Annotated in this window: 51 protein-coding genes, 1 pseudogene and 1 riboswitch; of the genes and pseudogenes, 25 read left to right on the top strand and 27 right to left on the bottom strand. The window is 46.0% G+C overall.

Annotated features, from left to right (window positions below):
• Positions 1–262: 262 nt before the first annotated feature.
• Positions 263–1,240: a transposase gene (locus tag K5Q99_RS08890; protein ID WP_220776651.1), complete on the top strand. Its 978-nt coding sequence runs from the start codon at positions 263–265 to the stop codon at positions 1,238–1,240.
• A 192-nt stretch (positions 1,241–1,432) separates the two neighbouring features.
• Positions 1,433–1,978, top strand: a complete 546-nt coding sequence (locus K5Q99_RS08885; RefSeq protein WP_246604431.1) for a substrate-binding periplasmic protein — start codon at positions 1,433–1,435, stop codon at positions 1,976–1,978.
• A 57-nt stretch (positions 1,979–2,035) separates the two neighbouring features.
• Here K5Q99_RS08885 and K5Q99_RS08880 read toward each other — a convergent pair whose 3' ends face one another.
• Positions 2,036–2,281, bottom strand: a complete 246-nt coding sequence (locus tag K5Q99_RS08880) for a DUF3297 family protein (protein ID WP_006080205.1) — start codon at positions 2,279–2,281, stop codon at positions 2,036–2,038.
• Between the two features lie 164 nt (positions 2,282–2,445).
• Entirely contained in the window at positions 2,446–3,072 is a 627-nt protein-coding gene (locus K5Q99_RS08875; RefSeq protein WP_220776650.1) for a short chain dehydrogenase, read from the bottom strand.
• 99 nt (positions 3,073–3,171) lie between these two features.
• On the opposite strand from K5Q99_RS08875, the gene K5Q99_RS08870 reads away from it, so the two are divergent.
• The gene (locus K5Q99_RS08870) at positions 3,172–4,059 is read left to right on the top strand and encodes a LysR family transcriptional regulator (RefSeq protein WP_220776649.1); all 888 of its coding nucleotides are present in this window, start codon (positions 3,172–3,174) and stop codon (positions 4,057–4,059) included.
• Between the two features lie 160 nt (positions 4,060–4,219).
• Positions 4,220–4,636, top strand: a complete 417-nt coding sequence (locus K5Q99_RS08865; RefSeq protein ID WP_220776648.1) for a ribosome recycling factor family protein — start codon at positions 4,220–4,222, stop codon at positions 4,634–4,636.
• Between the two features lie 31 nt (positions 4,637–4,667).
• On the opposite strand, the gene K5Q99_RS08860 is transcribed toward K5Q99_RS08865, so the two are convergent.
• A complete protein-coding gene (locus K5Q99_RS08860) occupies positions 4,668–4,847 on the bottom strand; it encodes a DUF6435 family protein (RefSeq protein ID WP_220591118.1) in 180 nt (59 codons plus the stop codon).
• A gap of 222 nt (positions 4,848–5,069) precedes the next feature.
• Positions 5,070–6,734 carry a methyl-accepting chemotaxis protein gene (locus K5Q99_RS08855; protein ID WP_220776647.1) on the bottom strand — a complete coding sequence of 555 codons (1,665 nt, stop codon included), beginning with the start codon at positions 6,732–6,734 and terminating at the stop codon, positions 5,070–5,072.
• 320 nt (positions 6,735–7,054) lie between these two features.
• Here K5Q99_RS08855 and K5Q99_RS08850 point away from each other — a divergent pair, with 320 nt between their 5' ends.
• Together K5Q99_RS08850 and K5Q99_RS08845 are read left to right on the top strand one after the other, a co-directional pair.
• A complete protein-coding gene (locus K5Q99_RS08850; RefSeq protein ID WP_028759369.1) occupies positions 7,055–7,285 on the top strand; it encodes a hypothetical protein in 231 nt (76 codons plus the stop codon).
• Between the two features lie 258 nt (positions 7,286–7,543).
• Positions 7,544–9,733 (top strand): OsmC domain/YcaO domain-containing protein, encoded by a 2,190-nt coding sequence (locus K5Q99_RS08845; protein WP_220776646.1) that lies wholly within the window; start codon positions 7,544–7,546, stop codon positions 9,731–9,733.
• A gap of 160 nt (positions 9,734–9,893) precedes the next feature.
• On the opposite strand, the gene K5Q99_RS08840 is transcribed toward K5Q99_RS08845, so the two are convergent.
• A complete protein-coding gene (locus K5Q99_RS08840; RefSeq protein ID WP_220776645.1) occupies positions 9,894–10,802 on the bottom strand; it encodes a GGDEF domain-containing protein in 909 nt (302 codons plus the stop codon).
• A gap of 373 nt (positions 10,803–11,175) precedes the next feature.
• Here K5Q99_RS08840 and K5Q99_RS08835 point away from each other — a divergent pair, with 373 nt between their 5' ends.
• Both K5Q99_RS08835 and lgt read left to right on the top strand, forming a co-directional pair.
• A complete protein-coding gene (locus K5Q99_RS08835) occupies positions 11,176–11,646 on the top strand; it encodes a cupin domain-containing protein (RefSeq protein WP_106651611.1) in 471 nt (156 codons plus the stop codon).
• A 225-nt stretch (positions 11,647–11,871) separates the two neighbouring features.
• The gene (gene lgt / locus K5Q99_RS08830; RefSeq protein ID WP_220776653.1) at positions 11,872–12,651 is read left to right on the top strand and encodes a prolipoprotein diacylglyceryl transferase; all 780 of its coding nucleotides are present in this window, start codon (positions 11,872–11,874) and stop codon (positions 12,649–12,651) included.
• Positions 12,652–12,735: 84 nt separating this feature from the next.
• Here the strand turns inward: lgt and K5Q99_RS08825 are convergent, their stop codons facing one another.
• Positions 12,736–13,653 carry an alpha/beta hydrolase gene (locus tag K5Q99_RS08825; protein ID WP_220776644.1) on the bottom strand — a complete coding sequence of 306 codons (918 nt, stop codon included), beginning with the start codon at positions 13,651–13,653 and terminating at the stop codon, positions 12,736–12,738.
• A gap of 422 nt (positions 13,654–14,075) precedes the next feature.
• Here K5Q99_RS08825 and K5Q99_RS08820 point away from each other — a divergent pair, with 422 nt between their 5' ends.
• Positions 14,076–15,437: an MATE family efflux transporter gene (locus tag K5Q99_RS08820; protein WP_220776643.1), complete on the top strand. Its 1,362-nt coding sequence runs from the start codon at positions 14,076–14,078 to the stop codon at positions 15,435–15,437.
• 59 nt (positions 15,438–15,496) lie between these two features.
• Here K5Q99_RS08820 and K5Q99_RS08815 read toward each other — a convergent pair whose 3' ends face one another.
• Positions 15,497–15,922, bottom strand: coding sequence for a CBS domain-containing protein (locus tag K5Q99_RS08815; RefSeq protein ID WP_220776642.1), 426 nt, complete (start codon positions 15,920–15,922; stop codon positions 15,497–15,499).
• A gap of 255 nt (positions 15,923–16,177) precedes the next feature.
• Here K5Q99_RS08815 and K5Q99_RS08810 point away from each other — a divergent pair, with 255 nt between their 5' ends.
• The gene (locus K5Q99_RS08810) at positions 16,178–17,944 is read left to right on the top strand and encodes an alkaline phosphatase D family protein (RefSeq protein WP_220776641.1); all 1,767 of its coding nucleotides are present in this window, start codon (positions 16,178–16,180) and stop codon (positions 17,942–17,944) included.
• A gap of 284 nt (positions 17,945–18,228) precedes the next feature.
• Positions 18,229–18,795 carry a phosphoribosyltransferase gene (locus K5Q99_RS08805; RefSeq protein WP_028759331.1) on the top strand — a complete coding sequence of 189 codons (567 nt, stop codon included), beginning with the start codon at positions 18,229–18,231 and terminating at the stop codon, positions 18,793–18,795.
• Between the two features lie 86 nt (positions 18,796–18,881).
• Here K5Q99_RS08805 and K5Q99_RS08800 read toward each other — a convergent pair whose 3' ends face one another.
• Positions 18,882–20,159, bottom strand: coding sequence for a glycerophosphodiester phosphodiesterase family protein (locus K5Q99_RS08800; protein ID WP_220776640.1), 1,278 nt, complete (start codon positions 20,157–20,159; stop codon positions 18,882–18,884).
• 370 nt (positions 20,160–20,529) lie between these two features.
• On the opposite strand from K5Q99_RS08800, the gene K5Q99_RS08795 reads away from it, so the two are divergent.
• On the top strand, positions 20,530–20,832 hold the full coding sequence (locus tag K5Q99_RS08795; RefSeq protein ID WP_105250177.1) for a DUF3622 domain-containing protein: 303 nt from the start codon (positions 20,530–20,532) through the stop codon (positions 20,830–20,832).
• A gap of 380 nt (positions 20,833–21,212) precedes the next feature.
• On the top strand, positions 21,213–22,397 hold the full coding sequence (locus K5Q99_RS08790) for a DUF3103 domain-containing protein (protein WP_220776639.1): 1,185 nt from the start codon (positions 21,213–21,215) through the stop codon (positions 22,395–22,397).
• Positions 22,398–22,496: 99 nt separating this feature from the next.
• Here the strand turns inward: K5Q99_RS08790 and azu are convergent, their stop codons facing one another.
• The 3 genes from azu to rihA form a co-directional block, all read right to left on the bottom strand.
• On the bottom strand, positions 22,497–22,973 hold the full coding sequence (gene azu, locus K5Q99_RS08785) for an azurin (protein ID WP_106651603.1): 477 nt from the start codon (positions 22,971–22,973) through the stop codon (positions 22,497–22,499).
• Between the two features lie 327 nt (positions 22,974–23,300).
• Complete coding sequence (rbsK, locus tag K5Q99_RS08780; protein ID WP_220776638.1) at positions 23,301–24,212, bottom strand: ribokinase; 912 nt, start codon at positions 24,210–24,212, stop codon at positions 23,301–23,303.
• Positions 24,213–24,231: 19 nt separating this feature from the next.
• The gene (gene rihA / locus K5Q99_RS08775; protein WP_220591107.1) at positions 24,232–25,188 is read right to left on the bottom strand and encodes a pyrimidine-specific ribonucleoside hydrolase RihA; all 957 of its coding nucleotides are present in this window, start codon (positions 25,186–25,188) and stop codon (positions 24,232–24,234) included.
• A 234-nt stretch (positions 25,189–25,422) separates the two neighbouring features.
• Here rihA and K5Q99_RS08770 point away from each other — a divergent pair, with 234 nt between their 5' ends.
• The 5 genes from K5Q99_RS08770 to K5Q99_RS08750 all read left to right on the top strand — a co-directional run bounded on the left by K5Q99_RS08770 (position 25,423) and on the right by K5Q99_RS08750 (position 31,804).
• Positions 25,423–26,865: an RCC1 domain-containing protein gene (locus K5Q99_RS08770; RefSeq protein ID WP_220776637.1), complete on the top strand. Its 1,443-nt coding sequence runs from the start codon at positions 25,423–25,425 to the stop codon at positions 26,863–26,865.
• 204 nt (positions 26,866–27,069) lie between these two features.
• Positions 27,070–27,738, top strand: coding sequence for a hypothetical protein (locus tag K5Q99_RS08765; RefSeq protein WP_220776636.1), 669 nt, complete (start codon positions 27,070–27,072; stop codon positions 27,736–27,738).
• A 136-nt stretch (positions 27,739–27,874) separates the two neighbouring features.
• Positions 27,875–28,107: riboswitch (cobalamin riboswitch) on the top strand.
• A gap of 109 nt (positions 28,108–28,216) precedes the next feature.
• Positions 28,217–30,178: a TonB-dependent receptor gene (locus tag K5Q99_RS08760; RefSeq protein WP_220776635.1), complete on the top strand. Its 1,962-nt coding sequence runs from the start codon at positions 28,217–28,219 to the stop codon at positions 30,176–30,178.
• A gap of 167 nt (positions 30,179–30,345) precedes the next feature.
• The gene (gene tnpA, locus K5Q99_RS08755; RefSeq protein ID WP_220776634.1) at positions 30,346–30,783 is read left to right on the top strand and encodes an IS200/IS605 family transposase; all 438 of its coding nucleotides are present in this window, start codon (positions 30,346–30,348) and stop codon (positions 30,781–30,783) included.
• A 292-nt stretch (positions 30,784–31,075) separates the two neighbouring features.
• Complete coding sequence (locus tag K5Q99_RS08750) at positions 31,076–31,804, top strand: HDOD domain-containing protein (RefSeq protein ID WP_220776633.1); 729 nt, start codon at positions 31,076–31,078, stop codon at positions 31,802–31,804.
• A gap of 101 nt (positions 31,805–31,905) precedes the next feature.
• Here K5Q99_RS08750 and K5Q99_RS08745 read toward each other — a convergent pair whose 3' ends face one another.
• Positions 31,906–32,811, bottom strand: a complete 906-nt coding sequence (locus tag K5Q99_RS08745) for a LysR family transcriptional regulator (RefSeq protein WP_106651596.1) — start codon at positions 32,809–32,811, stop codon at positions 31,906–31,908.
• Between the two features lie 200 nt (positions 32,812–33,011).
• On the opposite strand from K5Q99_RS08745, the gene metE reads away from it, so the two are divergent.
• Positions 33,012–35,282, top strand: coding sequence for a 5-methyltetrahydropteroyltriglutamate--homocysteine S-methyltransferase (gene metE, locus K5Q99_RS08740; RefSeq protein ID WP_220776632.1), 2,271 nt, complete (start codon positions 33,012–33,014; stop codon positions 35,280–35,282).
• A gap of 237 nt (positions 35,283–35,519) precedes the next feature.
• Here metE and queG read toward each other — a convergent pair whose 3' ends face one another.
• Positions 35,520–36,722 carry a tRNA epoxyqueuosine(34) reductase QueG gene (queG, locus tag K5Q99_RS08735; protein ID WP_220776631.1) on the bottom strand — a complete coding sequence of 401 codons (1,203 nt, stop codon included), beginning with the start codon at positions 36,720–36,722 and terminating at the stop codon, positions 35,520–35,522.
• A 176-nt stretch (positions 36,723–36,898) separates the two neighbouring features.
• Between queG and K5Q99_RS08730 the strand changes: the two genes are divergently transcribed.
• The gene (locus K5Q99_RS08730; protein ID WP_220776630.1) at positions 36,899–37,696 is read left to right on the top strand and encodes a substrate-binding periplasmic protein; all 798 of its coding nucleotides are present in this window, start codon (positions 36,899–36,901) and stop codon (positions 37,694–37,696) included.
• Here K5Q99_RS08730 and K5Q99_RS08725 read toward each other — a convergent pair.
• Complete coding sequence (locus K5Q99_RS08725; RefSeq protein WP_220776629.1) at positions 37,693–39,615, bottom strand: GGDEF domain-containing protein; 1,923 nt, start codon at positions 39,613–39,615, stop codon at positions 37,693–37,695. The two genes, K5Q99_RS08730 and K5Q99_RS08725, sit on opposite strands and share 4 nt — an antisense overlap.
• 154 nt (positions 39,616–39,769) lie before the next feature.
• Here K5Q99_RS08725 and K5Q99_RS08720 point away from each other — a divergent pair, with 154 nt between their 5' ends.
• Together K5Q99_RS08720 and K5Q99_RS08715 are read left to right on the top strand one after the other, a co-directional pair.
• Positions 39,770–40,294 (top strand): phosphatase PAP2 family protein, encoded by a 525-nt coding sequence (locus K5Q99_RS08720; RefSeq protein WP_106651592.1) that lies wholly within the window; start codon positions 39,770–39,772, stop codon positions 40,292–40,294.
• A gap of 36 nt (positions 40,295–40,330) precedes the next feature.
• The gene (locus K5Q99_RS08715) at positions 40,331–40,765 is read left to right on the top strand and encodes a DUF3069 domain-containing protein (RefSeq protein WP_006084096.1); all 435 of its coding nucleotides are present in this window, start codon (positions 40,331–40,333) and stop codon (positions 40,763–40,765) included.
• 128 nt (positions 40,766–40,893) lie between these two features.
• On the opposite strand, the gene K5Q99_RS08710 is transcribed toward K5Q99_RS08715, so the two are convergent.
• From K5Q99_RS08710 to K5Q99_RS08695, 4 genes are all read right to left on the bottom strand, one after another.
• The gene (locus tag K5Q99_RS08710) at positions 40,894–42,582 is read right to left on the bottom strand and encodes an NAD-dependent malic enzyme (RefSeq protein ID WP_006084095.1); all 1,689 of its coding nucleotides are present in this window, start codon (positions 42,580–42,582) and stop codon (positions 40,894–40,896) included.
• Between the two features lie 273 nt (positions 42,583–42,855).
• Entirely contained in the window at positions 42,856–43,320 is a 465-nt protein-coding gene (locus K5Q99_RS08705) for a YehS family protein (protein ID WP_006080239.1), read from the bottom strand.
• A gap of 152 nt (positions 43,321–43,472) precedes the next feature.
• Positions 43,473–44,747, bottom strand: coding sequence for an Nramp family divalent metal transporter (locus K5Q99_RS08700; protein ID WP_220776628.1), 1,275 nt, complete (start codon positions 44,745–44,747; stop codon positions 43,473–43,475).
• Between the two features lie 168 nt (positions 44,748–44,915).
• A complete protein-coding gene (locus K5Q99_RS08695) occupies positions 44,916–45,455 on the bottom strand; it encodes a PH domain-containing protein (RefSeq protein ID WP_220591094.1) in 540 nt (179 codons plus the stop codon).
• Positions 45,456–45,698: 243 nt separating this feature from the next.
• Here K5Q99_RS08695 and K5Q99_RS08690 point away from each other — a divergent pair, with 243 nt between their 5' ends.
• Positions 45,699–48,257, top strand: coding sequence for a TonB-dependent receptor (locus K5Q99_RS08690; RefSeq protein ID WP_220776627.1), 2,559 nt, complete (start codon positions 45,699–45,701; stop codon positions 48,255–48,257).
• 159 nt (positions 48,258–48,416) lie between these two features.
• A complete protein-coding gene (locus K5Q99_RS08685) occupies positions 48,417–49,049 on the top strand; it encodes a glutathione S-transferase family protein (protein ID WP_220776626.1) in 633 nt (210 codons plus the stop codon).
• 110 nt (positions 49,050–49,159) lie between these two features.
• Here K5Q99_RS08685 and K5Q99_RS08680 read toward each other — a convergent pair whose 3' ends face one another.
• The 6 genes and pseudogenes from K5Q99_RS08680 to K5Q99_RS22870 form a co-directional block, all read right to left on the bottom strand.
• A complete protein-coding gene (locus tag K5Q99_RS08680) occupies positions 49,160–49,660 on the bottom strand; it encodes a DUF4447 family protein (protein WP_106651586.1) in 501 nt (166 codons plus the stop codon).
• Positions 49,661–49,690: 30 nt separating this feature from the next.
• Positions 49,691–50,098 carry an SMI1/KNR4 family protein gene (locus K5Q99_RS08675; protein WP_011845817.1) on the bottom strand — a complete coding sequence of 136 codons (408 nt, stop codon included), beginning with the start codon at positions 50,096–50,098 and terminating at the stop codon, positions 49,691–49,693.
• A 439-nt stretch (positions 50,099–50,537) separates the two neighbouring features.
• Positions 50,538–51,323, bottom strand: a complete 786-nt coding sequence (locus K5Q99_RS08670; RefSeq protein ID WP_220776625.1) for a RelA/SpoT domain-containing protein — start codon at positions 51,321–51,323, stop codon at positions 50,538–50,540.
• Between the two features lie 219 nt (positions 51,324–51,542).
• Positions 51,543–53,627, bottom strand: a complete 2,085-nt coding sequence (locus K5Q99_RS08665; protein WP_220776624.1) for a M13 family metallopeptidase — start codon at positions 53,625–53,627, stop codon at positions 51,543–51,545.
• 273 nt (positions 53,628–53,900) lie between these two features.
• Positions 53,901–54,050: pseudogene (locus K5Q99_RS22875) on the bottom strand (DapH/DapD/GlmU-related protein); the annotation flags it as partial.
• 229 nt (positions 54,051–54,279) lie between these two features.
• Positions 54,280–54,429, bottom strand: coding sequence for a maltose acetyltransferase domain-containing protein (locus K5Q99_RS22870; protein ID WP_246604432.1), 150 nt, complete (start codon positions 54,427–54,429; stop codon positions 54,280–54,282).
• A 96-nt stretch (positions 54,430–54,525) separates the two neighbouring features.
• Here K5Q99_RS22870 and rsuA point away from each other — a divergent pair, with 96 nt between their 5' ends.
• Positions 54,526–55,278 carry a 16S rRNA pseudouridine(516) synthase RsuA gene (rsuA, locus tag K5Q99_RS08655; protein WP_220776652.1) on the top strand — a complete coding sequence of 251 codons (753 nt, stop codon included), beginning with the start codon at positions 54,526–54,528 and terminating at the stop codon, positions 55,276–55,278.
• 74 nt (positions 55,279–55,352) lie between these two features.
• On the opposite strand, the gene K5Q99_RS08650 is transcribed toward rsuA, so the two are convergent.
• From K5Q99_RS08650 to K5Q99_RS08640, 3 genes are read right to left on the bottom strand one after another with little or no spacing between them, the layout of a single operon-like run.
• Positions 55,353–56,309, bottom strand: a complete 957-nt coding sequence (locus K5Q99_RS08650; RefSeq protein WP_220776623.1) for a DUF4097 family beta strand repeat-containing protein — start codon at positions 56,307–56,309, stop codon at positions 55,353–55,355.
• Positions 56,306–56,890, bottom strand: coding sequence for an anti-sigma factor (locus K5Q99_RS08645; protein WP_220776622.1), 585 nt, complete (start codon positions 56,888–56,890; stop codon positions 56,306–56,308). Before K5Q99_RS08645 ends, K5Q99_RS08650 begins: the two co-directional genes overlap by 4 nt.
• Positions 56,890–57,423, bottom strand: a complete 534-nt coding sequence (locus K5Q99_RS08640) for an RNA polymerase sigma factor (protein WP_220776621.1) — start codon at positions 57,421–57,423, stop codon at positions 56,890–56,892. Before K5Q99_RS08640 ends, K5Q99_RS08645 begins: the two co-directional genes overlap by 1 nt.
• Positions 57,424–57,521 lie beyond the last annotated feature (98 nt).

Raw genomic sequence — 57,521 nt, 5'->3', positions numbered from 1 at the left:
AAGACGGCTTCATCTTTAAATGCCTGCGGATAACTTTTATGTGATTTCTTCAGACTCATATAGACCTCTTAATTTATTGACCATACTGTCTCAAAATTAAGTGTCCGATGGGATTAGACCAGAACAATTTTCGATGAACTTAATCGGGCGCTGCTTGATATGGCTGCATCGGGCCGCGACCTAAATGGTGCCACCCATCTTAAATCGCGTGTTTTTGGGTCATCTACTAGACTCAATAAAGTGTTGATGTGGAGAGCATGTGATGCCGCGCCCTAGAAGAACTCAGATTAGTGTTGAAGATACTCCCTATTACCATTGCTGTAGTCGTGTTGTTCGGCGTGCATTTTTATGTGGAGATGATGCCTATTTAGGGAAAAACTATGACCATCGCCGTAGTTGGGTTGAGTCACTACTGTTTGAACTTGAAGCCGTTTTTGCCATTGATGTGGCGGCCTTTGCTGTGATGTCCAATCATCTGCATGTGGTGCTGCGGGTGGATATCGACAGTGCTAATCGTTGGACTGACCGTGAAGTGCTTGAGCAATGGCATAAGCTGTTTAAAGGTGATGGCTTAACACAAAAATTCGCTAAAGGTGAGTTAGTTGAAGCTCACGAGGTCAACAGATTAAGGCATTCAATCGCCATTTACCGCAGCCGATTATGCGATATTTCATGGTTTATGCGCTGCCTTAATGAACCTATAGCAAGACAAGCAAATCAAGAAGATAACTGTACTGGTCGTTTTTGGGAAGGACGCTTTAAATCCCAAGCCTTACTCGATGAAGCCGCTGTGTTAACCTGTATGGCCTACGTTGATTTGAATCCGATTAGAGCCCAAATAGCGGATACGCCAGAACAATCCGACCATACCAGTATTCAGCTGCGCATTCGGGCCGCATTAAAAGGTGAACAACCTAAAAATCTACTACCTTTTATCGGTAATGAGCGTGAGAACCAGCCCAATGGCATTGCGTTTTTATTATCGGATTACCTTGAATTGGTCGATGATACAGGTCGAATTATTCGAAGTGATAAGCGTGGGGCAATCAGTATAAATAGCGCTAAGTTACTGACAAAATTAAATATCCCCAAAGATAATTGGCTTAAGCTCACTACCGAGTTTGGCAAGTTATTTCATGGCCCAGTGGGAACGCTGCAAGAACTGACCGATTACTGTGAACATTTAGAAAAACGACGACGGCACTTTGCGGCAAGCTGTCAGCATTTTCACTGCAACTGATAGCGACTTAATATCACTCCTAAAATCATCATCTCCGAACACCTTTCCAGCACTACGGGATGGCTTGTCTCGTCCGAAATACGCCATTTTTGAACGAATTAGCTCAATTTATTATCTCAGATGCACTCCTTGCCACGTTTGATGGCTCTCGTTTAAGCAATTTTAGCCATTGCCGACGTAGGCAAGCCACAAGTGGGTTATTTTGTTGATTTATTATGGATGGCCATTTATTTTCCGCGCACGATACGAGACGAAGAGCGAGAGGCATTTGTACGGTTTCTTGGTCCTATCGGCACTCAGACTCGCGATATTTTGTTTCTCGTCAAAGCTGGCGAGGAAGGACGGATTAAGTCCTATGAGGATTTGTATCAGCTTACTGTAGGGGTTAAACGGGGCACAGTTTATTTTGAGCGTTTTAATACGGATCCCGCGCTACGTAAAATTGAGTCTACCGATGATGAAAACATGGCTCGCATGTTTATCATGGGGCGTTTTGACACTATGGTGGTGCTCGATCGTGCCGCCATTGAGAATGCCTTCAAGCAGCTCGGTTACGATCGTTTTAGCTATGCCGATTACCGTCAGTCAAATCGGATCGAACATTATTTTGGTATGTCCCGTAACTCTACCCATGCTGCTATTTTCGATGAACTTAATCGGGCGCTGCTTGATATGGCTGCATCGGGCCGTGTAAAACAGATTTACCAGGCCTATGGTTTAGCCGCAGAAGTAGAATAGGCAAACCAAAACGGCCAATATTAATTGGCCGTTTTTATGATCTAGCTCTTTGCAAGCTTAACGATAAAAGGCTTCAACTGTGCCTTTTACTGTGAGTAAAAGAGGTTGGCCGCGGCGGTCTAAGGATTTGCTTGGCACTTTTACCCAACCTTCACTGATGCAATATTCTTCGACATCAAAACGCTCTTTGCCGTTGAGCTTAATACCGATATCGTGCTCGAAAATTTCTGCCACATGGTGTGGGCTGCGTGGGTTAACGGAAAGGCGATCCGGTAAAGCAGGTAATGATGTTGTGTCGGTCATGGTCGTGATCTGTCATTGTCTATAGTGAAAAAGCGTGCGCTATTGTAGGCAATCCCAGCGCAACGCTCAAGACTTTAACTGTGACTGATTACGCGCCTTGCGTTACAAGGTTCGGTTGTCCTGTTAGGGCACAGCTGTTAGGGCATTGCAGTTAGGACATGCTGTTAGGGCAAGACTGCACCGCAACTGGAAAAGGCTTTCAGCACTCGGCCGTTTTCTCTGCCCATGACTGAGCGCAAATAAACCTTGGCTAATGTGTCGGCATTGATTGCACTAAAACCGGGGAAATAGTCCTGATAGCTCGCTAACGACTCGCTTAATACCGTTGGGCTGACAATGTTTATTCGCTGCTGCGCAGGTAATTCTCCCGCGACGGCGGTAACAAAATGCTCAAGTGCGCCGTTTATGGTGGCGGCGCTAACGCCATCTTTTACTGGGACATCGGCGATAATGCCACTGGTTAGTGTAAAACTGCCGCCCGCATTTAAAAACTGACTGCCAATTTGCACTAACTGGATTTGGCCTAACAATTTGCTCTGTATGCCTTTTTGCCAATCGGCTTGGTCGAGTTGGGCAAAGGGTTTAAAGGCGACGTCTCCCATCGCTGCGATAATTACATCGACTTTACCGACTTTTTTTAGCCCTTGATGGAGTGAATGTTCATCCCGAATGTCTATCAGGACATCCCCCGTTGTTCGCCCTACCTGAATAACTTCATGCTGAGTTGAATGAAATAAGCGGACTATCGCTTGTCCGACTGTGCCTGATGCACCCACTACGACTATTTTCATAACATGCTCCTAAATTGAATACGAATTGAGGATAGTCTGGTTAATTAAATAGAAAAAGCGCATATAATCACCACATTGTTTCGTTAATGGATTTAATTGATGAATCTCACCCATCTGCAGTCATTTATGTTGGTTGCCAAAATGCACAGTTTTAGCGCTGCGTCTGAACAACTCGGGGCTTCTAAAGGCTTAGTATCGCGCCATGTTAAATCCCTTGAAGATGAAATGGGTTGTCAATTACTCCACCGAACCACTCGGCGAGTATCAATGACCGAAGCAGGGCAAGCGTTATTTGGTAAAGCCTGCGAAATCGAGAGGCTGGCCAATGAAGCTGGGCGTTTAGTGCAGGACTTAACGCAGGACTCCTGTGGCACTTTAAAATTTACCGCCCCAACGGAACTGGGCAAAAAATTGCTGAGTCCTATGCTGCTCCAGTTTATTGCTGCGTATCCTCAAGTGAAACTCGAACTGTGTTTTGAGCAGAATATTCAAGATGTTGAGTTCGGCAAGTTTGATCTCGCCTTAAGAACAAGCATTGCGCACAGCGATAATCTTATCGCCAGATATCTTGGCAGAATTCGCCATGTCTTAGTGGTTGCGCCCACACATCCCGCCGCCGCAGAGGTGCGTCACCCTGATGATTTACGCCATTATCGTCTATTGTCTTCGGGTGAAACTCAGTGGGTGTTTGAACCGCTCGCTGGGGACAGTCTCATGCTCACTTTTGAGCCTGCACTGTGTAGTTCAAACTATGCCACTACACATTTGCTTACTTTGAGTGGTACAGGTATCGCTAGCCTGCCTTATTATTTGGTAGAGGAGGATATCGCTCAGCATAAACTCACTTTGCTCGTTCCCCAATGGCAATGCTATCCACATGAGTTGTATATGGTTTATGCCAAGCAGAGCCATTACCCAAAGAAGCTGCGTGATTTACAACATAAGCTACAAACTTGGTGCGAAACTCACTCAAAATATGTGGGTTAATGAGTAAAAGCATCAAATCTTATCCGGCAGAGGGCGGAGCTTTTAGAATAAAGTGAGGCAGAGTAAACTGCCGCGCATTGAATTTTTGTATTTGAATGTAAAGTCGAGCAGGCTTTTCCCTTTATCCATGCAGGCATCAAAGAGCGGTTAACCAAGCGTTATGAACGACGACATTAGTATCTCGCTGCCCTCGCTCATTCATCGAATTGGGCGGGAGGCGGTTAAACAGGCTCAGGCGATTGCAACTCAGTATGATTGCGAGCTTAAGCGTGTGCGGCGTTCAAGGAATTGGTGCATAGTTGGCGCGGCGATTAAGATCCAATCCTGCAGTGCGCATTTACAAAGTGAGCCATTGCTGGCGCAGCAGCTAATCGCTAATGATGGCCAGTTTGGCTATCTTATTAAAAAGTTGGAGTCAGCCTTGCTGCAACATGCGGACAAGCTAGAGCCCTTAGACGCTAAGTTGATTCGGCTTATCGCAGACAATCCCGCGATCACTTTAGGTGAGTTGATGCAACTGACGCAATGCACTATCACAGAGGCCAGATTGGCACGTTTTCAAGCCGACTCTTGGTAGTTTGCTTGTTTCGCGTTCTCGCTATGCGCCTCTATTGCTGAGTTGCTTTTTCTAGCACTTTTATTTGATTTTCTATTTGCTCGGCTTCAGCGGTCAGCATTGAGTAGGACCGAATATCGCCTTTTCTCTGTGCATGCATCGCTTGTTCAAGCTTGGCATTGTATTGCTGAGTTAATTTTTTTAAGGGATTTTTCTTAAAGATTGAAAACATGGTCATTTCTACTGAGTTGAGTATTTGGGTTGTATACGTAGGTAAGCGGATTTAAGTTTTACTTTTTGAAATTAAAAGTAGCGCCTTCAACTTCCAATCCACAATCCACAATCCTTCAATTCCACTGCCATCGGCCTCAGCAAGGCAGAGACTTTATCTTACATTTTCAGCAAACCAATGGGTTGCTATGTCTTATTTAGCTTGCAACCCATTGAAAATATTTTAAATTTTAAACTGACCGACGAGTTTACCTAAGTTAATGCCTTCTTGTGATACGGTTTGGCTGACTCTGGCAGCATCTTCGCTGGAATGGAGTAACTCATTCACAATCTCTTGGATGGCGAACACATTACGGTTGATTTCTTCGGTCACAGAGCTTTGCTCGGTCGCCGCTGTCGCAATTTGGGTGCTCATGTCGTTAATGGCCGTGACCGCCGATGTCACTGAGCCTAGGCTTTCTGAGATTGCGCGCGATGAGTCTACCGAGCGTACGCAGCTTTGCTGACTTTCTTCCATCGTTTTCACCGCTAGCGCCACAAGCTTGTGCAGTTCTGACAGCATCTCATTGATTTCTAGCGTGCTTGATTGCGTTCGGCTCGCTAAGTTACGTACTTCATCGGCCACCACGGCAAAGCCTCTGCCCTGTTCTCCGGCGCGGGCCGCTTCGATGGCGGCATTTAATGCTAATAGGTTAGTTTGCTCAGCAATACCGCCAATCACTGACAGCACATTGTTGATTTTTTTAGATTGTTCGCTCAAGGATTGAATGCTGCTCGCCGCATTATTGATTTGCGCCATGAGTGCCGAAATTTCTTCTAAAGACGCATCGACGCAGCGCTGAGCATTGGCTACATCGCCAGTGGCAGCGTGAGTCGCTTCTGCCACTTGGGTGGTATTTTGCGCCACTTCGCTGGCGGTAGCTGACATTTCAGTAATAGCAGTAACTACTTGATCGGTTTCATTGTTATGGCTGATGAGTTGGTTCGACATCACTTTGGTTTGATCGTGAATCGCGTTGGCTGCGGTTTTAACTTTAGCGGTCGCGTTTGCCACATCGCCTATGATGGTTTGGAGTTTATCGACAAACAGGTTAAAGGATTGGCCTAGTTGTGCAATTTCATCTTCACCTTTCACAATAAGACGTTTGGTTAAATCGCCTTCGCCTTTGGCGATGTCGTTTAAATTGTCTGCCATATTTTTAATAGGCGCGACCATACGTTGGGCGGTGATCAGAATAACAGCGGCAGTCATCGCGGCGAGTAACAGCGCAATTAACAGAATGGCATAGGATTTTTCGATCATCTGCTCAGTGACAGTTGCACGATAATCCTCAACGACAGCGTCGATATCATCGATATAAGCGCCCGTGCCTAGCATCCAGTCAGTGCCAGGGATCATCATTGAGTAACCGATTTTTTCAATTTGCTCATTGGTATTCGGTTTTTGGAAATAGAAGGAGAAGTTACCGTCGCCCCTTTTAGCAGCATCGAGTAAACCAACAATGATTTTTGTGCCGCGGGGATCTGTCATATCAATTTTATTTTGCCCTTCGAGGTTGGGCATGACGGCATGGAACAGGTTTTTGCCTTGGGAGTCGTAAATAAAGAAGTAACCAGAACTGCCAAAACGGATATCACGGAGCGCTTGGTTCACATTGCCATTTTCTTTTAAAGACAACTGATATTGCACTATGCCGGCCGCAATTTCGGTGGCTTCTTTTATTTGGGTTTTACGTTCACCGATAAGCTTAGTTCTAAAGGTCGTGACTTCATCTGCAAGGGCGCTTTGTTCGACATAGTAAGAAACTGTCATGAGAATGCACAGGGTCAGGATTAACGGGAATAGTGATAACAGCAGTAATTTATTACGTAAACTGAAATTAGACATGCTTGACGACTCCATGATGAACATCCTTTTTATTGCAGGGCAGTATAGCTAATTTCCCATATTCTTAAGTGCTTAAGTTAACAAAAATATAATGTAAATGACAAAAAGCACGCTTTTTTCTTATGCCTCATGGGTTGGGTGCACCTTAAATTGGGCTACTTTCGTTGATCTTAATCAAGGCTCTCTGGGGGAAATGCGTCCACTATATTAGTTAAACTTGATGCAAATGGTGGCTAGAATTTTGCAAACCTTGAGCGGATATCTGATTTGCAGCGGACCAGTAGCAAAGCGACATAGCGGCAAAGGGTAAGGGCGGAACAGTGACGAATGAAAAGCTGATTTTAACGCTGAAAATCTGCATTAGTGTGGGTATTTGTCTTATTGCGCTGGGTATTTATCTGCATAACTTTAATGAAACCGTTGAGGCGATGGGCGTGCAAGGGATTATTATCAGCGCCATGTGTGTCGCCTTTGGCATGGCCTTGTCATTACCCACTAAGATGTATTTAACCTTTCTGTTGGTTAAGCGAGAGACTGAAAAACATCCATAATTTTTCTCGCACAGAGTGTCACTCTGCGACCGATTGGCTTACTTGGCCTTCCTGTTATTTAGTTTAAGCCCCAACTCAAACCCGCTACTCAACCCACTAAGCTCAGTCGCAAATGCCCTGATTGTGGTTTTTAACATAATTAACCCAAGACTAATGGGCCAAAAACACCGATAATTCACCCTTAATGACTCATTACCAATGACGCGACTTGGTCGATGGGCTGCTACAGACTCGCATATTTAGTGGAAATCATATTCAATGGAAATCAAAGTTAATTTTCTCGACAATCTTAGACTTGAAGCCAAGTTTGATGATTTTACCGTTACCGCCGATCAGCCGATCCGCTACAAAGGTGATGGTTCTGCTCCTAGTCCGTTTGATTATTTCTTAGCGTCGTCAGCCCTGTGTGCGGCCTATTTCGTGAAGGTGTATTGCAAAGCCCGCGATATTCCAACGGATAACATTAGACTGTCGCAGAACAATATTGTCGATCCAGAAGATCGCTATAACCAGATTTTCCAAATTCAGGTTGAATTGCCAGAAGATATTTCCGATAAAGATCGCGAAGGTATTTTTCGCTCGATTGACCGTTGTACGGTTAAAAAAGTGGTACAAACGGGCCCAGAATTTAAAATTGAAACCGTTGAGAACTTAGACGCAGACGCCAATGCTATGCTGATGGGCCAGCCTAATGGCGCATCGAGCACCTTTATTCTGGGTAAAGATCTGCCGCTGGAGCAGACCATTGCCAATATGACGGGCATGCTCGCCGAGCTTGGGATGAAGATTGAGATCTCATCATGGCGTAACATAGTGCCGAACGTGTGGTCACTGCATATTCGTGACGCCGCATCGCCCATGTGTTTTACCAATGGTAAAGGCGCGACCAAAGAAAGCGCACTGTGCTCGGCACTCGGCGAGTTTATTGAGCGGTTAAATAACAACTTTTTCTATAATGATCAATTCTTTGGTACTGAAATCGCTAATAGCGAATTTGTGCATTATCCCAATGAAAAGTGGTTTGCGTCAGAAGAAGACGATGCGCTGCCAGCGGGTATTCTCGATGACTATTGCTTAGAGATTTATAACCCAGACGACGAGCTGTGCGGCTCGCACTTGATTGATACTAACTCAGGTAATGTTAAGCGCGGTATTTGTGCGATTCCTTACACCCGTAAATCTGACGGTGAAACGGTTTACTTCCCGTCGAACCTGATTGAAAACCTGTTCTTAAGCAATGGCATGAGTGCGGGTAATAACCTGCAAGAAGCCCATGTGCAGTGCTTATCAGAGATTTTTGAGCGCGCTGTAAAACGCCAAATCATTGAGCAAGAAATTGTCCTGCCCGATGTGCCCATGTCTGTACTAGAAAAGTACCCAAGCATCCTCGCGGGCATTAAGGGTTTAGAAGAGCAGGGCTTCCCGGTTGTGGTCAAAGATGCCTCACTCGGCGGCCAGTTCCCAGTGATGTGCGTCACCCTGATGAACCCGAAAACTGGCGGTGTATTTGCCTCCTTTGGCGCGCACCCAAGCTTTGAAGTGGCGTTAGAGCGTAGCTTAACTGAATTGCTGCAAGGCCGTAGCTTTGAAGGCTTAAATGATGTGCCAAAACCGACCTTTAACAGCATGGCGGTTAGCGAGCCAGAAAACTTTGTTGAGCACTTTATTGATTCAACAGGAGTGATTTCATGGCGCTTCTTTAGCAGTAAATTTGATTATGAATTCTGCGAATGGGATTTTTCTGGCACCAGCGAAGAAGAAGCTGACGGCCTGTTTGGGATCTTAGAAGCGTTAGGTAAAGAGGTGTATATCGCTGAGTTTACCGATTTAGGCGCATCGGCGTGCCGTATTTTAGTACCTGATTATTCGGAGATTTATCCAGTTGATGATTTGATTTGGGATAATACCAACAAGGCGCTGGCGTACCGTGAAGATATTCTAAATCTGCATTCGTTAAGCACTAAGCAATTGGCTAATTTGGTCAATCGTTTAGAAGAAAGCCAACTCGATAACTACACGGATATTCGCACCTTAATCGGCATTGTATTTGATGAAAATACCGTTTGGGGTCAGCTCACGATTATCGAGCTTAAGATCCTGATTTATTTGGCACTTGGTGCACATGAAGACGCGATTGAGCTAGTCGGCGAGTTCCTGCAGTTTAACGACAATACCGTTAAACGCGGCCTGTTTTATCAAGCCATGAATGCTGTGCTAGAAGTGACTTTAGATGAAGAGTTAGAACTTGATGATTTTATCCATAACTTCACCCGTATGTTTGGTGAGGAAGTGATGGAGCAAGTGGTTGGCAGTGTTACAGGAAAAATACGTTTTAGCGGTTTAACTAAGACCAGCATGCAGCTCGAAGGTATTGAGCCGCATTTAAGATTGATTGAAAGCTATAAAAAACTGCATCAAGCCCGTAAAGCTGCGAAAGACGCGAATTAATTCTGTTATTTAGCATTAGCTTAATGTGTTTAAAAGCGAACCTTAGGGTTCGCTTTTTTGTTGGCTGCCTTTTGATGCGTGCTGCTTATGAGCACTTGTGGCTATCACTTATTAAGGGCGCTTGTTATTGCTATGTGTGGTTTGAAATGTTCAACCCAGCTCAGGCGGTATTTGAGATAACTCGATTTTTACCGTTACGTTTAGCTTGATACAAGGCGGCATCGGCCCGCTTAAGCGTGTCTTCATAGGAAGTATCCAATGCTTCTATACTGGCAACCCCGATACTTACTGTGGCAAATAAGTCTTTAACCGCATATTTTTGCAGTTCAGTGTAAAAGCAATCGCAGAGGTATTCTGCAAATTCAACCGCTTGCGAATGCTCGACACCGGGAAGGGCAATCACAAATTCATCACCACCAAAACGATACGCACTGTCAGTTTTTCTAAATTGAGTGCGACAGGTTTCGGCAACTGCGATGATAATTTGATCGCCAGCATAGTGACCTAGCTGATCATTGATGGACTTTAAGTGGTCTAAATCGAGGATCAAGATTGAGGTGGGCGTACGGTGGCGCTGAAAAGTGTCGAATTGAAAGGTTAAATCACGTTCTAAGCGGCGGCGATTATATAACCCTGTGAGCTGATCGGTATCGCTGAGCTGACGCAGTTGTAGTTCAAGCTCATGCCGCTTTGAAATATTACTGGCGACCCAGAGCACCACAGGTTCATCATTGACGAGAAAATCTAACGCCTGAATTCGCCCCTCAAACCAAATGGGTTTATCTGGGCCCGCATCGGGCAAGCCTTTGACATCTTTATTGCTAAGTTCATATTCCTCAATCAGTAATGTTCGGCTAGCCAAGGCTTGCTCAATAATGCCTAAGAAGTAATTTGTTTTATTGGGGTTTAATACATCGGTAAGGTACAAGCCGACTAAGCCACTGCCATCGTGGTAATAACGCCCATCTTTACCACCAAATACTGCCACGTACCGACCACTTTTTGACAATATTAAGGCAGGGTCTGGCAGTGCATCTAGGACTAACGCCATCTGTTCAATATTGATCATCAATTAACATCCCTGTGGAAAGTCATTCAACCCGAGTTTAGGTCTGCAAGTCTTCATTATGAGCCGCTCTCTGGAACTTTAGCTAATGGATACTGCTAACTCTTTATAATCTAGCCGCTTTGGGTTTGAACAACAAATCATTACGGCACGGCGTACAATTTATTTGTCGTCATGATTTTGCCAAGTCACTCACGCGATTGATACCACAAAGCCATTACTCGTACTTTGCCTATCATAATGACTCTTAAGTGACGTTTTGCTTTGGCGTGTGTGCTCATGTTCAAAAAGCTCAATTATGGCGCTTAGTGGGCAGATGATTTTCGAGTAGACTTAGAAGCTCAATTGCGGTTTTAATTTTATCCAGGGATTTATCATGCACACTGCCGATGATTTTATTGAACATTTAGCGCTAGAACAGCATGTTGAGGGCGGCTATTACCGCTCATCCTATCGTTCTGAAACGCCGTTTGATCAGACTCGGGCATTATGGAGCAGTATCTATTTTTTACTGCGCACGGGGGAGGTTTCCCACTTTCACCGACTAACCGCCGATGAAATGTGGTACTTCCATGCAGGGCAATCGCTCACCATTTATATGATTGACCCTGATGGCGTGTTAACCACGGCGCAATTAGGGCTTAATTTAGCGGCGGGTGAGCGACCACAGTTTTTAGTCCCTAAGGGCTGTATCTTTGGTTCAGCCATGAATCAACCCGGTTTTTCGCTCGTGGGCTGCATGGTGTCCCCCGGTTTTACCTTCGATGATTTCGAGCTATTTAGCCAAAAAACGTTACTAGCCCACTATCCACAGCACAGCGAAATCATCAAACGTCTGAGCCGCTAGTGGTGTAAAAAAGCGCGTCCATTAGTGCGTGAATTAACCCATTAATGAGTGAGAGTTCGATTCGGTCGAAATTGCATCATTCTGCTAATTCGGCGCTACTCAGTGTCGTTAAATTTGGCTCAATAGTAAGATATCCCCGCGACAAGGCTTGTCTATTGGCGTTTAACCACGTAAAACAGGCTTTTTGGCGTATCTCTATGTACCAAGTGTTAGGAGTAATTGAATTTGGAACACTTAGTGTGGGAGCTCGATCCTGTATTAATCTCGTTTATGGGACTAAAAATACATTGGTATGGAGTTTTGTTTGCTGTTGCCATCACTGCCGGTTTTCAGGTGATGAAGCGGATTTATATCAAGGAAAATCTCGATGTCGAGTCCCTTGATAATCTGCTGATTTATTGTGTGGTTGGCATCATAGTGGGCGCGCGTTTGGCCCATTGTATTTTTTATGATCCGGCTTATTACTTTGCCCATCCGCTGAAGATTTTGGCGATTTGGGAAGGTGGGCTCGCCAGCCACGGTGGAGGTTTAGGGGCGATTCTGGCGCTGTATTATTACCAACGCAAAGTGAAGCTGCCCTTCCTGTTTTTGTTGGATAGACTCGCGATCGCCACCGCCATTTTTGGCTTTTTTGTGCGTATGGCGAACTTTGCCAACTCAGAGATTTTAGGCGATCCAACGACTCAACCTTGGGGCATTATATTTGCACGTGTTGATATGTTGCCAAGGCATCCGGCGCAGCTTTATGAGGCTTTTGCCTATTTGGCTATCTTTGTCGTGCTTTATGCTCTGTATCAATTTACGAAGATTAAACAAAGGCATGGCGCGATTTTTGGCCTGTTTCTGGTGTCGGTGTTTAGTGCGCGAATTGCGATTGAATCGATTAAAGTCAGCCAAGCGGCTTACTCTGAATCTGTGCTAAGTGCGGGACAACTGCTCAGCTTACCGTTTTTAGCCGTAGGTATAGTCTTGTTGTTTTTGGCGTATCGGAAAAAAGCCGTTTAAGTCAGAATATCAAACGGTTTAAAAAGGCTTTCTATCTAGATAGAAAGCCTTTTTTTATGTAGGAATTCACTATCAAAGATGGCGTTAAGCACTCTTCACTATATTGCTCACTTGCACCATAGCATCCCGAGCGGAACGGCTCACTCCCGAGAGTTGAAAGAAGCCATGGATCACCCCAAGATAGCGGCGGCAGTGGGCATTGACGCCAGCCTCTAATAGATGCCTAAATAGCTGTTCTCCTTCATCGACGAGCGGATCAAATTCAGCTGTGATGATATGGGTTTCGGGCAGTCCTGCTAGGTCAGTGCTTCGCAGCGGGCTGGCTTCGGCATCGGTTCTGGGGTGCCAATCTAGATACAGATCAAATCCAGTGAGCAAGGTGTCGCGGGTAATAATATATTTCTCGCCATTGTCGCTATAGCTTTGGCTTTTAGCGGTGGCATCGAGCATTGGATAGATAAGTACTTGTTTTTGTGGCAACCATTGCCCTTTGGCTTTTAAACGTAGGCAAGTGACTAGGGCTAAATGGCCGCCGGCGCTGTCGCCCATCAGGGTGATATTGGTGTTATCGCCACCCCATTGTTGGCAATGCTCATAAATGACCTCGGCGGCATGGCAGGCATCGTCGTGGGCGGCGGGATAAACATGTTCTGGGGCGAGGCGATAGCGAACGGCAATCACCAGTGCGCCAGCATCATTGGCGAGTTTACGCAGTTGTTGATTGTGGGTTTCAACGCCGCCACTGACAAAACAGCCGCCATGGTAGTAAATGACAACGGGTAAATCGTTTACTGCCGAAGGTTTGAACAGGGTCAATTCTGCGCCATCGATAGAAACTGCGCGCACCTCGAACACCTCTTCCGCTTCACCTGCGAGTACCGTGCTGGCGATATAACCTTGTCTACGTTGCTCAATGGTCTGCTCTCGCACCGATGGACAACCCGCCGCGATAAACTCGCTAACCAATTGTTTAATTCCCTCTTCTAAATAGAGTTGGCTCATTTAATACTCCCTCAATGTTCAGTGCGCTCGGCTGTTCTGTAATGGGCAGAGTTTATCGGCAGCTTAACGGAATTGGTAGCCAAGATTAATGCTCAGCTATGAGCTTTGTTATGGGCTTATCATGATGGCGGAAATTAACTTTGGCATTAACTCAGTAATGAATACGGTTGCAGCCAGCATCTTTTTCACGATCACAGATTGAGTTGTAGTGTGTCATGTAAGAAAATTACCAACTAAATTGACTGACAGGCTTTATGCGCTTAAATTTCCGCCTGATTGTGTGTTAGTTAGCACTAGGTTGTCTATTTGTGAAAGTTGCTTTCAGTCTCTTGGCTAAAATATAGGTTGCCAAGATACCGTTTGAGCGACACATTGAGCCAGCGCTCACATCGTTATCCGTACTCTATTTGCAGGAATTCTCCGTGGCTAAAGCACCCAAAACATTGCAACAACGTATGAGCATAGTCGCCCTCACTTGGCCGATTTTTGTCGAGACCTTGCTGCAATCACTGCTTGGGATCAGCGACATTTTTATGCTCAGCCATTATTCCGATAACGCGGTAGCGGCAGTGGGACTCACGACTCAGCTGATGTTCTTCATGATGGTTATGTCCATGATGGTGAGCACAGGCGCGAGCATCTTGATTAGCCAGAACAATGGCGCAGGCCAGTCGCAACAGGCGGTTGATATCGGGGTGGCAAGTGTCGCATTGAGCTTAGGACTCGCCTTGATCATGGGCGCCTCTATGTTCTTTGGTGCTAAGGGGATTATCGGCCTGTTTGCGCTTGAACACGATGTGGCTGGCTTTGGATATGACTACTTAGTGATTTGCGGCAGCTTAAGCATTGGCTTGGTCATGAACATCGCTTTTGCTGCGATTTTAAGAAGTTACGGCTTTACCCGCTCGGCCATGTTAGTTACCTCAAGCACAGGCTTGATGAACGTCATCGGTAATTATATTGCCCTGTATTCTCCCTTTGGCTTGCCTGTTTATGGGGTAACAGGGGTGGCAATTTCCACCGTCACCAGTCAGATCATCGGCGCGTGTATCATGCTGATGGTGATCCGGCACAAGCAAATTCCGCTGCCACTGCAACGACTTAAGTTACTGCCGCGCAGCACTTATTGGAGCGTGATGCGTATCGGTCTGCTCAACGCTGGCGAGATGCTGTCTTACAATGTAGCGCAGATGACCATCATCTATTTTATCAGTCAGATGGGGACGTTATCGCTTACGGCTTATACCTATGGGCTAAACATCAGCCGGTTTATTTATTGTTTTGCGGTGGCGCTCGGGCAGGCGACGCAAATTCAGACCGGATACTATGTCGGCAAACAATGGTTCGATGAAATCACCACTCGGGTGCAGCGTTACTGTCTAGTGGGCTTTATGGTTTCCCTTGGTATCGTCTTAGTATTCTACTGGCAGCGATTCATTATTGTTGGCTGGCTAAGTGAGAACGAAGAAGTCATTCAACTGACGGCGTTATTGCTTACAGGTTCAATCGCGCTCGAAACGGGGCGGGTGTTTAATCTGGTGATTATTTCGGCATTAAAAGGCGCGGGTGATGTGGCGTTCCCTGTGCGGGTTGGCCTCTTTAGCATGTGGGGCATTGGCGTGCTATTGGCATGGTTCTTTGGCTTGCATTTAGGTTACGGCGTGCTTGCAGCATGGCTTGCCGTTGCGGCAGATGAATGGATCCGCGGCCTGATTATGGTGTATCGCTGGCGCTCGTGCCGCTGGCAGCGTTTTACTCGAATACCGCCTGCGACTGCAGTGTAGTTTTGGTGAGATGAATGGGAAGCGCAGCAAATATTGGCCGCGCTTTTTGCTCGATAAGCTTAACTTTGCTGTTGCAGCAGAGTACGGCACAGCTTAATAAAGTCCGATGAAGTGACGATACCGAGTACCTTTTTATCAACATCGACAACGGGCAAGCAGCCGAGTTTGTTTTCGATAAAATATTCCACCACCACAGTTAAGGGCTCGTCGGCGGTAAGATGCTGAAAGTCTTGGTCCATCACGGTTGTGATCGGCGTGTATCGCTCCTTACGATCGAGCGCGCCTTGGCCGTATTTATTCAACATAGTCATCACGCTGGCGATCATCTTTTTATGGGTGAGTACGCCAACGAGGGTGCCATCAATTTCAGAAATCACAGGTAAGTGGCGTACGCCACGGGTTTGCATCAGATGGTGGGCATCTTTTAAACTGGCGCCATCGCTGATGCAGATGACTTGATCACTCATAATATCGCTGACTTTCATTGTTAAATTCCTTTTCTTGCCATTCTTAGGCGTGCATTTCACACGCTGCGTTAGCCTGCACCGATGTTAGCAGCTTCTCTGTAAGCTACGCCAGTCCTGCACAAATAAAGTACGCTATCCAGTATAAGTGTTTGAATTGATAGATATCATAAAAGGCTGACAAAGATGTCACAAATATGTAACAGTGATATCTCACAATCGTGGTCTTATTAGACCTCATACCAGTGAAGCCTTTTCTAACAAGGAATAATAATAATGAATCGTACCGTAACTCGTCGTGATTTTTTGGCTATGTCGGCCAAAGGTGTTGGTGTTGCTGTGATCTCTTACGGCTTGATGGGCTGTAGTGATAGTAATGATGATAATTCTGTACCCGCGCAATTTTTACATGGGATTGCCAGTGGCGATCCGGCAGTCGATGCTGTGATCCTCTGGACCCGTGTCACGCCTGAGTCTGAGGGCGATGTAAAAGTGAGTTGGCAAGTGGCAAGCGATGCGGCCTTTAGTCAATTAGTGACCACAGGTGAGACTGTCACTAATGCGAGCCGTGACTACACGGTTAAGATTGATGCCCGTGGTTTACGTGCCGGGCAAACCTACTTTTATCGCTTTATGACGGGTGATAAAACCTCTATTGTGGGTAAAACCCGCACTCTGCCTGAGGGTGACGTAAGCTCAGTCAAATTAGCCGTGATGTCCTGTGCTAACTTTCCTGCCGGTTATTTTAACGTCTATGAGTTAGCGGCGGCGCAGGATGATTTAGATGCTGTGGTGCATTTAGGCGATTACATCTATGAATATGCCCGCGGTGGTTATGCCAGTGAGCATGCTGCCGAATTGGGCCGTGAAGTGTTACCCGCCAATGAGTTGCTGACGTTGAGTGATTACCGCACTCGCCATGGTCAGTACCATACCGATGCGAGTCTGCAAAAGTTACACGCGAAAGTGCCTTTTATTACAGTGTGGGATGATCATGAAGTGGCCAATGATACTTGGCGTGATAGTGCCGAGAATCACAACGAAGGCGAAGGGGATTTTGCCGTTCGTAAAGAAGCGGCACTACAAGCTTATTTCGAGTGGTTGCCGATTCGCCCATGGCGTGAAGGGAACCATGAAGAGATTTACCGCAGCTTCAGTTACGGCAATCTCGTCGATCTGCATATGCTGGATACTCGCGTATTAGCCCGTGATAAACAGCTCGATTATGCCGATTATATGGACCCTACCACGGGCTCGTTTGCGGGTGAGCGTTTCCTTGCCGATGTCACTTCGACCACTCGCACTATGCTGGGGTTGACGCAATTATTATGGCTGCAGGGCACATTGCTACAGTCGACAGGCAAGTGGCAAGTACTAGGACAGCAGGTATTAATGGGTAAGATGTCATTGCCTGCGGCGATTGCCACTCAGCAGATGAGCATTCCTCAATTTGCCATGTTAGGGGCTTTAGCTAAGTTAGCGGCCCGTGCGGCGGCAAATGATCCCACGCTTACTGCCCAAGAGTTGCAATATCTTCAAGCCAATCAAGTCTTACTCACGCCAGAAGTTATCGGACTGCTGCAATTACCTGCAATCCCGTACAACTTAGATGCTTGGGATGGTTATGCCTATGAGCGTGAAGTGATTTTAGGTACGGCTAAATCGAAAAATCTCAACCTAGTTGTGATCGCGGGTGACACCCATAATGCATGGGCAAACGAGCTTAAAGACGTGCAAGGCGATACTGTGGGTGTTGAGTTTGCGACTAGCTCAGTATCATCGCCAGGCCTTGAATATTACTTGAATCTGCCAGCGGAACAGATCCCCGCGACCGAGGCGGCAATCGTCGAGTTAGTGCCAGATCTTAAGTACGCTAACTTAAAAGACCGAGGCTTTATGACGCTCACCTTTACCGCTGATGAGGTGCGCAGCGACTGGCATTATGTGGATACCATTTTGTCGAAGGATTTCCAAGTCGCAACGGCCCGTGGTTATAGCGCTAAGACAAAAGTAGGCGAGCATGTGATTACGCCTATCGTTTAATGCGGTATTGTTCGCTTGTTTATCGGCCACCTTAGGGTGGCCTTTTTGTTGCTTTTGGCTTTAAAAGGCAAAATAAATGTCTGTTGTCACGCAAGTTCTTACTATTACTGCAGCACATCGCATTTTTTTGGTATAAAATTCGCTCCCAAAATTCGGCGGCTGCCTACACTTGCTAAGGCAAAGCTGTTCTAGTGTTTTGGGAACCTTTACCCGCCGAACAGACCTTACAGGGGTCATAAGCTTTAACGACCTAAGAATAAAATCAATGTGATGGGGACTGTGTCATGTCAGAAAAGTATTTTGTTACCGCGCAGCAATTGCTGGAAGATTCATTTTTATTAGCTTCGCAAGTGTATGAGAGTGGCTTTCGTCCGCAATTTATCGTGGGTATTTGGCGTGGTGGTGCTCCAATCGGGATCGCGGTACAGGAGTTTTTCGATTTTAAACAAGTTGAAACCGATCACATTGCCGTGCGTACCTCTTCTTATTATGGGATTGGCACCGACAAACAAAGCAAAGAAATCAAAGTGCATGGCCTGCATTACATCGTTGAAAATGCGAACGCGAGTGACGGTTTGTTGATTGTGGATGACGTGTTTGACTCTGGCCGTAGTATTCATGCATTAAAAGAAAAACTCAGCCAACTGATGCGCCTAAATATGCCAACCGATATCCGTATCGCTTGCCCTTATTACAAGCCAAAAAATACCGCAGTGCCTTTAAAACCCGACTATTACATTCATGCCTCTGAAGACTGGTTAGTTTTCCCGCACGAAGTCACAGGTTTAACGCCTGAAGAAATTGCCGAAGGTAAGGGCGATTTAAAGAATATCCAGCACCTGTTTAAATAGCTCGCGGCGAGATATAGATTATTTTCGCAATAAAAAAATGCGTTAACGATGAATCGTTAACGCATTTTTTTTTCTATATCGATGACTTATAAATCCATACAGTTAGCATAGTAAGTCACTGTGGCGGGCCAGTCGGAGAACACTCCAATCACGCCAACATCTTTCGCCAGTACATCAAGTAATTTAAAGGTATCGCCTTCGTTATCTATCGCTTCGGTAATGCTTTGATAGTAAAAGCCGCCGCCATTTTTTAATAAACCAGAACGTTCTAGCGACCAAGTGATGATCTTAAGCCCAGCGCCTTTAGCGGCCTTAGCGTATTCCGAAGGAATGATTTTCTTATCCGCATCTAAGGCGACTAATACCCAGAGTGGCGGCGCAATAATTTCGACGCCTTGGGTCTTTAAATCCGCCATTGATGGTGACCAAGTGGCAGAGTTCTGCGGATCAAAGGCGCTGTTATAATCGTATCTGTCATCGAGAAACACGGCTTGCTTCGCAAATTCAGGTGCGTTGGCGACCCAATATTTGATGTCATCCAAAATAAATGACTGGGGGAATACTTGCGAAGCATCGACGCCCGCCGCCGTGTATTCATCCAACATTTTTTGCGTGTAATCCTGCTGAGTAAAACCATCGAAAGGCATAGATACGCTGGCCGCTTTTAGCTCAGGCGTCATTTTCACGCCGGCTTTTTTAAACATTTCAATACTTTCAGCGTGGGTCATCAAGGTGCCATTGCCAGCATAAAGATCGGTGCGCCAGCTTGGGGTGCCATTGATGAATTCGGCCGCAGTGGTCGCTTTCGGATTGTTGCCTTCCATCTTACCCTTGAGAGTTTTAAATTCGGCAAGGGTGATATCGCTAGTGCAACAGGTTGCCGATGCGCTGACGCCATTGGCGGCATCAGCAGGAGTGAATGTGCTTGAACATTTATTGGCAAGTTCGGGTATGGCTAAAATGTTGGTCGTGCTGGCAAGATCGCACTGTGAGTGGCGGCAAACTAAAACTTTATCGGCGGTGAAGGTGACATCACACTCGACTATGCCTGCGCCAGAATCGATAGCCGCTTGGTAGGATTCCTTTGTATGCTCAGGGAATTTCATTGGCGCGCCACGGTGACCTATGGAAAATTCGCTGCGATAAAAATTGTCAGTGGTGCATTGTTCTAAGCGGGTTTTAAGTGTGCTGTCTTGCATCTGACGTACGAGGAATAAGGGTCTTTCTCCCACTTGAGCAGGAACGGGTTTGCTGGTGGGTGGCGTGACTGCGGCGTTATCATCGTCATTATTGCAACCGGCTAATAAAGCGCTCGTGGCAATTAACAGGACGAGTGAGAGCGACGAAATAGGGCGTAGTTTCATCAGATTTACCTATGAGTAATGATGTAAATTATTAATATTAATCAGAAACTCTAAAGTGTTAATGTGACTGAAAAAGCCTATTTGTATGACATAAACAAGAATATATACCGTTTGCACGACTATTATCTAAGGCACGCTAGCTTGCGATAAACTGCCTTAGACAGAGGACGGTCGGGATATATGCACAGTGTTGCTTTAGAGGTGAGCATTGACTCCACTGAGCGAGTCGATGAAACTGGCATGAATATTTTCATCTGGGCGATCTTTCTGGGCCGAAATCAAGTACACTGCGCTCCTTTTGTTTTATGATGAGCGTTTGGTTCGCTTGATAAGACAAACGTGACAAGCATCATTTAGGAAATAGAGCAGAATGAGCAAGGGCAAAAAATACGATTTTCGCGTGACACAGGGCGACAACGGTTGGAAAACTGAAATCACTCGTCGCATGACATCAACTAAAACAGTTGTGTCTAAGAGCCACGATGGCTTTGCGACTGAAGCCGAAGCGCAAGCTTGGGGCTTAACTGAATTACAAGTGTTTTTAGGCACGTTAACTGAGCGCAATAAACGTCGTTCAGAGAAACAAGCTAAAGCAAAATTAGCCGCTGCATTAGCGGCTGAAGCGGCAACTGATGCCGAAGATCTTGATGAAGATGATTTCGACGAAGAGTAACACTCATTCGTTTAACCTTGTCTTATCAAGCCAGTGTGACTATTAGGGCGCGCATAACGCGTTCTGAAACGTCACTCTGGCGATGAACAGCAAAAGGCAGATCTTAAGATCTGCCTTTTGTGATTTTGTCGCTCGCGAAACTGTGCATATCAATTCATTTCATCTTATTTCCTCGTTTATCTTCATACACTCTGTTCGGCTGGACTGATCTACTGATGCTGTCATTAGCTTGTTTTTATCGCATTTAGCCGGGATTACGTACTCTATACCATTAATAATTAACGATAACTATTATCATTTGATTTACTTAGATGCTGCTCTGTGCTCATATGTAAGGAATTCGAACGCACGTTTAACTTTATCAAGGTAAGGGAACTCCTATGAAACTACTTCAATCCAGTTTATTGCTGTGTTTGTCGGCTTCGGCAACCCTGAGTTATGGCCAAGCCTTAGATGGAGAGGCGTTACGCTTACTACAAGCGTCGCTAAAGGATTCGACTTTGGATGCACAAGTGCAGTTAACCAATACTAAACGGGCATTGGCGTTAGATTTAAGCCATCAATATGCGCAGCTCGCGCCTATCTTACAGACTGAAATAAACCAGTATCAGTTGGCAGTAAATGCCGATGACATTCTGTCTCTGCATAGGCTCAATGATAATGTGATCACCCAAGCCGATGCATCAATTCGCCGAGTGAAGGGCTTAAGTGCCAAAGCGGATTCTCTGGTGCAAGTGCGTCTAGCGGATGAAGCCATGTTAACCCCATGGCAGCAAGGTGAGTCTCCTTTATTTGCCTATGAGCCCGATGGTGACGAGAGTCAGTGGGATTATATTGAAGCCTTTGATATTCATGGGAAAGTGCATCAATTAGACGTGTATAACCTACCGCAGCAGCCAGTGTTTGTGGTTGGCATCGATAGCAAAAAAGCCTTTGTGGCTGGCTTAGAGGTGATGCGGGCGACATTTGCCGAGGCGCAGTCAGCGAAAAAAGAGGGCGCGCTACTGAGTCGTGCGCAAACACAGGCGGTAGCTGAAAAGCCGATTTCAACCACAGTGATCAAACAAATATCCTTGAAGGATGACCATGAGCCGTGGATTTCTGGTCGTGCCGAAATTTACGGCATAGTGACTGGGGTTGACCCGAGCCGTGAAGAACCTGTGCTCGATATCGTCGAAATGCCCTATTTAGATTATGCGGATACGACCTATTATCCGAATCAAATCATCATACATTGGGAGCGTTATCGTTGGGCGGCTGCGGACATGATCTTAATGGAGCATGACGATGGTACTAACTATAAAGTGTTGGCCACTAAGCTGTTGGAAGCGGCGGAGCAGATCTTAAAGTCGATCCCCGATCCTGAAGCTCAGGGTTATGCGCTGATCCCGCAAATTACCAATGGTATTTTAAGTGTGATGCCGGATGCTTGGTTCACCAATGACGATGACTTTGTCGACGTGTATTACACTTTACAGGAAGGGGTTGAATATCCTAACTTGAACGGCGCTAACGGTAATGCGATGACGAGCTTTGCGCCATTAGTCATCCAACCAAGACCATGATGAATTAGTGCGGCTAAATGCAATGGCTGAAATGTAAAAGCGGATCCTAAGATCCGCTTTTTTGTTTTTATCACTTAACGTTAGGCTAAGCCATTCACCTTAAGCTTTTAACTTGAAACTGCCTTGCATAATCGCCCAGTGACCTGGGAAGCTGCAGAAGAATTGGTAGGCTTCGGTGGCGCTCATACCGGCAGTGCTAAAGGTGATAGATGTTGATTCGCCGCCGCCCACTAATGGCGTGTGAGCGATAACGCGTGTATCACCCGCTTTAACATAGGCTGCATCAGGACCGGCACTCATACCTTCAGTCGCGACGGCTGACATATCGGCTGCCTTAGTTAATACCCAGTTATGGCCCATCGCTGCTTTTGGCAAAGTGCCTGTGTGGGTTAAGGTTAAGGTCACTTCTTTACAGCTTGCAGGTACTGACAGCTCTTTAGTGTCAAATTGCATTGCATCAGTGGCGGCAATTTTCAGTTCACATTCGTTGGCACTCGCTTGGCTAGCGAATAATAATCCTAGGCCGATTAGGCTAGTGCTGGTCACGTTACGTAAAGCTGTGCTTTTTGCTTTCATCTGGTACTTCCTTAGTTGAACAAGGGTAGCCGAGTCCTTTTGACTCGGACATGCGCCTACCAGAATAAGCAATCTTCATTAAATGGGAATGAAATCAGCGTGTAAATTATGTATATCCAACTTTCGTTCGAAAACTGCACTGCCTAGAACGGCAAGATCCGGTAGCGGAAAAATGGCTAGCGGTAAGCACAGGCGAGCGAGTACTGAGCTGGAACCAACTAAATACTCGCGGATTATCATTAATGGATCTGATTTATAGCTCTGATTTATAAGTGATAATTTAGATGAGCGGACTCTGGGCGTCTAACTCAAAGTCGCTTACTTTTTTTAGTACGAAAGCTCCTGTCGATAGGGAATAGCACGTTGTGCGCCTTGGCGAGTCACTGTAATGGCACTGGCCGCATTGGCAAATCCCACGGCGGCAGCAATTGACATACCTTCGCTCAAGCCGACGACTAGGGCGCCGTTGAAGGTATCCCCTGCAGCGACTGTGTCTATGGCTTGCACTTCAAGTGCGGGCACTAGCCCGGTAAAACCTGGGCTGCTGATATATGCGCCGCGACTGCCTAAAGTGATCACTACAATTCCTACACCTTGCTGGTGGAGGAGCTGCGCAGCCATTTGAGCAGCATCGAGATGGTTAATTTCAACGCCAGTTAAAGCTTCTGCTTCAGTCTCATTAGGCGTAATCACATCAACCCATTTGAGTACATCGTGGCCAAGGGCGGTCGCTGGGGCGGGATTTAATACCGTAGTCACGCCAAAGGTTTTTGCCATTTGTAATGCCTTTGCCACTGTGGCAGCAGGCGTTTCTAGTTGAATTAAAAGGAATTGAGCACGGGAAAACAGAGCATAGTGATTTTCTAAATCATCGGGTGAAAGAGTGGCGTTGGCTCCCGCAGCAACACCTATGGTGTTTTCACCGTTGTCACCGATAAAAATCATCGCTGTGCCTGTACTCTGCTCCGCTATCTGGCTAATACCTTCTGTACTGATGCCATCTTTAATCCAGCTTTGACGCATATCATCGCCGATACTGTCTTGGCCGAGGTGGCAGATAAAGTCAGTGCGGGTGCCTGATTTAGCTAAACGCGCGCAGGCGACCGCTTGGTTGGCTCCTTTACCTCCCTGTTCGAGTCGATAGTCTCGGCTCATCAAGGTTTGCCCTGCTGCGGGCAGGTACTCAAATTTCATCACATGGTCGGCATTCGCACTGCCGATAACGAGTATCTGGCTCATAGAAAACTCACTGTTATTTTCATCTGCGATTGAGATAAGTTGGATCATAGACACGTAAACTGTCTACCAGTAAATCGACAAAACCGAGTCTGTCGAGCCCAAACAGCACAGTCGCATTGGCGGGTTTGCCAGTGAGTTGATAGCGATCAACTACTGTCATGCCTAAGGTCAGCTCGCTTTGGGTTTCAATCCCGACCCAACAATCTTGTGCTTCAAACAGTTCAGGTTTGAGCAACCAAGCGATAGTGCAGGGGTCGTGCAGAGGTGCACCAATAAAGCCCCATTTAGGATCTCTGTGGTAAATCATAAAGAAATCCAATAACTCGGCGACGCACTGAGCAATTGGATTTGGGATGGCGCGAATCCGTTCTATGTCTGCATCCATGATTTGCGCTTGATGGGTCACATCGAGCCCGCACATAGTGATGGGAATACCTGACTTAAAGACAATATCGGCGGCTTCGGGATCGACAAAAATATTAAACTCGGCGGCAGGCGTCCAATTGCCGACACCGGCTGCGCCGCCCATCAGCACAATACGCTCGATTTTAGGGTGTAGCTCGCTGTGACTCGCCAGTAAAAGGGCGATGTTAGTCAGCGGCCCAGTAGGCACTAAAGTCACTGGCTGAGAGCTTTGGCGGATTTGCTGCGCCATCAGTTCAACGGCTGTTATGGCTTGTGGACTGAAGCTCGGTTCGGGTAATGCTGGGCCATCGAGGCCAGTCTCGCCGTGAACATTGTCGGCGATAATCAGTTCACGTGTTAGCGGTTTAGTGGCACCGCCTGCGACTGGGATATCACCACGGTTTAACAGGGTTAAGATCCGCAGGGCGTTGTTGAGGGTTTTATCTGGGGTTTGATTGCCAGCGCTAGTCGTGACGGCAAGGGGAACGAGGTTTGGGTGAGCTAAGGCTAAGATCAGCGCGATAGCATCGTCATGGCCGGGATCGCAATCAAGAATGATGTGACGAGTCATACTGTTACTCCTTTAAACAGCGGTACTGGATGCTTAGAATAGCATGCCATAAGTTAGGCGCTAGCCTGTGTAGGGCACTTGCAGAGTAAACTGTGAGCATTTTCGTCTTTTTATCAACAAGCTGCTAGAATTCTGCCCATTTTTGACATTAGGCGATGTTAGGTTATTTCATCTTCGCTCTGTCTGCTGCACAACATTGAATGACATCTCCAAGCAAATACAAGGAAATAAGTAATGCTCACTCATCGAATCACTTGGCCTAAGGCTTTACTCGCGGGCATGGTTGCCATGCAGATCTCTGGCTGTAGCGAGCCTCAACCTATGGCCATAGTGGAAAGTAATAACGAGTCATTGCTGCAGTTTGATAACGGTAAACTCATCCAATTTAAGGAAAAACCGAGTCCGCAGTATCGTCATATTCCCTGTGATTTACCCGCAGTAAATACCGTTATAACAAATGATATGGCAGTGGCTGCTATCACCCCCAATGGTGATGTGGTCACTTGGGGTAATAGCTTTAGTGGCGGCGATAGTCGCGAAGTGACTGCGGAGCTTAAACAGGTTAAACAAGTCGTGCCTGTAAAGGAGGGGTTTGCCGCCCTGCGTGAAGATGGCACTGTGGTGTATTGGGGGCGAGCGGGGAAATTGAGCCTCGACAAAGTCCTGCAAAGTCGAATGACAAACATCACTAAACTCTATGCTAATCGTGAGGCGGTAGCCGCACTCGATGCCAATGGGAAAGTGCACACTTGGGGTTATGGTCCCGAAGGCGGCAATAGCCAACATGTACAGGATAAACTGTTTGATGTCGTGGATATTTTTGCTGAAGGACGAAGTTTTACTGCTCTTAAAAAAGACGGAAGCACTGTGATTTGGGGGCAAGTTGAACGGTCAACCAATATGAAAAGGCTGCTGCCACAGTTAATGGATGTTGTGAGTGTTGAATATACCCAAGGAACTTATGCAGCTCTAAAAAAGGATGGCAGCGTCGTGACTTGGGGGCAGAGTAGTGATGTTTATTCTATTCGCAGTGCGCTACTGGATGTTGCGAGTATTACGTCAAATAGCTGTGCTTTTGCAATCTTAAGTCCAACGGGTGAGGCGCACTTTTGGGGCAATGAGACGAACTGTGGTATCGATTGGCTCAAACAAACGGATATTAAAGGCGTGAACAGTATTGTCAGTGTTGGCACGGGATTTTTGTTGCTGCGTGACAATGCCGTACCGCAAATCCTGGTCGATGATAGTGACTACGCCTATCTATATGGTTTTCACTATGCTCAAGATATTCTCAATCGGTATTGGCAGGAGGGAAGCAAGATCACCCTAGGTTCGGCATCATTTGTATTTACCCGTCCTGACGGCAAAGTCGTGCCAGTAGGTTATAGGGCTAACCTAGAAAATGTTGAGAAGCTCATAGCGCGTATTCCACGATTAACTTGGTTAGCGAGGGCGGGTGAGGGGTATGTCGGGATCAGTGAAAAGGGGGAATGGGTCTCTTGGTCGATGAATAACGAGATGTTCGCTAAATCTTCGGTACCGCCTGCCGATTCGTTGGTGATAAAGCCGCTGGATTTTACCCCTGTTGCCCAATGCGAAACGCCAGAGCAAAGACAGGTGATTCTGAGTCAGGAAAGGCCTAAACCTGAAGTAAAAATGTGGTTATTTAGCGAATAGCACTAACCTTTTTACCGTTACTGTGCAGATAAACGGAATATTTCCCTGTTATTCAAGTCGTGATAGTGATTATTTCTTTTAAAGTGGCAGTTAATATAACTTTTTGACTGTTTTCAGCGAAGGTTCTTCGTTAGAATGCTGGGTGTTTTCTGTTCAATTTCATGATGTCGTATTAATTATAAGTGCGATACAAGGATGATAAGTATGAAATTAGCATTGTGTTCACCTATTGGATTGTTTCAAGGTGCCAGTGTGTTGTTACTCTGCAGCTTAATTGGCTCAGAGCCAGTTCAAGCCACATTAGATATAGCTCGGAGCGAAAGCGGCGCTGCTCATACCCATGTATTGCCGGTATTTGGTCAGCAATTAGGGTTCAATCTGCCTGCGGGCTGGAAGCAGGCTTATCATGAGGAGCAAGCAGGCATGTTTATGGCAGAATATGTGCCTGAGCAGGAAGCATTAACCCAGTGGAGTGCGCTATTTTGCGTGCAGGGCTTTAAGGATATGGCCGAGAGTATTAGCCCAGAGCGTTTTTTAGATGCGATGGCCCAGATCTATAAATCGACCTGTGACGGCGAAGTGGTGTACCAGAAGCTCGGCGACACTGAAGTTGATGGACACGAGGGATTTAAGGCTATTTTAGGCTGTACAGCCATGCCCAATATCCACAATGCCACGCAAGTGAATCCCAAAGCCTATGCTTCGATTCCTCAAGGGGAAATTGGCTACTATACGGTTGTCAGTGGCAATAAAGATTTGTATCTACTGCATAAGTCGATGCGAGGTGCCGTTTTTTCTGTCGATAAACCACCACTGCAGGCAGATAATAGCCAAGATTTTATCTCCGCTTTAGTCCCATTCTCCTTGAAGTAGACTTTAGACGTTCGCTTGAGTTTGATGGACTTTCATCCGTATAGACGTCTATAATGCGCGCGCTCAGGCTCTATAATGTGCTGAGCCTTAAGGGAGTATCGCTGTTTTATTGATGGCTGTGCCCTATGAATCAAATTTTTAGTCAACCTTCTGAGGTGCTTGCGTGCGAAAGCCGCGAGATAATCGGGAAGCCGGTGAAATTCTGGCACTGCCCCCGCAACGGTAAAAGGTGAGAGAAGACCGCGTTTGATTGGTGTGTTCAAGACAGAACCCGATAGTCAGAATGTTAAAGGTCAGTCTCGCGTTAATTCTATTTTTACGGATTAACATAGCCTAAGTCCGGAGACCGGCCCTAAAGGTGTTTTTGAGATTTCGGTGGGCAGATCTCAAAATGCGATAGTCACTGTCAGTATCTTTTACTGAATGAACAGTATCGTGGCGCTAATGCCCCGTTTTCCTTGCAGGAGTTAAAGGTAAAATGGGAACAAATCCAACAAAAATCGCGCTGCTGATCGGTAGCCTTTGCAGTTATTCCGTTATCGCGCCTGCTATGGCGGCTGACGCTAGCAGCACAGCTAAAGTCGACGAGCATCTTGTCGTGATCGGCCGCTCTGACAATACCCCGTTAAATATTGCCGCGAATGTGAATGTGATTGACGCTGCGGCGATTGAAATGAGCGGTGCCACTAGTGTGACTGAGGTTTTACGCGGTCAAAGTGGTATTCAAATTTCAGATAATAACATCGGTACTAGTTTTGCGATGCGTGGCTTTAGCGCCAGCACTGCTGTGAATAACACGCTGATTTTACTTGATGGTCGTCGCCTCAATAATATCGATATCGCAGCTCCTAGTCTTAATGCCATTCCGCTTAATCAAGTCGAACGCATCGAAATTTTATCGGGTAGTGCGGGTGTGCTTTATGGTGACCAAGCGGTAGGCGGCGTGATCAATATTGTCACTAAATCCCCTGAAAATACCGGCGGTAGCGTACAGTTATCCGGCGGCAGCTTTGATACCTATGAAGGTCGCGGTGATGTGTCTGGCGCGATCAACAAAGATTGGCGTTACTTTTTCACCGGTAGTTACAACCAAGGTGACAACTATCGCAAACATAATGCTAACGAAACCGGCTCTATTCTTGGCCGCATTCAATATAAAACGGCCACAGACTCGTTCTTCGTTGAAACCAGCTATTACGACGATGACCGTGAAAATCCTGGCTCGCTTACTAAAGATCAATTTAAAGACAACCCACGTGACTCTGGGAACCAGAAGCAATATTCTCACGAAATGACCACTGCGGCGCGTACGGGTTACCAGCATCAGCTCAATCAAAACTGGGCGCTGGCGGCGGATTTAGATTACAGCGATACCTTAGTGTCTTCTTTTAATTGGGGGGCGAACAGCCATAATACACGCTCACTGTTGATGTTTAGCCCTAAAGCGTTAGCGAGCTACAGTACGCGTCAAGGTGAGCTAAACCTAGTCACAGGTTTAGACATTAGCCGTGGTAAGGCTGATTTTGACACTATGGCGCGCAGCAATGTGCAGCAAACACAAAGTGCTTACTTACAAGCCACTGTGCCATTAAGTCATACCCTAAGTTATGTTGTGGGTGGGCGATATGCGCGGGTGACCGACGAGTTAGTCGATCGCAAAGTTTATCCTAGTGGTATCGATTTAGACGAAAATGCCCACGCATTCGAACTGGGTTTAAATTACCGCCCAACTGCGGAGCACAGACTCTATGTGCGCGCCGATGATAACTTCCGTTTTGCCAAAGTGGATGAGCAAGCTTATACATCGCCGGGCGTATTTGGCTTAAAGCCGCAAACAGGCCGTTCCTATGAGGCGGGTTGGGATTGGGCTGTCGCTAGTCAAACCCTGCGAGTCAGCCTATATCGTCTCGATTTAGAGGATGAAATTGTTTATGACTCGAGTGCAGTTAAACCCATAGGTGGGAATTTCAACGGTGCAAACGTAAATGCCGACGCTTCTCGTCGTTATGGCGCGGGTGCCGATTGGGATTGGCAGATCACTAAAGCGCTGCAACTCGGGCTAGAGTATAACTATACCGACGCCGAATTTACCGATGGTGCTAACGATGGCAAAGAGCTGTCTTGGGTGGCAAAACACACGGGACGCGGTTATGTCAGCATGGATTTTGCTGAGCATTTCCAAGTATTTGCCGAAGCTATCTACACGGGTGATCGTTTTATTGAAGGCGATAACGCTAATCAAGGTGATAAGCTAGCAAGTTACGTGCTTGGTAATTTAGCCTTGAATTATAATCGTGATGCTTGGCTTGCCAGCCTGCGTATCGATAATGTATTCGATAAAGATTATGTCAGTGCAGGTTATTACGGTGGCGATTGGGGGGATAGTTACTATTCTGGTCGAGGCCGTGATATTCGTTTCACTGTGGGCTACCGCTTCTAATTATTAATGAGCTATCTAATAACAAAGCCAGACTGAGTCTGGCTTTTTATTGTCATCCCAAAACCACCGCCTCTGGCGGTGGTGATTGTTCCTTGAGGCTATAGCCTGAATTACGCCCATGCTAAAAGAGACTTCTTATTCACCACAAGTAAGAGGAAACGAAAAGCATGGGCGATTATAGAAGTTCATCACATGTTTATTGGCGTTGCAAATATCATATTGTTTGGACTCCGAAGTACCGTTTTAAAATTTTAAAAGGAAACCTTGGTAAGGAGCTATACAGGTCAATTTATATCCTTTGCAATATTAAGGGTTGTGAGGTTTTAGAGTTAAACGTTCAGATAGACCACGTTCACTTGGTCGTCATAATCCCGCCGAAGCTGTCAGTATCAACGCTGATGGGAGTATTGAAAGGAAGAAGTGCGATAAGGCTATTCAATAAATTCCCTCATGTACGTAAAAAGCTATGGGGCAATAGCTTTTGGGCCAGAGGTTATTTTGTAGATACAGTAGGTGTTAATGAAGAAATCATTAGACGATATGTGCGCCATCAAGATAAACAAGATCAGGAACATGAGGCTCAATTGTCGTTGCAGATGATGTAGTTTTTGGAATAGCCCCTTCCAGGGGCAAGTCAAAGCCGCCTTCTAAGAAGGCGGATTCTTTACTTTTTACGCTGAGTTCAAAGAATAAATCTTAAAATAGGTATAGTCTTGAATATCGTTTTAGTAGAGTGGTTTAATTGTCGTTATCTATAGTGTTAGCGGGCAGCAATAACTAAACAGTAGTAATTTATATTTTACTCTGCTGTTTATGGCTGAAATTCTTAGTATTTTAGGTATGATGTGAGCTGTAACCGAATCATCTTATTGTTAATAAACAGGTGTAAAGTGTCTTATGACTGATCTTGAGCAACAGGTTTTTACTCAAGTTAGAGCTATCATAGCGAACGAAGAGCAAGTGATTGGCCGCCGAGGAATTCTAATTCCACTCAAAAAAGCGATCCTTGCTGAAGGCGACATTCGTAATGTGATTGACATTATCTCGAGCGATCCCGCATTGGCAGCGCACATGCTTATGCGCAGTAATTCCGCACAGGCTGCTGTAGTGGAAAATCACAAAACTCGTTCGTTGAAAGAAGCTTTGATCCGCTTAGGTCAAGTTAATATCTATCGCTACGCTTTTACGTTCTATTTAAAAGAACGCCTCGATGAACTGCCACAGCCCTATAAAAAGTTGGTCCAAGGTTATTGGAAGCTGACTGAAGATATTGCAACGGATGCGGTAGATAGCTTAGCGGATATGGAAGGCGTCGAGGTTGATGCTGATGAAGTGCAAACCTTGGCCCTGTTCAGTGTGTTCGGCCAAATTATCGCGCTCACGGCCTTTGCGTATTTAAATGCTAATGCCGAACAATCATTCCCTTTAAGCGTAATTAAGTCATTGATTGATAATCAACAGCAGACATTGACGATAGAATCATTCGAAGCGTTAGATCTCGATCAGGACTTGCGTCAAGAGTTTATGATTGCCCATAATTTGCGTCAGACCCGTAATTCGAATTCCCCTGGTTTAATCCTGCGCCGCGTATTGTCTATGCGTGGTCTATTGATGAATCCACTGTAATATTTAGATGCGATAAATAACGGTTTGAACGAATAAAATAACCATTTAATTCAATAAAAAAAGCCTGCATTCGTAGGCTTCTTTATTAGATTTAACCGGCATTAATTTGTCTTCTGCTGGCGAGATAAACCTTCACTCGCCACCAGTTGTAACCAATTTTGGATCAATGTTGAGTTACCACTATGGCGGCGATAGGCGCCAAATAGAGGCCGTTTTAAGCCTTCTTGTCCTAGCTTTACCGTAGTAAGGCTTAAGCCGTGACCTTCATTTATCGACCAGTTCGGCAGGGCAGCGATACCATCTTTGCAGGCGATACGTTGCAATAACATCATGGTCAAATCACAGGTTTTTTGCTCACCCGCTTCTATGCCCGCAGGTTCTAAAAAGTGGCGATAAATGTCTAAACGCGTCAGCGGTACGGGATAGCTAATTATCGGTAAACGCGCTAATTGCTTAGGGGTGACATAGGGCTCTTTCGCTAGCGGATGATCTTTAGCAACCACTAACTTTACTTCAAAATCAAACAAATGCTGATAAGCAAGTGAATGCCCAGGCACAGGATCTGAGGTCAGCACTATATCCAGTTCGCCCATTTCTAGGGCATTGAGCGAGTCAAACAAGTGACGGCTCGACAAGTCTAACTCGGCTTGGGGATGTTCTTGTCTAAATTGCTCCATCACAGGCATTAACCAGCGAAAACAGCTGTGACACTCAATGCCGACACGTAACTGATTGGTTTCGGTTTCAAGGCCATTCTTAAGATCTGTCTCGGTTTCTAGCACCTTAGGCAAAATTTCTTCCGCGAGATGAAGCAGACGCGCACCTTCTTGGGTGAATGACAGCGGTTTGCTTTTACGCACAAAAATAGGCGAGTTAATCCTTTGCTCCAACTCCTTTATTTGGTGGGAGAGGGCGGATTGAGTGACAAAACGTTTTTTGGCTGCGCCCGCCAAACTGCCACTTTCCTTCAGGGCCATTAAGGTTCGCAGATGTCTTAGTTCGATCATGTTCACTCCAGGTGAATTTCGCTCATGTTGTGCTTGAAATCAATTCGGTTGCTGGAATAGAGACTAACACAATAAACTTCTAGACGTCCAGACGCCCATTGTTGTTTATCAAGGCGGAAATACTGAAAAGTGCCAAGAGAACACAATCTGGTGGGTGCAAGTGCCGAATTTGGCTTATCTCAAATAAAGGAAGATAGGGTATGCAATTAAATAGTCTTGGGTTTCCCCGTATCGGGCGTCGACGTGAATTGAAATTTGCCTTAGAAAAATACTGGCGTGGTGAGAGTACTCAAGCCGAATTATGTGAAGTAGCGAGTGAACTGCGCCGTACCCATTGGCTGTGGCAAACCGCTGCTGGCGTCGAGCAAGTGCCCGTGGGGGATTTTGCCTTTTACGATCAAGTATTAACCCTGAGTGCGACCTTGAATGCCATCCCTGAGCGTCATCGTGGTGAAGGCGCTATCGATCTCGATACTTTATTCCGCGTTGCCCGCGGCAGAGCGCCGACAGGCCAAGATGCGCCAGCCTCTGAAATGACCAAATATTTCAATACTAATTATCATTATTTGGTGCCAGAGCTGACGCAAAACCAAGAGTTTTCGATTGCTTACGAGCAGTTTTTTGATGAAGTCAGCGAAGCGCAAGCGCTAGGCTATAAAGTAAAACCTGTGCTACTCGGCCCTGTTAGTTACTTGCACCTTGCTAAAACTGTGGGTCAAGAGTTCAATAAGTTAAGTTTATTGCCTAATTTAATAACAGCTTATGCTGACATCTTGGCGCGTTTCGCCGCCCAAGGTGTGGAATGGGTGCAGTTAGATGAGCCTGTGTTGGCATTAGAGTTAGACGCGCAGTGGCAAGCGGCGATGACTAAGACTTATCAAGCGCTAAGCACTGTAAACGTCAAGGTTCTTTTGGCGAGTTATTATGGCGGTATTGCGCATCATCAAGCCCTAGTATCTGCCTTGCCAGTGGCTGGTTTGCACTTGGATTTAGTCACAGCGCCAGAACAACTGGCTGTATTTGCAAATGCGTTGCGCAGTGAGCAAATTTTGTCGGTGGGCGTGGTTAATGGCCGTAACGTGTGGGCGGCAGAAATCGATTTGATTGCCGAGCGTATTGGCGCAGTGGCGCGTGATTTAGGCGATCGTCTGTGGATTGGCACATCATGTTCATTGCTGCACAGCCCAGTAGATTTAGATGTTGAAGTCAAACTATTACCTGTGCTGCGTAAACAGTTAGCCTTTGCTAAGCAGAAACTGTTGGAATTGAGCAAAATTCGCCAATTATTGTTGACGCCTAATTCGGATGAAGCACAAAAAATCAGTACTTTTTGTATCGCTCGTCGCCAAGCCAAAGCACAGGCTGCGGATAAGCAAGTGATTGAGCGTGTTGCGGCATTAACCACTGCGGATTACGAGCGTGTCAGTGATTTCAGCGTACGCCAAAGGGTGCAGCAGCAAAAATACCGTTTACCCCTGTTACCCACTACGACCATAGGTTCGTTCCCGCAAACACCCGCTATTCGAGGATTACGCAGCCGCTGGCGTAAGGGCGAGATAAGTGATGCTCAGTATACTGAGCAGTTACAGCAAGTGACCCGCGATACTATCGAACGCCAACTAAAACTGGGTATCGACGTACTCGTGCACGGTGAAGCCGAACGTAACGACATGGTGGAATACTTTGGCGAGCAGTTAGCTGGCGTTGGTTTTAGTAAAAATGGCTGGGTACAAAGTTATGGCTCACGTTGTGTTAAGCCACCTTTGATTTACGGCGATGTGAGTCGTCCAAAAGCTATGACAGTCGAGTGGGCTGAGTTTGCCCAGAGTCTTACCGACAAGCCCGTAAAAGGCATGTTGACGGGGCCTGTGACAATTCTGCATTGGTCATTCGCCCGTGAAGATATCAGCCGCGATGCGATTGCAACACAACTGGCGCTGGCGATTCGTGATGAAGTAGTCGATTTACAAAATGCGGGGATTGGCATTATTCAAATCGATGAACCTGCCTTCCGTGAAGGTCTGCCATTGAAACAAAGTGAGTGGCAAACCTATTTAGATTGGGCGGTGAATGCCTTTAAACTCAGCGCTGCTGGCGTGACTGATGAGACTCAAATCCACACCCACATGTGTTACAGCGAGTTTAACGACACGATTGCCGCGATTGCTGCCATGGATGCTGATGTGATCACAATCGAGACGTCGCGTTCGCGGATGGAGTTACTCAACGCCTTTGAAGATTTTGAATATCCAAATGAAATCGGCCCCGGTGTGTATGACATCCACTCACCAAACATCCCAAATGTGGAGGCCATGGTGCAGTTAATCGAGAAAGCCGCGCAGAAAGTCCCCGTGCGTCAATTATGGGTCAACCCAGATTGTGGCCTAAAAACCCGAACTTGGGATGAAGTCGAACCTGCATTGAAAAACATGGTTGATGCAACCCGCGTACTGCGTCGTCGCCTTGGCTAATATCACTGCTTGAGTGAGAGTTTTTAACTGAACTTATTGAGCTTACTCAGTAAAAAGACACCGGATGTTTATGCCTCCGGTGTGTTTTATTCGCTGCGAATATGGGAAACGCCACTGTCTATTGGCCATGTTTAATATCAAGGTTCATATCAAGGTTCAATAGACGTACTGAGCGAATGACGATTCTTAGTTTAGGCTAATTAATCAGTAGTAAGCTATTGATAACCTTGTTAGATGTTAAGCATCTCGTGGTAAGCCTTTTTTGATAATACGCACCATGCGTTCAGTCTTGCGGCGTGCTTTTTGTTGTTCAATTGCAGCGATATCAGCAAGGCGCGATTGCTGCGCATTGAGCGCCCACTCGATATGTTCACGCACTATCTCATCGATATCGTCACTGTTATTGCGGGCGTTAAGTGCGGCAATAATGTTTGGGCTTGCGGGGGCGTTACCCAGTGCGACTGCGATATTACGTAACCAGCGTTTATGGCCAATGCGGCGAATGGCGCTGCCTTCAGTTTGTTTAAGAAACTCTGCCTCGCTCCAAGCAAAAAGGCTGAGAAGATCGGGCTGTTTTAACTGCGGGCGAATATGAAAGTCGGTTTCTGCGGTGAGCGGCGCTTGGCGATTGATGGGACACACGAGCTGACAATCATCGCAGCCATAGATGCGGTTGCCCATAAGTGGCCTAAATTCTTCAGGAATGGCGCCTTGCAGCTCTATGGTGAGATAGGAAATACAGCGTCTGCCATCAACCACATAGGGTTCTACGATTGCCCCTGTTGGGCAGGAGGTAATGCAGGCGACACAAGTATTGCAGCCTTCTTGAATGGGAATATCCACAGGCAGAGGCAAATTGATCAGCAGCTCACCTAAAAAGAACCAACTACCCGCCTCATGGTTGAGTATGAGTGAGTGTTTACCTGTCCAGCCGATACCGGCTTTTTCGGCTAAGGGACGCTCGAGTACGGGTGCTGAGTCAACAAAGGGGCGAAAGTCAGCGGCATCGAAACCGAGAGACACTAGCTCTGCACTGATTTGATCCCCCAGTTTTTTAAGCCGAGCGCGGATCAACTTGTGGTAGTCGCGACCTCCCGCATAACGGGAAATATAACCTAAGTTGGGATCGGTGAGATTCGTAGCAAAGCCAGCTTCGGGTGGTAAATAATCCATCCGTACGGATATCACCCGCACTGTGCCCGGATGCAATTCTTGCGGGCGAGCGCGCATCATGCCATGGGTGGCCATATAAGCCATTTCGCCATGAAACCCTTTGTCTAGCCATGCTTGGAGTTTGGCTTCTTCGGCCGTTAAATCTGTATCGCAAATGCCAACCTGCGCAAATCCGAGTGCTTTTCCCCACGTTTTTATTTGCAGCGCGAGCCGCGACAGTGTGCTGGCATAGGATGGATTAGGGATTGGATTGGCTAAAGTCGACATGGATTCATTGCAGCGAGGCTCTTGGCTAGGTGGCAATATGATAGCAAGTTTTCACTTGTTGCGGACGAGTTTACTCAGTGAGCATGAATGAGGCGTGATTTTCTTTAGGCAATATGTTTATTTGCAGCTGAGATTGAGTCTATGATTAGGTTTAATGTTTCGCTTTTGGTATCAGTATGCTGAGTGCGTTTTCTCCTAGGGCGTTTTTTCTTGCGATGAGTCTATTAGGCCTAATGCCTAATCTTGTTTTTGCTGCGCCTGATAAGTTGAAACTGGTGACCGAAGCTTGGCCTCCCATGAGTTACGAGCAAGATGGCGTTCCCCATGGTTTTGCAGTGGACTTAGTGAATACCCTGCAATCGAGGCTGGGACAGAGCGAGAAAATCGAGGTGTTACCTTGGGCACGGGCGTATTCGATTGCCAATACTTCGGCGAATGTCTTACTTTTTGCGACGTCTATTAATGACGAGCGTGAAGATCATTTCGATTTTATCGGCCCGATTGCAACCAGCAAAATTGCTTTGTATGCGAGGGCGGCAGATCCCATAGTGCTCGAGCAACTTGCTGAACTGCAATCTAAAGATATTGTCGGGGTTTATCGAGAATCCGCTGGAGCACAGCTGTTACAACAAGCGGGTGTCGATAACTTACTGGTGGCGAGTTTTCCACAGCAATCGGCAAAGCAGTTACTGTTTTCTCGAATTCGTTTCTGGTGCCAAGCGGATCTTGCGGTTAAGCAGATATTAGAAGAGGTTGGCGCAAGTGAGGCCGATATACGCCAAGTATATGTCGTATCTGAGATTAATCTGTACTTAGCTTTTTCTAAAGGGACCTCGGCGGTCACGGTCACGAGTTGGCAAACAGAGCTTGAGAAAATGAAAGACTCAGGGGAATTTAGTCGTTTATATCAGACATGGTTTGGTGCTCTGCCACCGCCCTTACAGCATCAAGTGTTTTGGCATAAAAGTGTTTAACTCTCTCTCGCAGCCTCATTTTTGGCGGCTTTAACACAATTTCTTCCCGCATTTTTAGCCTCATAAAGGGCGTCGTCAGCCCGTTTCAGTAGACTGGCAAAGTCTTTGTCTTGATAGGTGTTGTCACTATTGGGCTGCGGCGCTAAGGTTGCGACACCTGCACTAACGGTCAATTTGAGTTCAGCCGGTAAATCCTCAGCGCCTAGACGACTAATTTGAGCTTGCAACTGATGGGCAAGTTCACAAGCACGTTCAGCATCTGTGTTGGGTAAGAGAATTAAAAACTCTTCACCACCGATACGGCCAATAAGATCTTTATTACCCGTTAGGGCTTGACTTGCGCTTGCGATCGTCAGTAAGGCGCGATCGCCTAGTTCATGGCCGAAGTTATCGTTAATTTTCTTGAAGTGGTCCGCATCAAAGATAATCACCGAAAAAGGGCTTTGTTGTTTTAAGGCTTGCTGAAAATACTGTGCGGCTTGGGAATAAATATGCCGACGATTAGGGAGCTTGGTGAGGTAATCGGTGAGGGCTATGACCTGTAATTGGCGATTTCTCTGCACTTGTTTATACGCAAATATCGACACTATTGTTAGGATAAAGCCCGTCAATAATAAAATGATGTGTTGCAATGACTTATTCTTCTCAAGCAGCGCGAGTTCTTGTTCTTTAAGGTTTTGGTTTTCAATCAAGCGCTGATTTTCAGATTCAATCCTAGTGGTATCAAACTTCATTTTTAATTCTGTGGTTTGATGAGAGAAGGAGTTGTCATCGACTTTTTTGGTGAGGGCGACAAATTCCTGCAGTGCGCCATAGGCCGCAGGTAAATTATTCATCGCCGCATAGACATCACTTTTCAGCTGTAATAGTTGGGTGAGTCCCCGATCATTTTGCAGAGTTCGAAAGGCTTTTTCCCCTTGTTCGAGTTCGGTAAGCGCTTCTTTATAACGTGCTTGTTGAAACTTGATATTGGCCGTAAAGAGTTTCATAAAGCTATAAGCGGCATAATCTTTTTCGCTAATCACAGCTGCGGCTTCAGTTAAATATTTTTCAGCTTCATTAAGACGATGGAGTTTGATTAAGCTAAAGGCAATGTCCGTCGCCATAGTGGCGGCCACTTTTTCTAGCTGATGTTCCTTAAAGTATTGATAGCTGAGCAAGAAGTGATCAATAGCTTGTTGATGTTCACCCAGTTCATCTAAAGCCAGACCTATTTCTGAGGTGACATACATTGCCTGCTCTTGGTTATTGTTCTTTAAATAGAGTGCTTTGAGTTTATTGTAGTAACGGATTGCACTTTGGGGATCGCCATAACGTTTAAAGCTGGTGGCCATATCGGCAAGATTGATGTTAGCCCAGCCGGTTAAATTCAGTGACTCGTAGAGATCTTGTGCAGTTATCAGATCGTCTAATGCCGCAGAAAAATCGCCAATATAGGAATACAGAGCGCCGCGAAGGCTGCGTGAGTCGGCAATGAGTTTAAGATCTTCATGCTCATAGGCACGCTTAACGCTGAGGTTATAACCTTCCATCGCGCTATCTACATCACCATTTAACTGCAAAAACCAAGAATGACAAAGCATGAGGTCGGTGATGAAATGCGGAGATGCGGTTGGCGGAATATTGGTCAGTGTTTGACTCGTATTTTTAACTGCCAGCGCTATGTCAGTATCCGTTTCGGCACTTTGATCCCAGCATTTAAGTAGCTGCAGCTTTTCATTGCGGAGTATATCGTCGGTTGCAATCAGTTTGCTCAATAACGCAAGATCGCTGTTAATTGCTTCGCGGGTCATAGGGACGCCGCTTTCAAATCTTTCAAATATTTTATCAACCTGAGTCTTTTCTTCTGCCATAGCGAGGCTGAGCGGCAGTAAGAGCAGCAACAAGGTAAATGATAAGTATCGGAGTGGACGTAGCAAAAAAGTTTCCTGTTCGCATTAAAATCAATAGCTAATAATGAGCTTAGCATAACTTGTTTGTTCATTTTGAATATAGATGTATCGCAATTTTGCATTCGGCTAGTGATCAAGGTATAAACTTCGCCTTGAAAATTATTCTAAAAAGGAATCACCCTTGAAAAAATTACTTTGTGCTGCCCTACTTATGATAAGCAGCAATAGTTGGGCGGGTTCAGATTTAGAAACCTCGGGCGATGTATTGCATTTATTGCTCCCCGCAACGGCAATGGGCGCGACGTTATTTTATGAAGACGGTTACGACGGTAGTTGGCAGTTAATTCAGGCGGCAGTATCGAGTCGATTAATTGTTGAAGGCCTAAAATATGGCGTGAGTAAAGACAGACCCGACGGTAGTGGCGATGATTCGTTCCCATCGGGTCATACCTCTGACAGCTTTATGGCGGCGACGTTTATTCAGCAACGTTATGGCTGGCAGTATGGTTTACCCGCCTATGTCGCGGCATCGTATGTTGGCTATACCCGAGTGGCGAGCGATCAACATTACCTAGAAGACGTGTTAGCGGGTGCTGCAATTGGCGCACTAGCGGGTTGGTATTTTACTCAGCCCTATGAAGGAATTACTGTCACACCGATAGCAGGTAACGGCGTTTATGGTTTATATGTGAGTGGTCAGTTTTAAGTCTATTTTTTGAATGAATGTTAATCGAGATTTTTTATGAGTGAATTATCAGCTGTTTACCGTGAAACTGCCGAGCAGATTTCTTACAATGTTGCGAATAAAGTGCTGCCAATGGCAAAACTTCCGGATGGATTATTGGCTGCATATCAAAGCCTGTGCGCTGAACTGTTGGAAGACAGAGAGGGCAAATTTAGCCAAGCTTGGGCATCTTTGCCTGCTAGCGCGCGTAATCTTATGGAGCAAGCCGCATTCCACGGTTTTTATATTGCGAATGCTTGGTTGCAGTTGAGCCGTGTTGCCCAAGAGATTTCTGAGCAGGCTGATACCGATGGTGAAATCCAAGAGCAAGAATATAACGGTATCTTCACCCGTTTAGCCGATGAATCGCTCAAAGAAAGCCTACGCAAATTGAAAAAAGCACGTACCGATCGCTCTATGCTCAATAGCTTTAAACAGGTGATGGCGCCTTAGTTTTTATTGAAATAAGCGCTGAGTCTGAAAATCAAAAAGCCCGTCACTTTGCAGTGACGGGCTTTTTGCTAGCACAAACCCTTAGCTAAAGCTGCGTTGCCACGACTTAAGTCGCGGCAACGTTATGCTTAGAACGAAGTGCGTTTGTAGCGGCGATATTCTGGACTCCAGAAATTGCCTTCAATTGATTGTTGTAAGATTTCATCGCTCATTGGCAGCGTTAAACCTTGTTCAACTGCGACTTTACCTACGGCGAAAGCAATGTGCTTGCTGACCGCGTGGATATCTTCAAGTTTCGGCAATAATGGGCCGCTACCGTCGATTGCCAGTGGCGAGCATTCTGCAAGTGCGCGGCTTGAGGCCATTAACATGGCATCGGAAACGTGGCGGGCACCAGACGCTAATACGCCTAAGCCAATACCTGGGAAGATAAAGCTGTTGTTACACTGGGCAATCTCATAGGTTTCACCATCGACCACAACGGGCTCGAACGGACTACCCGTGGCGACGAGTGCTTGACCTGAGGTCCAATGCAAAATGTCCTTTGGCGTCGCTTCAACACGGCTGGTTGGGTTCGACAGTGGGAAAATAATCGGGCGGGCACAATGGCTGTGCATAGCGCGAATAATTTCTTCGGTGAACAGACCCGGTACGCCGGATACGCCAATCAGCACGGTTGGCTTAGCGTTGTTAACTACATCCAATAATGAAATATTGTCGCTGAAATTACTCCAGTTTTGGATATTGGTGCATTTCTGCGCCAATTTTTGCTGGAATGGCAACAGGTTAGGCATGTTGTCTAGCAATAAGCCCCAACGGTCAACCATACATACTTGCGTGCGAGCTTGCTCGTCGCTGATCCCTTCGGACACCATTTGCGCCACTATAGCTTCGGCGATACCGCAACCCGCGCTACCCGCACCAAGGAAGGCAATACGTTGTTGATTTAATTCAGTACCTGCAGCTTTACAAGCGGCCAGCAATGAACCGACGGCAACGGCAGCGGTACCTTGAATATCATCGTTAAAGCAGCAATAGCGATCTTTATAACGCTCTAAGATCGGCATGGCGTTCTTTTGGGCAAAGTCTTCGAACTGGATCAAAGTGTCTGGCCAACGCACATGTACGGCTTGCATAAAGGCTTCGATAAACTCGGCGTATTCTTCGCCACCGATGCGCGGATGGCGCCAGCCCATATACATAGGATCTTCTAACAACTGCGGATTATCTGTGCCTACGTCTAAAGTGATAGGCAGAGTATAAGCCGGACTGATGCCACCACAGCTAGTGTAGAGTGACAGCTTACCAATAGGGATCCCCATGCCGCCAATGCCTTGATCGCCAAGGCCTAAAATACGTTCACCGTCGGTAACAACGATGATTTTAACTTTTTGGCGAGTCGAGTTATTGAGAATGTCATCGATCCTATCTTTGTTCGGATAGGAGATAAACAAACCACGGTTGCGGCGGTAGTTTTTCGAGAAACGTTCACAAGCCAAACCTACCGTCGGCGTATAGATGATGGGCATCATCTCGCTGATGTTATTTTGCACTAGACGATAAAATAAGGTCTCGTTAGTGTCTTGGATATTACGTAGGTAAATATGCTTGTCTAAGTCGTTGTTGAAACTTCTAAATTGATCGTAGGCGCGGGAAGCTTGCTCCTCAATCGTTTCAATGGCATAGGGAACTAAGCCTTCGAGGTTAAAGAAAATACGCTCTTCTTCAGAAAATGCACTGCCCTTGTTAATCAGTGGGGCTTCAAGAATGGCAGGTCCTGCAAACGGAAGATAGAGGGGGCGTTTATTATCGTCCATGGGTAACCTTTTGAGTTATTGTTTAAGTGGTCAATACGTGCTGTAAGTCACGTAAGGTTATCATGAAATGTGATCTTTGTTGTCCGTGGAACGAGGTATTTGTGGTTTTTTTTGCAGCAGTAAAAAAGTCCGCTGTTTTAAACAGGATTTATGAGGTACTTCAGATGGAATTGTTATGCTGTTGTTTATGCCTAAGCAACTTTAGGTATAGCTAAATCGGATATAAAAAACGCAGCCTAAGCTGCGTTTGATATGAAAAACTGATGTGTTGCGTTATTCACCGCGATACTTAAGTGATAAGCCGCGAATAAAGTTACGCAGGATTTGATCGCCGCACTCTTTAAAATTCTTATGATCCGGATTGCGGAACAGCGCGCTCAGTTCTGATTTTGACATTTGCACTTCGGCTAGAGCCAAGGCTGCAACTATGTCTTCTTCACGCATTTCGAGTGCCACTCTGAGCTTTTTGAAGATTAAGTTATTGTTTAAACGCGATACTGGCGCTGGGATTTCTGCACCTTCACGTAGGCCACGCTTTTCGATGATAAGGCCGTCTAGGAACTGACATAAAGTGGTGTCATTACAGGCTTTGTAACCTTCTTCCTCTTCTTTGTGCAGCAGAGCAATGATCTCTTCTGTTGGCACTTCTCTTCCAGCTTTGGCAAAAATTTTAATCATTTTGGCATTGTTGAAATCAAACACGAAGCGCAAACGGCGCAAAATATCATTATTAATCATGGTCATCTCTTGGCGCGGCTGCGCTGTCTGGTTTAAGAGGCGGTATTATATACCCAAACCGCCTCAAAAGCAGAATTTCGCAGGAATTTAACGCAGCGTAGCAAATGCAATTTATGACTCTGACATAAATTGCTGTCATGCCATCTTAGTCATCAACTTTTAATTACGTTGTACCAATAAATAAACAGCGCCGCGAAAATCAGTAGATAACTTAGGCCAAACCAAGAGAGTAGCTTCATCTTAGTGTCGTATCTATCGGCTTCGGGGAGCTGTTTGCTGGTCATTAAGCGGTAGTTTAACCAAGCAAAAATGACTGTGGTCATAAAGGCCAAGATCATCACAAACTCAAGCAGCGGTAACAGTGCGCCTTTAAAGAAGAGGATTAGCAATAAACCAAAGGCACTGATGGCGAGCATGATCCCTGTGAGGAGTTTGTCTGAACTGGCCTTTGATGTGAGTAACTGCCAGCCCATATCTAAAGTGCGGCTGTAGCCATCGATAACAGTTACTGTTGTGCTGAAAATACACAGAAATGCCACAACACCAATAAGATAACGACTCTCGCCGCCCATCACTTGGCTGTAAAGGTTGATCAATTGATTAGCAAATTGCGCGCCGGAATCGGAAAAGTGCTCACCACTGCCGTGCATCACTAAGGCGCCCAAGGACAGAAACACGATCGCGAGGATCGCGGTGATGATGTAGCCTAAATTAAAGTCGAGCAGCGCCTGTGCTTTTGTGACCGTCTGGCTTTTTTGTTTTTCGAGCAACCAGAGGGAATTCCAAGCGCTCACTTCAATCGGTGCCGGCATCCAGCCCATCATGGCGACCAGGAATCCCACATGGGCCCATTGCCAAGGTGAGGGAGAAACAAAATTGCTCGCTAATGGTTGAGCATTATCCCAAGCTAAGGCCACGGCAATTAAGGTCGTTAGCGTTAAGGCGAACATGATGATCTTAGTGAGTCTATCAAGTAGTTGATAATGGCCTAAAATCAGCAAAGCCAAAGAACTTAGCAATACCAATAGGGCTAACCAATCGATGGGAAGCGGAATAAATTGGGTCAACATAGCGGCGGTGAGCATGCAAACACCCGCAGTGCTGGCAACGGCGGCGATCACATTCAGTCCCGTAAATAGCAGTAAATAACCTCGGCCCTGTTTGAGGTAACCGTGCAGTAAACTCTCCCCTGTGGCGGCGGTGTAGCGTGCGCCAGCGGCAAAGAAAGGATACTTAAGTAAATTCACCCCTAAAATCACCCATGCTAATTGCCAGCCAAATTCGGCGCCGGCCCGAGTCGAGGCAACTAAATGCGATGCGCCAATCGCCGCTGCGGCCATAAGCACACCTGGCCCCATAGCTTTAATGCCAAGCGCCAGGTGCGTCATCCAAGAGGATGAAGAAGAGGTTACCGAGGATTCTGTCATGTCGTTATCAAAAATACCTATTGAAAATTAATCTTGGGAATCGAACACGCTCTTATGTTAAGGCTGTACTCAAGTTAAAGCTGTACTCAAGTTAAAGCTGAGCTAACGCTAAGATAGTTGTTCAACATTAAAGGTAAAGTGATTGAACTGAAAGTCGTTTTATTTAATTTATCTATTTAATTGTTGGCTGAGCAAGGCTTCAATTCGTTTTAGGCTTGCTGCGATTTCGACTACGTTTTGTAATAACGCATCATCAGGTTGTACCGATGGGCTCGTTGAATGTAAGGGCATAGCAAGAAGCTCTTTTTGTTCTAATACGCGGGTTCTAAATTGAGGCGCATCAACTATGCCGACTAAGCTTATCAAGGCACCCGCGCCCGATTGCCCTGCGGTTTCTACCGTGAGTTTATGCAGACCAAATAGGCGCATAATTGGACCTTGGATCAATGCCATATCGGTAATTTTGTCCAAAGGTACTGTATTTTCGGTACGAGTTAATATTCCGCGGCGCACGATCAACTTATTACTGGTGAGCTCAGCACTCATATTACGAATATAGCGGCGGGTTCCCCACAGCCCGATTGGGAACCAAAGTAATAACAAGGGAATGCCGACTATGCTGAGGCTGAAATAGGCGGCCCCTGAAAGCAACCAATACAAACCTAGATTAGCGGCAAACTCTGCTCGATGAATGATCTTGTCTTCCATGTATCTTCCTTAAATTCTGATATTCAAGCATCACGATTTGTCACGTGAGTGGAATGTTCTAGTGCCTAGACCTTTTTGATTCTCGCAGAAGGAAAGCATATTGTCTCAACATGTAACAAAAGTTTAACTTTCATTGTGATCCCATTGACTTTGGTTTGTAACTCATTACCTTGTGTATTGTTAATTTATGGTTTTCTAATGGTTAATATAATTTTAATAAAATAGATAAAACAAGGGATATGTATGAACAGACCTCAGATTCTACCCAGTGCTTGTGCCATCGCGATTGCTTTAGCATTTGCGCCGACAGTAGTCCATGCAGCCGATAAAGGCGCAGAAAAAGTTGAACGTATTGAAGTAACGGGTTCTCGTATTAAACGTACAGATATCGAAGGCCCTTCCCCGATCCAATCGATCAGCAAAGACGATATTGCTAATATGGGGTTCGATAACCTACAGCAATTGCTCGAACGTATGCCTGCGAACGGTGCTGGTGCGTTTTCTACCCGTGGTAATAGCCAAGATTCAACTGCCAACGGCGGTGCATCTATCAGTCTACGTGGTTTAGGTCCTGATGCTACCTTAGTCTTGATTAATGGCCGTCGTGTTGCTGCGAGTGCTTTTGCTGAAGGTATCACTAATTCTTTCGTGGATATCAATAATATCCCTGTTTCAGCTATCGAACGTATTGATATTCTTAAGGATGGTGCCTCGGCTATTTATGGTTCTGATGCGATTGCGGGTGTGGTCAACATTGTCCTGAAGAAAGACATTGAGGGCATTGAAGTCAACCTAGGCTACGGTGATGCTTCAGGTACGGGTTACAATGAAACTACGGCGAACATGGTTTGGGGGATGAAATCCGATAAGGGCAGTGCCTCTATCATTCTCGACTATTTTAAAAATGATACTTTAGCAGCAACGGATTTAGGCCGTTTTGGAACTGCAGATCAGAGTCCTTACGGCGGTGAAGATTCGCGTTCTTCCCGTGGTTTTCCTGGATATTTTTATGTGGATGGGGTGCCGACAGTTGACCCAGCTTGTCCTGCCGATCGCAATATAGACGGTGAAGTTTGTGTCTTTGATTATGGTCCGTATAACCTTGTTGTGCCTGCTGCTGAACGTGTGGGTGCTATTGGTCAATTCGAATATCACTTTAATGATGATTTAACCGCTTTTCTCGAGTTAGCTGCCCAGCACAATACATCGGAAGCGGGCGGTGCGCCGACGCCACTTGATGAGAAAGCTGGCTTAACCGTACCTGGAACTCATCCAAATAACCCTTGGGGTAAAGATATTGACATCGGTCGTTTCCGTACTGTTGATGCGGGTGCGCGTCGTTGGGATATTGAATCTGATACTCTACGTTTAGTCGCAGGTTTACGCGGTGTAGTTAAAGACTGGGACTGGGAAGCTTCGGTGCAAAAGGGGCGCAGTGAGTCAACTCAAACGGGTGACCGCAGCCAAGGTTGGGTCAGAACCGATTACTTGCAACGTGAAATCGATGCGGGTCGCTACAATCCTTTCGGTGGCACCATGAACTCCCAAGATGTCATTGATGATATTACCACCAGTCTAGTGCGCCAAGGTCTGTCAACCATGACTTCCTATGCGGCGAATATCTCAGGTCAAGCATTTACCCTTGCCGATCGCGATATCATGATGGCGGCTGGAGTTGAATATCGTGAAGAAGCCATCAGCGACGAGCCGGATGAGCAATTTCAACGTGGATTGATTTTTGGTACCGAAGCTGTTTCAGCTAAGGGCGATCGCGATCAATGGGCGGCGTATACTGAATTTTCTATCCCAGTAACAGATAACTTCGAGCTGCAACTTGCGGGTCGATATGATCACTACAGTGATTTTGGTTCAACCACTAATCCTAAGATTGCTTTCCAATGGGGTATTAGTGATGAGATAACGGCGCGTGCCTCTTGGTCTACTGGGTTCCGTGCGCCTTCATTAGCGCAAATTGGTTTAGGTCCATCTGAAGAAAGTAGCTTCCTAATTGATAAATATCGCTGCGCAGCCGACGGTCAAGGTTGTACCTTGTCTGATGAAACGACTGAGTTTGCAGGTAACCCAAAGTTAAAGGCTGAGGAGTCAGAGACTTGGAATATCGGCATGATATGGGCGCCAAGCCAGAAGTTCGATATTGGTTTCGATATCTACAGCATCACTCAAGATAATAAGATTGATAAGTTGTTACTGCAGGATATTTATGACGCTAATTGTAACGATCAGAACAGCACTGTGTGTGTGCGCCTAGCACCTCAAGCTGGTCAAACATTTGGCGCACTAGATGTGATCCGCTCAAGCTTTGTTAACTTAGGTTCGCAAGAAGTTCAGGGTATGGATGTGTCGACCCATTATGGATTCGAACTCGATAGTTATGGCGACCTTAAGTTCGGTCTTGAATGGAGTTATCTGCATAACTTTGAAAAAGATGATACTCATCAAGTGGTCGATTATACCGGAGAGTATAAGTATCCGAAGAATCGTTGGTTAGCGACAACCAACTGGACTATGGATAACTTTGCCGCCAATTTAAATTTGAGTTATATCGGTGAGTTTGAAGATTTCAACAAAACTCGTACAATTGATGCTCAAATTTTAGTCGACATGTCAGGTACTTATCGCTTCAATGAGATGTTCAAGCTGACACTAGGCGTGAACAACGTATTTGACGAAGAGCCACCATTCGCTATAGGTGATGGTGATACCGACCTCTACGGTTACGTGACATCAGTACATAATCCAATGGGTCGCTACATTTACACTAAACTCTCAATGAACTTCTAATATCAAGCCTACGAGTTCTATAGCTCAGTGTTTTATATCAAAGTATAGTGAAATCGAAACGGCGCATTAAGCGCCGTTTTTTATGGGCAGATTTGCACTAACGCAAACTCAGTGTATCTTCGTTAGGACACGAATTAACCGGACTAAAAGGACGTTGCAATGATCACTTTATATGGCACACCGCGCAGTCGCGCATTACGAGTTGCTTGGGTGTTGGAAGAGTTACGGGTTGATTGGGATTTTTCCTTTGTGGATATGACTAAAGGTGAGCATCGCAGCGCGGCATTTTTAGCGATAAATCCCTGTGGTAAAGTGCCTGTGCTAACGGATGCTGAGCTAGTGTTATCTGAATCTGCAGCGATTTGCCTTTATCTCGCAGAAAAGTATGGCGAGGGTAAGTTGCTGCCACCAGTGGGGAGTAACGCTTCGGGTTTGCACCATCAATGGGTAAGCTTCATCATTACTGAGCTTGAGCAGCCGCTTTGGACTTTGGGTAAACATAAGTTTGCCTTGCCTGAGGCGCAGCGTCATCCGCAGATCATGCCTTGTGCGGTATGGGAGTTTGATAAGGCGGTGGCATTGGCCGAAGCCATGTTGCCTGAAAGTGATTTCTTGCTCGGTGATGACGTTTCGGTGGCGGATATTTTACTGGCCCATACCTTAATGTGGGGCACATTGTTTGAACAAACTATTCCACCTAAACTCGCCGCTTATCGCGATAGGTTGTCTGCGCTGCCGTCGCGTCAATCGGCTTTACAGAAGATGGATGCTGTGGTGGCAGCTAAGGGGTAATCATTCTAAGCCACTGATTATATGAGAATCATTATGAAAATATAAAAAGGGCAGATAGTGATATCTGCCCTTACTGTTAATGCGAGTGCTAAGCTTCTGGATTTGCACGCTTATAGCTGAGTCGCGGCCCATTTAGCACGGCTTTCGCGGCTTTCGCTCATTTTGGTCGGTTCACGGAAGGCTTTATAGGCTTCCACGTCCAGTGCGATTAAGCTGACGTCGACTTCTAGGACCAGTTTGCACTCTTTCTTGATGCGCCAAGCTGCCGTGTTGTACAGCTCAGTAAAAGGCAATGAACTTAAAAATTCGGGGTTGTATTGAGTGTAAATGGCTTGAGTGGGGTACACCACAAAAGCTAAATGACGCTTAGGTTCTTTTTTAAATAGTTCTTCGATACCATCGCAGGTGTTGAGCACTTGCATCTCAATGATGTCATCAATATCAAGCAGTTTCTTTTGCGCCAGCTCAGGTGCTGCTTGTTCGCCACTTTCCCAGGCTAATACATCGGCTTCGCTATGGTTAGTTAGCGTGCCAACTTGAGCCGCACTTAAGCTCAGTGATTGGCGTAAGTAGCTCATTTCGATGGCATTCAAGCCAATGTTTTTAGACATAATCGTGTTCTCAATGCAATAAAAGTAAAATTAGTATTTAATCTTTAGCCAGATTTCTTCAACCCATTCCCAGAACGACTCCCAATAGATATCGGTAAAGCCGCCGTTTTTCCAGAAATGCACTTGGCCATCTTGGTCGATACAGTAAAAGGCATCGCCCTGCTGACAAATGGCAATCATGTCCCTTGGCATACCGATGGACCACGCATAGCAAGTCACTTCGGGCAGATAGGTGTGTGAGTAAGGATCCGATGCTGTTACTGGCTCTATCGTGCCGTAAATCACATCACTGGCATACAGCAGGTATTCTTTTAGCTCCCGCGGCAATGAAATCAGGATTTGCTCTTCAACTTCGACGAGCTGCTCAAATGTGGGTAATTCGAGTGGTACAGGAACAGTTTCGCTGCGTTCTTGGAGTTGCTCAATGATGTCGTGCATGGCGTTTCCTGCTGATAGGGCTATGGCGCGGGATTATATACCCAAACAACCTGAAGATGCAGGATTCAGCGAGAATTTAACGCACTTTAGGCAAGGCGGCTATTTGCAGACCTAGCGGGCTAAGTTAAAAATAGTCAACACTGCATAAAGTGTGTTAAAGCTCGCCAGGAAGGAGTGCCTAGGGCACTTCACTTCCGTGTTGCATCAATTCAAAAGGTGGCCGACATTCTGTCATTGATGCGCCTTGAATTGAAGCACCCTAGGCACTCTGAAACTCGTATCTTCAGGTTGCTTGGGTATCGACTTAAAAAGACGTTCGATGCGAGAGAGTGCTTTTTTTCAGCTGATTTTTAATATGGTTTTTCAGGCGCTGTAAAATATAAAAAAAAGCGCTGGCACCTTTGCAGGAGACCAGCGCAACAGTGGAAGCGGTTGTGGGTTAAGCGACTGAGACTCTTAATAAACTGGCTTCATCGACTCGCTTATAGTTAAGCCATGCTTTGTGGTACAGCTTGTGTGATTCTTGGCGTAATTGGGCAATCTGTGCCAGCTCAAACTCACTGAGTGATCTTTGCTGTTTACGGGCATTGGCCTCAATCCTTTGCACTTTTTCATATACCTTGTGCTCTGGGCCACTTTTGATATCGGCGATATCCTGCAAGTGTAATTGCACCTCGGCAATCATCCCTGATTGGGGTAAACGTACCAGCAAGTTGAGATCGCGATAGCCTGAGGCTTTAGGTTCAGCAAAGCGGTTTTTTTGTTTCACAACTTGGGTCTGTTCGTTCAAAGTTTGATAAGCCTTCATCAGATCTTGAATGCTGTCGGTCACGATACTTGCCCTTGCAAGGTCGGTGATTTGACTGGCATCACCGTTAAATTTTGTCGCCACTTTGTCGGCAGCTCTTTGATAACTTTTCACCGGAGGAATAATCACTTGCGTCTGTGAATGATGGCCAATTCGGGTAAGCAACTGAGCCAGCTCAGTCTGAGCATCATAGGCTTGGTGATGGAGAACAGATAAGTCATTCGAGGCTTGACGAGGCGCATCAAAGGTCTGACTGCTGAGTGCGTATAGACCTTGTAGATCGTGGCTTTGTGCCTGCCGTGCACTGTAATTACCACGTTCTGTTTTAGTGTCACTGACGTCGAGAGAATTTGCTACACCAGCGCGGCTCGATAATAAAAGTAGAAAAATAAAAAAGGTGCGAAATAACTTAGTCATGCGGCCTACTTCCTTATGGGTGAGTGGTACAGGTCACACATCCACCATAGGCTTCTTTTGCTTAATTAAAGCTGAATCAATCATGAAGACTTGTTCATCTTGCGCATGGGGTCACTTCATAACTCAGTGGTTTAAGGAAATAAAAATGGCGCCACCTGTGACAGTGAGCGCCATTGTTGTGGCTCAGCTTATGCAGCCGAGCGGCGATTTAAATTAGGCTTACCAAATTTTTACGCGTTTTTCAGGGGCTATATACATAGCATCACCGGGTTTCACATCATAGGTGGTGTAGAACTCAGGCATGTTAGATAGGGCACCCAGAGCGCGGAATTCCGCAGGTGAGTGTGGATCGGTCGCTACGCGATTACGCATGGCTTCTTCTTTGGCCTTTGCACGCCAAATTTGCGTGAAACCGATGAAGAAACGTTGATCGCCAGTTAAGCCATCGATAACCGGCGCTTCTTGACCATTGAGTGATTTTTTATAGGCGCGGTATGCGATAGTCACGCCTGATAAATCACCAATGTTCTCACCTAGCGTTAAACCACCGTTGACGTGCAAGTCGTCAAACACATAGTAACCATCGTACTGTGCGATCAGCGCTTGGCCGCGAGCAGAAAACTCTTTTAAATCTTGCTCTGTCCACCAATCACGCATGTTGCCTTCGCCATCGAACTTAGCGCCTTGGTCGTCAAAACCATGGCCCATTTCGTGACCGATTACCGCACCAATACCACCGTAGTTGACTGCATCGTCAGCCGCCAAATTGAAGAATGGTGGTTGCAGAATGGCCGCAGGGAAGACGATTTCGTTCATGGTTGGGTTGTAGTAAGCGTTAACCGTTTGTGGGGTCATGTGCCATTCGTCTTTGTCGATTGGCGCGCCCAGTTTGGCTAATGACTTAGCATGTTCAACTTCGCTGGCACGAGTAGCGTTACCGATTAAGTCGTCAGCTTTAATGCTCAGCTTGCTGTAATCTTCCCACTTGTTCGGATAACCGATTTTCGGGTTGAATTTGGCTAATTTATCCGCCGCAGCCACTTTAGTGCTGTCGCTCATCCAGGTTAAATCTTTGATGCTGTCGCCGTAAGCGCCACGAAGATTTTCCACCAGTGCTTGCATGCGGTCTTTGGCTTCAGGCGTAAAGTGACGTTTAACGTACACTTTGCCGACAACTTCACCCAGCATACCGTTAACAGAGGCTACGCCGCGTTTCCAACGTGGTTCTTGCTCTTCTTGACCGTTTAAGGTTTTAGAGAAGAAATCGAAGTTTTCGTTGTCTAGCGCTTCACTCAAATAGTTCGCTGCATGCGTCAGCACTTGCCATTGCATGTAGGTTTTCCAAGTAGCTAAATCGGTCGTTTTTAACACCTCGTTCAGACCTTGGATATAGCTAGGCTGGTTAACAATGATGTCGGTTTGCTTATCCGCACCCAGCGCTGTTAAGTAAACAGTCCAATCGATATCCGGTGCCAATGTTGGCAGATCTTTCACTTGATATAGATTGTAAGTTTTCGTGCTATCGCGGTTTTCAACCACATCCCAATGCTTAGAGGCAATGGCCGTTTCTAGGGCAAGAATAGACTCAGCGCTGGCTTTAGGATTAGCAAGACCCGCAAGAGTAAACATCTTTTCTATGTGGGCTAGGTAAGCCTTACGGATATTAACGAAGCGTTCTGACTCGTTAAAGTAGTAGTCTTTTTCTGGCAGGCTTAGGCCATATTGATAGAGATGAGTCGCGTAACGGCTAGAGTTTTTCGCATCGATATCGATATAAAATGCCATAGGCGTACCCGCACCAGCGATTTGGCTGTGGGCGAAGTACTTCACCAATTCATTCTTATCTTTTAAGGCGTTAATGGCATCGAACTCACCTTGGATTGGTGTCACGCCCAGTTTGTTGAGTGTGTCAGTATCCATAAATGAGCGATATAAGTCGGCTACTTTTTGCTCGTCTGTACCAGCGGCGAGATTTGGCGTTGCTGCTACTTCTTCGATAATGGCTTTTACATCGTCACGTGATTTTTCACGTAAATCGTAGAAAGCGCCAATGCTAGTACGATCGGCTGGGATTTCAGTGTTTTTCAGCCAAGTTCCGTTAACATATTTGTAGAAATCGTCCTGTGGGCGAACCGCTTTATCAAAATTAGCGAATTCAATACCAGAGCCCAGTACCTGAGTCACTGCCGCTGCGGCGGCTGTTTTAGCGGTTTCAGGTGCTTTAACTTCGGCTGGCTTGTCATTACAGGCAGTCAGGCCTGCGATAAGTGAGGCACACAGTCCCCCAATGAGTACTTTTCTCATGTCGTTTCCTTCGAGTTTATTATTGTGCCCATTATTGGGGCTGTTATTTTTTTGCAAAATGGGATTGCTTCAGGCGCAATGAACTATGTTAATGCCTTACTAGGAATCTAAACAAGGTCATTACAGTTTTTATCGCGGATTTATCTTGAGTCATATGTAACTAAAGGTTACCAGTTACAGTCTTAAGCTCATTAGCGGCGAAGTTACCGTATGCAAGCCTTTTCAGGTAAGCGAGTACTTAGCTTTCGCATTTTTTACACACAATCAAATTAGCTGCCTGATCGGCTTCGCGGGGTTACCAGCGACCACAGTTTTGGCGGCCACATTTTTTGTGACTACAGCACCTGCGCCTATGATGGCGTCATCACCAATAGTGACGCCTGGCATTATGATAGCGCCGCCACCAATCCATACCCGTTTACCGACCTTAATTGTTTTAGCGGTTTCTAAACCTGAGCAACGCAGCTCGGCATCGAGTGGGTGGCTCGAGGTATAAAATTGTGCATTGGGGCCGACCATAGTCTGCTCGCCAATAGAAATAGGTGCATTATCCTGCAAGGTGACATTCACATTGATAAACACTTTATCGGCAAGGGATAGATTGACGCCATAACTGATAAAAATCGGCGTAGATATTGTTGCGGCTGGAGATTTATGGGGGGATGAGCTGCTGACAGAGTTGGCTATATTCTGTATTTTCTTGGTCAATTATTTGATTTAATTGTCGATTTAGCCGTTGCTGCTGAGCGCGTAAACTTAATAGTTCGCTGGCAAGGCAGTCATATTCTTGGCCTGAGATCATCTTTTGGAATTCAGTCATGTTATCTTTCCCTAGGGTGACTGTTGTCAATACGTAAGGGCTTAGATAGAAACACATCGCGTGCTGAGCAGCAATTCTTTGCCCTTTGAAGTGGTCGGCCTCATAATATGGCAGTTTTCTTTATTGAAGTTGAGTATTAACGTGCGTTTAGACAAATTTATCTGTGAGAGTACCCCACTGACTCGCTCATTAGCGAAAAAAGCCCTGCATCGCGGTGATATCACTTGCGATGGCATAGTCGTTAAAGACTCGGGCTTTAAAGTGACTGAAGATATGCGTGTTTGTCTCGAGGGCGAGCCTATTGCCTTAGTGGGCGTACGTTATTTAATGCTCAACAAACCAGTCGATACCATTTGTTCAACGATTGATGAAACCTATCCATCGGTATTGAGCTTAGTGGATGTGCCTAAGCCTGAAACCTTGCACATTGCTGGTCGTTTAGATGCCGATACCACAGGGCTAGTGCTGATCACGACCGACGGCCAGTGGTCGCATAAAATCACTTCACCGAAGAAAGAATGCGGTAAACGCTATTTAGTGCAACTCGCCGAACCTGTGGATGCTGGCTTGATTGCAGTGTTTGCCGCTGGCGTTGAATTGCGCGGTGAAGATGGCTTAACTAAGCCTGCATTGCTGGAGATTATTGAGCCGCAATTAGTGCGACTCACCATCACTGAAGGTAAGTACCATCAAGTGAAGCGTATGTTTGCCGCTGTGGGCAATCATGTGCAAGGGTTGCATCGTGAAAGTGTAGGGCAAATTGAATTAGACCCCACCTTAGCACTGGGTGAATGGCGATATTTGACGGCTGAAGAGATAGCTTCAGTCTGATGAGTTTGATGTAAAAAATGCCGCCCGAGTTTTACTTTGGCGGCATTTTTATTTGTGCTAAATAGCTTTTATTATTACTGTTTCTTTAAAATCAGATTACCGCTGATGGTATTCATCTTCACGTTGGCTGCACCAGAGCCTGTTTGGAATGATAACTCTGTGCTTGGTACATATTTTTGTTTTTGCGGTACATCTTGGGTTAAACCGTTGTTGATTTTTCCACCAGGACCACCATCTAAGTTGAAGCTTGCATCGGGAACATCATTAAAGATCACGGTAATATCGCCGCTCACACTTTCTAAATTGGCTCTGTTGAAGTTTTTCGCCAGTGATACTTTTGAGTCACCGCTGACGGTTCTGAGTACGATTTCCTTTGCGAGGCTAAAGTTAGCATTCACTTCGCCAGAAACTTGTTCCACCGTGACTTTTTCTGCCTGAGTTTGGCTATTTAAGTCGCCGCTAACGAGACGATAGTTCATTTCCCCTTTGCTGTCAGTGTCTTGAATCGTGCCGGATACGGTTTCTAATTTGATTTTCCCATCAAGTGCTTTGGTTGTGATATCGCCAGAGACGGTATTTAACTCAGGTTTACCACTGAGGTTGTTAGCTTTGATATCGCCACTGACGGTATTTAAATCGAGTTCACCTTGGGCTTCGGCAACTTGCAGATTCGCTGAAATAGTGTCTGCATTGAGTTTTACTGTTTTTGGTACTTTAATGGTGAGCTGCGAGCCCTTGTCATTATTGCCATTATAGTGGCGAGGCATCTTGTCTTCGATATTCAGACTGTTTCCCTGTTGCTCGAACACAAAACCTTCACTCAATTCATCGAGTGTGCCTGTGACACTGACTTCACTCTTATCCCAGGTTTGAATCGTCACATCGCCGCGCTGGACTTTGATCTGCAGTTGGGTGTCGCTGCCAATACTAAGCTGTTTATCAATGCTTTGCGCTGCTAACACATTGCCCATTAAGCCTAAACAGAGTGTCGAAACCAATAGGCTAGCTTTAGTGAGATTGCGGTTACTCATAGGGTGTTTCCTTGTGTCGAGTTTCTAATGGGTAATTTTTGGCCCTGTTGTAATAGGTCGAGCTCACGCTGCTGCACCCAAAGCCAGAGTTGCCAAAGTTGTTTATTGGTTGGATTTGCTTGTAAAGCTTGGTAAATCTGTGTTGCCGCGAGCCTTAGCTCAGTTAAACCTTGCTCAACGGGTGCGCTGAAGCTGCTCGTTTGCCACATTAGCGCATTTGGCGCCTGTTCTAGGTTGTCCACTTGCGCTTGGTGTGATGTTGCAATTTGGGTGAGTAATAAATGTAAGGCCGCATCCCCTGGTTGCTCTGGCATAGCTTGGTTCTGGGCAAGCTCTGTCTGCTGCATTATGAATGAGTTGAAATAGGGCAATTGGGTATATCCCAATGCCGCTAGAATAATAAACGAAGCCGCTATCGCCCAAGCGTGACTCTTCTGGGATGTGTACGTTTGGGGTATCAGCGTTTTATCCATGCGTTTTTCAATGCCTTGCCACAGATCATGTGTAGGCGACATCTCTTTGGGCGCGCTATTGATCAATTGCTCAAGCTGTTGTTCACGGGAAAGCGGCGTTAACGTCATTACAGCATCTCCTGTAGTAGTTGCTTAGCTCTATGGTATTGGGTCTTGCTGGTACCGACGGCAATGCCGAGTAAGTCAGCGATTTCATCATGTTGATAACCTTCGATTGCACAGAGTACGAAAACCATGCGAGCGCGTTCTGGCAGTTTGAAAATTAACTTATCTAATCCGCTATAGCTGCTATCAGAGCTTAAGGGTTCAGTTTCTTGTTCCAGCGGAATAAATCGTGACCAAAAGGACTTTTGTTTACGAATGCTGCTCAATGCCTGATTGACACAAATACTGTGTAACCAAGTGGAAAACTGACTCTCACCTCGAAATTGTGGCAACTTCTGCCACACTAAAATAAAACACTCTTGGGTAATTTCTTCAGCCATGGTTTTATGACCACAAAGGCGCAGTGATAGGGCGTAAATACGTTGGTAATGGCTTTGATACAGCAACTTGAAGGCAGTTCTGTCTCCTTGGCTCGCTAAGGTGACCAGTTCAAAGTCAGACATCGCGCCATTGAGTGGGAGGATCCCTGCTGTCACTGTAATTTCCTGCCATAATGATTGAGTGTTGTAGTTTTGACGCAGTGGGCGCTACAAAAGGTTTGGAACCTTAAAAAATATATTTTATTTAGATCAAT

Source organism: Shewanella hafniensis (assembly GCF_019655335.1).
GTDB lineage: Bacteria > Pseudomonadota > Gammaproteobacteria > Enterobacterales > Shewanellaceae > Shewanella > Shewanella hafniensis.
The sequence above is the reverse complement of the archived record's forward strand: the minus strand, read 5'-3'. Positions and strand labels throughout refer to the sequence as shown.

Bases quoted from the DNA above. Each gene is read 5' to 3' on its own strand.
- K5Q99_RS08770 (WP_220776637.1), top strand. From the start codon at position 25,423: ATGCTCACTCATCGAATCACTTGGCCTAAGGCTTTACTCGCGGGCATG.
- K5Q99_RS08810 (WP_220776641.1), top strand. From the start codon at position 16,178: ATGAATCGTACCGTAACTCGTCGTGATTTTTTGGCTATGTCGGCCAAA.
- K5Q99_RS08860 (WP_220591118.1), bottom strand. From the start codon at position 4,847: ATGTTTTCAATCTTTAAGAAAAATCCCTTAAAAAAATTAACTCAGCAA.
- K5Q99_RS08825 (WP_220776644.1), bottom strand. From the start codon at position 13,653: ATGAGCCAACTCTATTTAGAAGAGGGAATTAAACAATTGGTTAGCGAG.
- K5Q99_RS08670 (WP_220776625.1), bottom strand. From the start codon at position 51,323: ATGACTAAGTTATTTCGCACCTTTTTTATTTTTCTACTTTTATTATCG.
- K5Q99_RS08805 (WP_028759331.1), top strand. From the start codon at position 18,229: ATGTCAGAAAAGTATTTTGTTACCGCGCAGCAATTGCTGGAAGATTCA.
- K5Q99_RS22870 (WP_246604432.1), bottom strand. From the start codon at position 54,429: ATGATCTCAGGCCAAGAATATGACTGCCTTGCCAGCGAACTATTAAGT.
- K5Q99_RS08715 (WP_006084096.1), top strand. From the start codon at position 40,331: ATGAGTGAATTATCAGCTGTTTACCGTGAAACTGCCGAGCAGATTTCT.
- K5Q99_RS08865 (WP_220776648.1), top strand. From the start codon at position 4,220: ATGAACGACGACATTAGTATCTCGCTGCCCTCGCTCATTCATCGAATT.
- K5Q99_RS08815 (WP_220776642.1), bottom strand. From the start codon at position 15,922: ATGAAAGTCAGCGATATTATGAGTGATCAAGTCATCTGCATCAGCGAT.
- K5Q99_RS08760 (WP_220776635.1), top strand. From the start codon at position 28,217: ATGGGAACAAATCCAACAAAAATCGCGCTGCTGATCGGTAGCCTTTGC.
- rihA (WP_220591107.1), bottom strand. From the start codon at position 25,188: ATGACTCGTCACATCATTCTTGATTGCGATCCCGGCCATGACGATGCT.
- K5Q99_RS08665 (WP_220776624.1), bottom strand. From the start codon at position 53,627: ATGAGAAAAGTACTCATTGGGGGACTGTGTGCCTCACTTATCGCAGGC.
- tnpA (WP_220776634.1), top strand. From the start codon at position 30,346: ATGGGCGATTATAGAAGTTCATCACATGTTTATTGGCGTTGCAAATAT.
- K5Q99_RS08750 (WP_220776633.1), top strand. From the start codon at position 31,076: ATGACTGATCTTGAGCAACAGGTTTTTACTCAAGTTAGAGCTATCATA.
- K5Q99_RS08845 (WP_220776646.1), top strand. From the start codon at position 7,544: ATGGAAATCAAAGTTAATTTTCTCGACAATCTTAGACTTGAAGCCAAG.
- K5Q99_RS08730 (WP_220776630.1), top strand. From the start codon at position 36,899: ATGCTGAGTGCGTTTTCTCCTAGGGCGTTTTTTCTTGCGATGAGTCTA.
- queG (WP_220776631.1), bottom strand. From the start codon at position 36,722: ATGTCGACTTTAGCCAATCCAATCCCTAATCCATCCTATGCCAGCACA.
- rbsK (WP_220776638.1), bottom strand. From the start codon at position 24,212: ATGAGCCAGATACTCGTTATCGGCAGTGCGAATGCCGACCATGTGATG.
- K5Q99_RS08795 (WP_105250177.1), top strand. From the start codon at position 20,530: ATGAGCAAGGGCAAAAAATACGATTTTCGCGTGACACAGGGCGACAAC.
- K5Q99_RS08685 (WP_220776626.1), top strand. From the start codon at position 48,417: ATGATCACTTTATATGGCACACCGCGCAGTCGCGCATTACGAGTTGCT.
- K5Q99_RS08650 (WP_220776623.1), bottom strand. From the start codon at position 56,309: ATGAGTAACCGCAATCTCACTAAAGCTAGCCTATTGGTTTCGACACTC.
- K5Q99_RS08710 (WP_006084095.1), bottom strand. From the start codon at position 42,582: ATGGACGATAATAAACGCCCCCTCTATCTTCCGTTTGCAGGACCTGCC.
- metE (WP_220776632.1), top strand. From the start codon at position 33,012: ATGCAATTAAATAGTCTTGGGTTTCCCCGTATCGGGCGTCGACGTGAA.
- K5Q99_RS08705 (WP_006080239.1), bottom strand. From the start codon at position 43,320: ATGATTAATAATGATATTTTGCGCCGTTTGCGCTTCGTGTTTGATTTC.
- K5Q99_RS08645 (WP_220776622.1), bottom strand. From the start codon at position 56,890: ATGACGTTAACGCCGCTTTCCCGTGAACAACAGCTTGAGCAATTGATC.
- K5Q99_RS08800 (WP_220776640.1), bottom strand. From the start codon at position 20,159: ATGAAACTACGCCCTATTTCGTCGCTCTCACTCGTCCTGTTAATTGCC.
- K5Q99_RS08700 (WP_220776628.1), bottom strand. From the start codon at position 44,747: ATGACAGAATCCTCGGTAACCTCTTCTTCATCCTCTTGGATGACGCAC.
- K5Q99_RS08890 (WP_220776651.1), top strand. From the start codon at position 263: ATGCCGCGCCCTAGAAGAACTCAGATTAGTGTTGAAGATACTCCCTAT.
- azu (WP_106651603.1), bottom strand. From the start codon at position 22,973: ATGAAAGCAAAAAGCACAGCTTTACGTAACGTGACCAGCACTAGCCTA.
- K5Q99_RS08875 (WP_220776650.1), bottom strand. From the start codon at position 3,072: ATGAAAATAGTCGTAGTGGGTGCATCAGGCACAGTCGGACAAGCGATA.
- K5Q99_RS08680 (WP_106651586.1), bottom strand. From the start codon at position 49,660: ATGTCTAAAAACATTGGCTTGAATGCCATCGAAATGAGCTACTTACGC.
- K5Q99_RS08790 (WP_220776639.1), top strand. From the start codon at position 21,213: ATGAAACTACTTCAATCCAGTTTATTGCTGTGTTTGTCGGCTTCGGCA.
- K5Q99_RS08765 (WP_220776636.1), top strand. From the start codon at position 27,070: ATGAAATTAGCATTGTGTTCACCTATTGGATTGTTTCAAGGTGCCAGT.
- K5Q99_RS08695 (WP_220591094.1), bottom strand. From the start codon at position 45,455: ATGGAAGACAAGATCATTCATCGAGCAGAGTTTGCCGCTAATCTAGGT.
- K5Q99_RS08675 (WP_011845817.1), bottom strand. From the start codon at position 50,098: ATGCACGACATCATTGAGCAACTCCAAGAACGCAGCGAAACTGTTCCT.
- K5Q99_RS08690 (WP_220776627.1), top strand. From the start codon at position 45,699: ATGAACAGACCTCAGATTCTACCCAGTGCTTGTGCCATCGCGATTGCT.
- K5Q99_RS08880 (WP_006080205.1), bottom strand. From the start codon at position 2,281: ATGACCGACACAACATCATTACCTGCTTTACCGGATCGCCTTTCCGTT.
- K5Q99_RS08840 (WP_220776645.1), bottom strand. From the start codon at position 10,802: ATGATCAATATTGAACAGATGGCGTTAGTCCTAGATGCACTGCCAGAC.
- K5Q99_RS08855 (WP_220776647.1), bottom strand. From the start codon at position 6,734: ATGTCTAATTTCAGTTTACGTAATAAATTACTGCTGTTATCACTATTC.
- K5Q99_RS08835 (WP_106651611.1), top strand. From the start codon at position 11,176: ATGCACACTGCCGATGATTTTATTGAACATTTAGCGCTAGAACAGCAT.
- K5Q99_RS08870 (WP_220776649.1), top strand. From the start codon at position 3,172: ATGAATCTCACCCATCTGCAGTCATTTATGTTGGTTGCCAAAATGCAC.
- K5Q99_RS08745 (WP_106651596.1), bottom strand. From the start codon at position 32,811: ATGATCGAACTAAGACATCTGCGAACCTTAATGGCCCTGAAGGAAAGT.